Raw genomic sequence first — 55,749 nt, forward strand, 5'->3', positions numbered from 1 at the left:
GGGACGGTCGTCGCGGGCCGCACGGACGAGGTACTCGACGACCTCGTCGGCTTCTTCGTCAACACCCTCGTCCTGCGCACCGACCTCTCCGGAGACCCGGCCTTCACCGAGCTCCTGGAGCGGGTGCGGGAGAGCGACCTCACCGCCTTCGAGCACCAGGACGTGCCCTTCGAGCAGGTCGTCGAGGCGGTCAACCCCGAGCGGTCCCTCGCCCGCCACCCCCTCTTCCAGGTGATGCTGACCCTGGACAGCGGCGAGGGCCCCGCCTTCACCCTGCCCGGCCTGGAGTGCGCGGAGCAGTCCGCCGCCTGGGACGTCGCCAAGTTCGACCTCACCGTCGACTTCCAGGAGCGGTGGGACCCGGCCGGCTCCCCGGCCGGGATCGGCGGAGCCCTGGAGTTCGCGACGGACCTGTTCGACCGGGCCACCGCCGAGGACCTCGCGGCCGCCCTCGCCCGGGTGCTGGAGCGCCTCGCCGCCGACCCGGCCGCCCCGGTCGGGCAGGCCGACCCGCTCTCCGCCGAGCAGCGCGCGCTGGTCCTGTCCGGCTGGAACGACACGGCCGCGCCGGTGCCCGCGGGGACCCTGCCCGAGCTGTTCGAGGAGCAGGCCGCCCGCACCCCCGGCGCGACCGCCCTGGTCTTCCGGGCCACCGCGCTGACCTTCGCCGAACTCGACGCCCGCGCCGACGCGCTGGCGCACCGGCTCGCCTGGCACGGGGTCGGCCCGGAGCACCTGGTGGCCCTGGCCCTGCCCCGGTCCGCCGACTCCGTCGTGGCGCTGCTCGCGGTGCTCAAGGCGGGCGCCGCCTTCGTCCCCGTCGACACGGACTACCCGGCCGAGCGGATCGCCCGGCTGCTGGGCACCACGACCACCGTCGTCACCGACGCCGCGACCGCCCCGGGGCTCCCGGACACCGGGGCCGTCCGCGTCCTCGTCGACGCGCCGGGCCCGGTCCCGGCGGGTGCCACCGGTCCCGTCCCGGGCCGCCGGATCCTGCCCGGCAGCGCCGCGTACGTGATCCACACCTCGGGGTCGACCGGCGAGCCCAAGGGCGTCGTCATCGACCACGCGGGGCTGCGCAACCTCTACGCCTTCCACCGGGCCGGGGTCATCGCCCGCGCGGAGGAGCTGCACGGCGGGCGCCGGATGCGCATGGCGCTGACGGCCGCGCTGTCCTTCGACACCTCGTGGGAGGGGCTCCTGTGGATGGTGGCCGGCCACGAGCTCCACCTCGTCGACGACGACACCCGCCGCGACGCGGCCGCGCTGGTCCGGCACATCGCCCGCGCCGGCATCGACGCCCTCGACGTCACCCCGACCTACGCCGAACAGCTCGTCGAGGAGGGCCTGCTGGACGATCCCGCGCACCGGCCCGAGGTACTGCTGCTCGGCGGCGAGGCGGCGGGCGCGGCCCTGTGGACGCGGGTCCGGGCCGCCGACGGGATGCTCTGCCACAACCTGTACGGGCCCACCGAGTGCAGCGTCGACACCCTGTGGTGGGACGCCGCCCTCAGCGAGGAGCCGCTCGTGGGCCGCCCGCTCGCCAACACCCGGGCGTACGTCCTGGACGCCGGGCTGCGGCCTGTCGCCCCGGGCGTCCCGGGCGAGCTGTACCTGGCCGGACCGAGCCTGGCCCGCGGCTACCTGAACCGGCCCTCGCTCACCGCGGGCCGCTTCGTGGCCTGCCCGTTCGAGGACGGGGCCCGCATGTACCGCACGGGCGACCTCGTCCGCTGGGACCGCGAGGGCCGCATCGAGTACCTCGGCCGCGCCGACGACCAGGTCAAGATCCGCGGCTTCCGCATCGAACCCGGCGAGATCGAGGCCTGCCTGCGGGCCTGCCCGGAGGTGGCACAGGCCGCGGTGCTCGCCCGGGACGGCGGGCCCGCCGGGAAGCGCCTCGTGGCGTACGTGGTGGCGGCCGCGGGCCGCAGCGCCGAGCCGGGCGCGCTGCGCGGGCGACTCGCCGCACAGCTGCCGGACCACATGGTGCCCTCGGCCTTCGTGGTCCTGGAGGCCTTCCCGATGAACCGGAACGGCAAGCTCGACCGGGCGGCGCTGCCCGCGCCGGACTTCGGCGCGCTGCTCTCCTCCCGCGCCCCGCGCGGGCCCCGCGAGGAGCTCTTGGCGGAGCTGTTCGCGCAGGTGCTGGGGCTGCCGTCGGTGGGCGCCGAGGACGGCTTCTTCGAGCTGGGCGGCCATTCGCTGCTCGCGACCCGGCTGCTCTCGCGGATCCGGGCCGTCCTGGGCGGCGACCTGGGCATCCGCCAGCTGTTCCAGCACCCGACGGTGGCCGGGCTGGCCGCCTGCCTGGCGCAGGGCTCCGCAGCCGGGGCGGCCCCCCGCCCGGCCCTGACTGCGGCGGCGGAGCGGCCCGAGGCCCCGCCGTTGTCGGCCGCCCAGCGCCGGCTGTGGTTCCTGAGCCGGGCGGGCCAGTCCGCGGGCTACCACTGCCCGTTCGCGCTGCGGCTGCGCGGCCCGCTGGACACGTCGGCGCTGGCCGCGGCCCTGGGGGACGTCACCGACCGGCACGAGGCCCTGCGCACGGTGTTCCCGGAGGCGGCGGGCGAGCCGTACCAGCGGGTGCTGCCCGCCGGGGGCGGCGTGCCCCTGGACCTGGTGGAGTGCGGTCCGGAGGGAACCGCCGGGGCCCTCGACGCGCTGCTGGCCCGCCCGTTCGACCTGGCCGCGCGGCCCCCCGTACGGGCGGCGCTGCTCGCGGCCGGGCCGCAGGAGTGGGTGCTGGCCCTGGTGGTGCACCACATCGCGCTCGACGGGTGGTCCTGGGGGCCGCTGTTCCGGGACCTGTCCGAGGCGTACGCGGCCCGGTGCGCGGGCGCCGCGCCCGCTTTCGAACCGCTGCCGGTGCAGTACGCCGACTACGCGCTGTGGCAGCGGGAGCTGCTCGGCGCGGAGGACGACCCCGCGAGTCCGATCTCCCGTCAACTCGCCTTCTGGACCGGCGCACTGGCCGGTGCGCCCGCCGAGCTGGCGCTGCCCTACGACCGGCCGCGCCCGGCGGTGGCGGACTTCGCGGGCGGCTCCGTCCCCGTCGGGCTGGACGCCGAGCTGCACGGCCGGCTGCTGGAACTGGCCCGCGAGCACGGCTGCACCCTCTTCATGGTGGTGCAGGCGGCGCTGGCCGTGACCCTGTCCCGGCTCGGCGCGGGGACCGACGTACCGATCGGGACGCCCGTCGCGGGCCGTACGGACGAGGCCCTGGACGACCTCGTCGGCTTCTTCGTGAACACCCTCGTCCTGCGCACCGACGTCTCGGGCGATCCGACCTTCGCCGAACTCCTGGGCCGGGTCCGGGAGACCGACCTCGCGGCGTACGAACACCAGGACGTGCCCTTCGAGCGGGTCGTCGAGGCGGTCAACCCCGAGCGGTCCCTCGCCCGCCACCCCCTCTTCCAGGTGCTGCTCCAAGTGCAGGACGGCGAGGACGGGACGCTCGCGCTGCCCGGCCTCGACGTCCGCCCCGAGCCGTTCCGCTTCGACGTCGCCCAGTTCGACCTGACGCTGGACGTCCAGGAGCGCCGGGACGCCGAGGGCCGCCCCGCCGGGATCTCGGGCTTCCTGGAGTACGCGGCCGGGCTGTTCGACCACGCCACCGCCGAGGACCTCGCCGCGGCCCTGGTACGGATGGTCCGGCTGCTCGCGGCGGCGCCGGAGCTGCCGGTCAGGGCCGCCGACCCGCTGACCCCCGCGGCCCGCCAGCGGGTGCTGACGGAGTGGAACGACACCGCGCTGCCGGTGCCGGACGCCACCGTGCCCGAGCTGTTCGCGGCGCGTGCCGCCCGCACCCCGGACGCGACCGCGCTGGTGCACGGCGCCGAGCGGATCGGTTTCGCCGCCCTCGACGCCTGGTCCGACCGGCTCGCCCGGCGTCTCGTCCGGGACGGGGCGGGCCCGGAGCGGGTGGTGGCCATCGCCCTGCCGCGCTCCCCGGCGGCGGTGGCCGCGATCCTGGCCGTCCTCAAGGCCGGTGCGGCGTTCGTCCTGGTGGACACCGGATACCCGGCCGAGCGGATCGCGCACATGCTGGCCGACTCCGCCCCGGCGCTGCTGGTCACGGACTCCGCGACCGCCCCACTGCTGCCGCTCGCGGAGCCGGCGCGGGTCCCGCTCGTCCTCACCGAGGAGGCGGACGAGGCGGACACCGACGCCGCCCCCGCGCCCGGTGCCGGGCCGCTGCGGCGGCCCCGGCCGGGCGACGCCGCGTACGTCGTGTACACCTCGGGCTCCACGGGCCGCCCCAAGGGCGTCGTCGTCGACCACGCGGCGCTGCGCAACCTGTACGCCTTCCACCGCGCCCACACCATGGCCGAGGCGGAACGGACCGCTGCCGGACGGCAGTTGCGGGTGGCACTGGTGGCCTCGCTGTCCTTCGACGCCTCCTGGGACGCCCTGATGTGGATGGTGGCCGGGCACGAACTGCACCTGATCGGCGACGCCGTGCGCCGCGACTCCGCCGCCTTCGCCCGGCACGTGGCCGAAGCCGCCCTCGACGTCGTCGACACCACCCCGACGCACGCCGAGCACCTGATCGAGGAGGGCCTGCTCGACGCCCCGCCGCGGCTGCTGCTGATCGGCGGGGAGGCCGCGGGCGAGGGGCTGTGGAGCCGGCTGCGCGCCACGGAGGGGATGCTCGCCTACAACCTGTACGGACCCACCGAGTGCACGGTCGACGCCCTGTGGTGGGACACCGCGCGCAGCGAACGCCCGCTCATCGGCGCTCCCGTCGCCAACACCCGCGCGTACGTGCTCGACGCGGCGCTGAGCCCGGTGGCGCCCGGGGTGCCCGGCGAGCTGTACCTGGCGGGTGCCGGGCTGGCGCGGGGCTACCTGCGGCGCCCGGGGACGACGGCCGAGCGGTTCGTGGCCTGCCCGTTCGAGGACGGCGCCCGCATGTACCGCACGGGCGACCTGGTCCGCCGGGACCGCGAGGGCCGCATCGACTACCTCGGCCGCGCCGACGACCAGGTCAAGATCCGCGGCTTCCGCATCGAACCCGGCGAGATCGAGGCCGCGCTCGCGGCGGCGCCCGGGGTGGACCGGGCCGCGGTGACCGTACGGGAGGACTGCCCGGGCGGTGCGAAACGGCTGGTCGGGTACGTGGTCCCGGCCCCCGGCGCCGACAGTGGCAAGGGCTCCGCGGTGGACGCGGCAGGCTTGCGCGCCCATCTGGCGGGGACGCTCCCGGCGCACATGGTGCCGTCGGCGTTCGTCGTGCTCGACGCCTTCCCGCGGACCCCGAACGACAAGCTCGACCGGGCCGCGCTGCCCGCGCCGGAGCCCGGCGCGGCCGGGGACGGCCGTGGGCGCCGGGCGCCGCGCAGCCGGCGGGAGGAGGTCCTGGCGGGCCTGTTCGCCGAGGTGCTGGGGCTGCCCGCGGGCGCCGTCGGCGCCGACGACGGCTTCTTCGACCTGGGCGGCCACTCCCTGCTGGCGGCCCGGCTGATGGCCCGGGTGCGCGAGGCACTGGGCGAGGAGCTCGGGGTCCAGGACCTGTTCGCCGCGCCCACGGTCGCCGGGCTCGCCGCCCGCTCCGGCGGCGCGGTCCCCCGCGGGGACGCGGACCCGCTGGCGCCCCTGGTCACGCTGCGCACGGGGGCGCCCGGCACGCCTGCCCTGTTCTGCGTCCACCCGGGCGCGGGCACCGGCTGGGTGTACCGGGGGCTGCTGGAGCACCTGGACCCGCAGCGGTCCGTGCACGCCCTGCAGTCGCGGGCGCTGAGCGAGCCGGGGGCACGGCCCGGGAGCGTCTCGGAGATGGCCGCGGAGTACGCGGCGCGGATCCGCGCGGTGCAGCCGCACGGCCCGTACCACCTGCTGGGCTGGTCCTTCGGGGCGGTGGTCGCGCACGAGGTGGCCGTGACGCTCCAGCAGGACGGCGAGGAGGTGGCCGGGCTCACCCTGCTGGACGGGTATCCGGCGGCCCCCGGCGAGACGGCGGCGCCGGCCGCGGACCCGCTGCGGGACCTGCTGGAATCGCTCGGCTCTCCGCCTCGGGAGGAGTGCGGCGCGGCCGGTGGGGGTCCGCTGACCCTCGCCGAACTGGTGGCGGTGGCCGCCGAGGAGGGCCCGCTGTCGGTCTTCGACGGTGAGACGGTCGCCGCCCTGGGCGAGGCATACGTCCACCACGACCAGTTGGCCGCCGCCCACCGTCCGGGGGTGTTCCGGGGCGGGGTGACGCTGGCCGTCGCCGCCCACGAGCCGGACGCGCCCGGGCCGCGGGTGTGGGAGCCGTACGTCACCGGCCCTGTCGCCCACCACGAAGTGCCCTGCGCGCACGGCGAGATGATGGCGTCCAAGCCCGCCGCCGAGATCGCCGCGCTGCTGGGCGAGGGCACGGTGGGCCGGTGAGCGCCGGTCGCGGCGCGCTGCGCCGCCGGGACTTCCGGCTGCTGTGGGCCGGGGAGTCCGTGAGCCAGTTCGGGAGCGCGGCCACCCGGGTGCTGCTGCCGCTGATCGCGGTGGACACGCTGGACGCGGGGCCCTTCACCATGGGAGTGCTGAACGCCGCGGCCTGGGTGCCGTGGCTGCTGTTCGGGCTGCCCGTGGGAGCGTGGACCGACCGGATGCGCCGCCGGCCGGTGATGATCGTGTGCAACGCGGTGTCGGCGCTGCTGATGCTGTCGCTGACCGCGACGGTCTGGCTGGGGGTCCTGACGACCGCTCAACTGATGCTGGTGGCCGTCCTGGCGGGCACCGCCGACGTGTTCTTCCGGGCCGCCTACAGCGCGTACCTGCCGACCGTACTGCCGCACGAGGAGCTCGCCGACGGCAACGCCCGGCTCCAGACCAGCGAATCGGTCGCGGAGGTCGTCGCCCCGGGGGTGGGCGGCGCGCTGGCTCAGGCCGGGAGCGCGGCGGCCGGTTTCCTCGCCGACGGGCTGAGCTTCCTGGTCTCGGCGGCGCTGCTGCTGCGGATCCGGACCCCGGAGGCGCCGCCGGGCGGTGAGGAACGGGTCGCCGCGGAGCGGTCGTTGGTCAAGGAGATCCGCGCGGGCGTGGCCTTCCTCACCCGGGACCCGTTCCTGCGGACGATCCTGCTGTGCGACGCCGCGATGAACCTGTTCCTGGCCGGGGCGCAGTCCCTGTCGATCCTGTTCCTGAGCCGGACGGTGGGCGTGCCGGGCGCGCTGATCGGTGTCCTGATCGCGCTGGCCGGGCTGGGCGGGGTCCTCGGCGCGGTGCTCGCACCACGCCTGGCCCGCCGCTTCGGAACCGCCCGGGCGGTCCTCCTGTGCGCCTTCTGCGCGGGCCCCTTCGGCCTCCTGATCCCCCTCACCACGAACGGCGCGGGCCTGCTGTCCTTCCTGATCGGGGAGTTCTGCCTGATGACCGGTGTGGTCGCCGGCAACGTCATCATCGTGAGCTTCCGGCAGGCGTACTGCCCGCCGGACATGCTGGGCCGGGTCGGCTCCACCATCCGCTTCGTGATGTACGGGACGATCCCCGTCGGCAGCCTCCTCGGCGGCGCCCTCGGCACCCTCCTCGGCGAACGCGACGCCCTGTGGCTCCTCTACGGCGGCAACGCGCTGTGCGCGCTGCTCCTCCTGACGGGCCCGCTCCGCACCGGGCAGAACCTCCCGACGACCCCGGAACCGACCAGGGAGGGCGACGAGGTCGCCCCGTGAGCGCCCCGCGCACCGACCTCGCCGGGGCCGACCCCCGGCGAGGCCGGTGCGGGCGGCGAACGTCCCGGCGGAGGCTTTCCAGAACGTCCGCCGGGCCAGGTCCGCGCAGAGCGGGCGCCCCGCGGCCAGGACGGGGGCGCCCCGCCTGCGGGCCGAGGTGGAACCCGACAGCACAACGCTGCACACGGACTCCCGCAACACACCGACCGCAGGCCGCGGCTCGAACGAGAGCCCACGCGGGCCGACCGCCGACGCAGGGCCAGCAAGGGCGGCCGGCCCGCAGGCTTCGACGAGCGCGGCTACGTCTGCCAAGGCACCGTCACCGTCGCCTCGATCCGACTCTGGCTTCGCCCGTGATCCCTGCCGGATCTAGCCGCCGGTCGTGCCGTCGAGCATCTCGCGCAGGATGTCCAGGTGGCCGTTGTGGCGGGCCGTCTCCTCGGTGAGGTGCAGGAGGATCCAGCGCAGGTCGACACGGAGGCCGTCGCGGATCGTTCGCTGGGCCTGCTTGTCCAGGTCGTTCCCGGCGACCAGTTCGCGGTAACGGGCGCTCTGTTCGGCGTATTCGTCGAGCAACTGCGTGAGCGGGAAGTCGACGGCGATACGCATCTCGCGGTCGGGGTCCTCATCGGTCCAGGGGCCCTGGTCCTCCTCGCCGAGGAAGACCACCTGGAACCAGTGGTACTCGACCCAGCGGAGATGGTTGATCAATCCGCTCATGGTCATCAACGGTGAGCCCGGCAAGAGCGCCTTGCGGGCGTTCTCCCCCGAGACGCCATCGCACTTGGCGCGGGCGGTGTCACGTGCGTAGTCGAGAAACGTGGTGAGCTGGGTGCGCTCGTCCCACGCGGGCGGCGTGTCATCGATTCTTGTCATCGCGCGAAGCGTCCCCGATCACCGCGCCCGATGTCGAGGCATTTAACGGCGAGCCCAACCAGCCCCACCAGCCCCTTGTCCACTGAGTCGCCACAGGCGGTGTCGGGCCCGTACGGCACCCCCGCGCTGTACAGCCGTGGCGGATTCTTCCTGCGCCGTTGCCGATGCTCAGCGGCGGTAGGCGGCTGTCGCGATCTCGATGAACGATCGGATCAGCGGGTTGGTGTCACCTTCGTTCCACACCGCCACCACCCGGCTCGGCGCCATGTCGGTCAGCGGTACCACGGCCAACTCCGCGGGCAGGTCGTGTCCGAGCGGGGCCAGGCCCACCGTGCCGTTCCACAACACGGCCTGCAGGCATTCCTGAACTGCGCGCACCACTGGGCCCTCGCGCGGCGTGCCGCCGTTCCAGTACGACTGCCAGATGGGGTCGGTGCCCTGCGGGAACTGGAACCAGCGGCGGTCGCTCAGCTCGGCCAGCCGCAGCCCGTCGCGGCGGGCCAGCGGATCGTCGGCGCGCAGGACCACGCCGACCGGATCGGACCGCAGCGCACGCACCGCCAGGGCGGACTCGTCGAACGGCGCCCGGGTGAGGGCGACGTCGACCAGTCCGGTGCGCAGCCCGCACGTCGGGTCGGTCAGGTCGGTGTCGCGGACGCGGATGTCGATGCCGGGGTGGGTCCGGCGGTAGGCGGCGGCCAGCCTGGACATTCCCGGGTCGGTGCCGTCGCCCAGGATGCCGACGGTGATGGTCGCGATGCCGGCCGCCGCGCTGACGCGTACCCGGACGCGGTCGGCATGACCGAGCAGGGCTCGCGCCTCGTCGAGCAGCACCGTTCCGACCGGCGTGAGCGTGACGCCGGTGGGCGAGCGGGCGAAGAGCAGGGCCCCGACTTCGGCCTCCAACTGCTTGATCGCCCGGCTCAGCGGCGGCTGACTCATGTGCAGTCGGGTGGCGGCCCGGCCGAAGTGGAGTTCCTCGGCGACCGCCACGAAGTAGCGCAGGGTCCGTAGCTCCATGCTGCAACGATACCCACGAGGTATCGGCGCTGCGGGATGGGTCTTGGACAGCCGTGGGTCCCCGGCGATGCACTTGGGGCATGCCCGAAGAAGCGAAGACCAGCGAGCCGCAGACCGGACCCGCCCTGTCAGTGGTGGGTCCCGGCGAGGGCGAGACGATCGTTCTGGGCACCACGCGCATGCGCGTCCTGGAGGACGGCAGCCACACCGGGCACCGCCTCGCGATCACCGAGTCCGTCCTCGCCCCGCACACCCAGGGCCCGCCTCAGCACCGCCACGGCCTGCACGACGAGGGCTTCTACGTCCTCTCCGGCACCATCCGGTTCACCGTCGGCGGCGAGGACCACGACGCCACCACGGGCACGCTCGTGATGGTTCCGCCCGGCACCCCGCACACCTTCGCCAACCTGACCGACCAGCCCGCCGTCCTGCTCAGCACCTTCACCCCCGACCTGTACGTGCAGTACTTCCGGGACCTCCATGACGTGCTCGCCGACGGCCGGCCGCTGACTCCCCAGGCCAACATCGACGCGATGAGCCGCTACTCGACCGAGCCCGCCACCGACCTCAACTGAACCAGTCGACGGTTTGCCGCGAACCGATGACTCGTGAAAGGGAACTATGTACATCGCCTACTGGATCGTCGCGGGACTGCTCGCCCTCTTCTACGTCTACGCGGGCACGCTGAAGGTGATCCACAGCCGTGATGAGCTCCGGCCCATGATGTCCTGGGTCGACCGTATGCCCTTGCCCGCCCTCAGGGCGCTGGGGACGGTCGAGATACTCGGCGCGGCCGGCCTGATCCTGCCGCCGCTGACGGACATCGCACTCCCGCTGGCGCCGGCCGCGGCCGGCGGCTTCGTACTCCTCCAGGGAGGTGCGATCGCCGTCCACCTGACCGGCGAAGACCGCCGGATCTCACTCAACGTCGGGCTCACCGCCACTGCGGCCGTTACCGTCTGGCTGGCCACCAGGCTGTGATCGAGAACGGTCTTTGACCGAAGGATGCGAGTGGCAGCGGTCGCTGCTGTCCCGGATAAGGACTCGTCCGCAGAGGACGACGGCTCTACCCTGAGTCGGAGCGGGAGTGCGCGCATTCCCGCAGGTTGCGGTGCCGTGGCAGAGCGGTCCAATGCGATCGACGTGGGCGAGGTCCCTCTCACGTCGACTGACGGAGTCGGGGCGGGCCTGCTCCTATCTGTCCGCGGGTTCAAATCCCGTCGGCACTGCAACCGACCTGGACTTGGTCCAGCACAAGGAATTGCCGCGTCGGGCTCGGTCCACAGAAGTCGTGCGCGGCGCTGACTGCGTCAGAGTCGCACGGGCGGCCTGGGGATGCGCTCAGTGGTCGCCCTTGTGCGTGCCCACGGGACGTGGCAGTGGCTGACGCCAGTCGCCCATCCTCGTCAGGAGGAACTGGCGGGCGAGAGAACGAATGTCGTCCCACGCCGGATCCGTGGCCAGGGCGTTGTGCCAGAGGCCGACGCGGCAGGTGGCATCGATCTCGCCGAGGCGACGACCGATGGCCTGAAGACCTCGCAGATCCTCCGGCTCGAAGACTCCGCGCTCTGCGAGTCCTTCGGAGACACGGCAGAGGAGCTCCACCTCTTCAACGACGTCCTTCGTTTCCAGCTCACGCTCGCCCAGCCAGGCAAGTTGATCCGGGGTGTCGACCGCTAGGAGCGCCATGAAGCGCAGCGTCCAGGTACGCAGGTTCGTATCGCCGAGATGGTTCATAGGTGCAGGATCGCATCCAGCTCCCGCAACCGTGTTCCACGGCACGGAGGGGCGGCAACGGCCGGCGCAGTGCCCACGGAGGTTGCGGCGGAAGTACTTTGCGTTACAGCCGGCCGTCGTTCTGGGCTTGTTGATCAGGACGTGAAATGCTCGCTCGGCCGGTGGTGCATGACGGCGGCCCGGAGACCGCGCCGTCGCGCTGGGGTGCGTGCTCCGGAGCAGGGTTGGGCAGGAGCGGACACGGGTGGACAGCGATCGTCTGCGTTTGGCCTGGAAGGTGGACACCGTCCCGTCGGAAGCTTGGATCACGCCGAAGAACGCACCGCGAGAGCGGCGGCGAAGGGCCGGGCGAGCAGGCTCGCCAGGGACCAAGAGGCGTCAGTCCTCACCTTCAGATGACACGGGAGATTTCGATGAAGCCGCTGCTGTTCCCGAACAATGTCCAGTTCTGGTACGAGACCCTGCGGTCGATGAGTCACATCGCCTACGGCGGTGCGGACTTCGGCGAGGTGGTCTCCACCGGCGAGCGGATCACCGAAGGCGACTACGACAGCTGGTACGTCGAGTGGATGGCCACCGCGGACCGAGTGTCGGGCGAGGCGCAGAAGGCGCTGGCGGCCGGCCACCGCGTCAGTGCCCGGGACGGGTTCCTGCGCGCCTCCAACTACTACCGGTCGGCGGAGTTCTTCCTGCACGGCCACCCCTGCGACCCGCGTCACGACGACGCCTACGACCGCTCCGTGGCCTGCTTCAAGGCGGCGGCGGCACTGTTCACCCCGGTCATCGAGCCGGTCGAGATCCCCTACGAGGACACCACGCTGCCCGGCTACTTCTACCGGGTCGACGACTCGGGGACACCGCGGCCGACACTGATCATGCACAACGGGTTCGACGGCACCGCGGAGGAACTGCACTTCTTCGGGGCGATGGCCGGTGTCGAACGCGGTTACAACGTGCTGACCTTCGACGGCCCCGGCATGCCCGGACCCCGTCACCACCAAGGCCTGGTCTTCCGCCCGGACTGGGAGAATGTCATCACCCCCGTCGTGGACTTCGCCGAGACCCTCCCCGAGGTCGATGACAGCCGCATCGCACTCCTCGGCGTCAGCATGGGAGGCATCCTCGCCCCCCCCGGGCCGCCGCGTTCGAGCACCGTCTGGCCGCGCTGATCGCCGTCGACGGTCTCTACGGCCTCGGCCAGATCGCCGTACGCAACATCCCCGGCACCCGCGAGGAGGCCGAGCGCCTCCTGCGTGCCGCGTCCGCCCCCGAACTCGACGCCGCCTTCGAACAGGCCATGACCAACGACCCGATCGCACGCTGGGCGATCAACCACGGCATGTACGTCATGGGAGTGGACACCCCCCGCGCCTTCAACGCCTCCTACCTCGACCACACCCTCGCCGGGGGCATCGCCGAGCGGATCCAGTGCCCCACCCTCGTGTGCGACGCCGAAGAAGACATCTTCTTCAAGGGCCAGCCCGAGCAGCTCTACGACCACCTGACCTGCCCCAAGACCCTCATGGAGTTCACCACGGAGGAAGGCGCCGGCGCCCACTGCCACCCCGGCGCGATGCGCCTGTCCATCGCCCGCATCTACGACTGGCTCGACGACACCCTCGCCGCCACGGCCTGACCGAACCGTGGACCCGCGCCGCCGTTTGTATCGTGGTCCACGCGCCCCTCGGGACGCCCCCCCCGCGCGGAGAAAACGCACCGGCCGGGCAGCCGCTGTACAGGTGCCTTCCCTTCCGGCTCCTGCCGTCCCACACGATCTCCGCCCGAAGGAGACGGGCTCGCTGCGCTGGTCGGCGACGGCCCCGGCCGGCATAGCCAGGACGGCAGCGGCGGCAGCGGCGGCCGCTGCCGCCGACCGGAACGGCTGTGTGTCGTGCCGACCGACGCCGCCTTCATCCTGCTCGTCCTCGGGCAGCCACGACGAGCCCTGCCCGTCAGGCCCCGCCCATGACCGCCGCGCCCGCAGCCGGCTCGTGCAAGGCCGGTGCGGCGTAGTCGCGCAGCCGGATCGGCGTGGTGCGGGTGTTCTCGGGTGCCTGGGCAGCCAGCATGTCCAGGATCTCCTGGGTGGGCGCGGGCATGAAGAACCGCTCCGCGCCCTCACGCCCCACGCTCTGGTGCTCGCTCACGTAGCCGCGCATCTCGCGCTCGTACGCGGCGAAGGCCGTGGTGTGGTCGCCTCCGGACGCGGCGAGTTCACCGGCCAGGACGTAGGCGCCGATCAGGGCCTGCGAGGTGCCGCGGCCGGAGGTCGGGCCGGCACAGTAGCCGGCGTCGCCGAGCAGCACGACCCGTCCCCTGGACCAGCTGTCCATCTCCACCTGGGCGTTGGCGTCGAAGAAGAAGTCCGGTGCCTGCGCCATTTCGTGCAGCAGACGCGGGATCTCCCAGCCGTCGTCGGCGAAGCGTTCGGCGATGATCCGCTGCTGCCCGACGCGGTCGTGGCGGTCGTACTCGAGGTGCTCGGCGGCGAGGTGGAAGGCGGCGCGGGCCTCGGTGTTGGCGCGGGCGGTGAAGATGTTGGCGGCCTTGCCCGGGGCGGCGTAGAGCCGGCCGGTGTTCTCGAGGCCGAGGTAGTTGTCCAGGCTGAAGATGGCGGTGTAGATGCCGAGGTGACGGACGAACTGCTCCTCGGGGCCGAAGGCGAGGGCCCGGGTCCGCGAGTGCAGACCGTCGGCGCCGACGACCAGGTCGAAGCGGCGGGGGGTGCCCCGCTCGAAGGTGACCTCGACGCCGTGCTCGTCCTCGGTCAGGCTCGCGATGGAATCCCCGAAGACGTACTCGACGTCGTCGCGGGTGGCTTCGTACAGCATCCTGGTCAGATCGCCCTTGAGGACCTCCAGGTCACCCGCGAAGATCACGGCGGGCAGGGTCGCGTACTGGCACCCCTCGGCGTCCACCATCGCCGCGTCGCCCATCTCGGTGTCCAGTTCGCGGATGCGTTCCAGCAGGCCCATCCGGTCCAGCACGTCCAGCGCCTCTCCGCGGAAGTCCACCGCGTAGCCGCCCTCGCGCACCGCTTCGGCGCGCTCCACCACGGTGGGGGCGAAGCCGTGACGGCGCAGCCAGTAGGCGAGGGCGGGGCCGGCCACGCTGGCGCCGGAGATCAGCACGGTACGGGCGGTCGCGGTGGTGGTGCCGGTGGTGGTGGTGCGGGTGGTGGTCATCTCGGGTTCCTCTCTCAGGCCGATGCGTACAACGTATGGGCAGCAAATCCCCCTGTGAAGTGCGAAATTGGGGAAGGACTACTAGTGCACTAGACTCCATGTACTAGTACACCAAGGAGTGCCTCATGTCCGCAGAACCGCCATACGCCAAGATCGCCGCCGAACTGCGCCGCCGCATCGAGACCGGCGAACTGCGCCCAGGGGACCGGGTGCCCTCCACACGGGCGCTCACCCAGCGGTGGGGAGTCGCCATGGCCACGGCGACCAAGGCACTGGCCGTCCTGCGGCAGGAGGGTCTGGTCCGAGGAGTGCCCGGGGTGGGCACCGTGGTCTGCGCCGTCCCCCGTGCGTCGCGAACGGACGGGCCGGCGACGGGCCGACGGACGCACGAGCCGACGGAGGAGTCGACTGCGCGCCGGCGCCTGGTGCGGGCGGGGATCGCCATCGCCGACGCGGAAGGGGCAGCCGCGCTCACCATGCGGCGGCTGGCCGCCGAACTCGGTACCTCGGCGATGTCGCTGTACCGGCACGTGCAGAACCGGGACCAGCTCCTCGCACTGATGGTCGATGCGGCCTACGCACAGGCACACCTGCCCACCCCGGCCCCGCCCGACTGGCGGTCCCGCCTGGAGCTCTCGGCCCGGTCCCAGTGGCGGCTCTACCAGGAGCACCCCTGGCTGGCGGCCACGGTGAACCTCGCCCGCCCACAGCTCTCCCCGAACGGCATGCGCCACGTCGAGGAGGCTCTGGCGGCCCTGGAAGGCCTCGGCCTCGACGCCAACACCCGGATGCACGCGGCAGTCTCGCTCTTCGGCTTCGTCCGGGGCTGCGCCGTCGACCTCGCGGCGGAGCAGGAGGCGGGGCAGGCCAGCGGCGTCACCGGCGACCAGTGGATGCAGGTTCAGGAGGCCCGGATGGCCGCGCTGCTGTCGGACGGCACCTTCCCGGCGTTCACCGCCGCCCGCGCCGACCCCGGCCTGGACCTGTCCGGCGAATCCCTGTTCACCTTCGGGCTCGACCGCCACCTCGACGGCCTGACGGCTCTGATCGCCGCCACGGGCGGCCGGCCGACCCCCTCACGTCCGGCGGGGTCGAGTCGACCTGCATGACCGCGCCCGCTGCGACGCGTCCGGTGACATCCATCGTGCTTCGGCTCATGAAGTCGGAGAGGCGGGAGTGCCATGGTGCAGGACGGGCAGGACGCGTACCGGAAGTTCCTGCGCCTGGCGCAGGCCGCCGACCAGTGGCGCAACCGCGCGTGGTGCGGCCCCGACACCACGGCGAGGCGGCTGGCCCGCTTCGGGCCGGCGGCCGCCGGGGCGGTGGCGGACCTGCGCAGGTTCTGGCTGCGCACCCCGCACGCCTACGAGCGGGCCGCCTACCTGGAGGCACTGGCCGCCATCGACCCTGGCGGGCTGGACCACGCCCACACCGAGTCGCTCTGGGACTGCGAGGAAGGGGCCCGGCTCCTGGGCATAGCCCACGCCCCGGACCACCCCGAAACCCTGGAGCGGATCACGGCGCTGCTCAACGACCCGATGGCGACCCCCGACGTACGGGCAGGCGCCGAAGCACGGCTGGCCGCCACGACCACCCCGTGCTTGCCCTGACCCGATCTGGACGGTCAAGGCCCGCTGCTGGAGGTGGAACGCCCGCACGAGGAGATCTTCGCGACCCTGTGCACCGTCGACATCGCCCCGGACGCCACCCCGGACGCCACCCCGGACGCCGCCCCGGACGCCGCCCCGGACGCCGCCCCGGACGCCGCCCCGGACGCCGCCCCGGACGCCGCCCCGGACGCCACCCCGGGCCCCGCCGCCCCGGACGCCGCCCCGGGCCCCACCCCGGACGCCACCCCGGGCCCCGCCGCCCCGGACCCCGCCCCGGCAGGCGACCGCACCCCGGTCCCCGCAGGCCCGGGAGGCCCCGCAGGCCCCGGAGGCCCCGGAGGCCCCGGAGGCCCCGGAGGTCCCGCAGGCCCCGCAGGTCCCGAAGGCTCCGCAGGCCAGGGAGGCCCCGGAGGTCCCGCAGGTCCCGGAGGCTCCGCAGGCCCTGCCCCGACCCTCCCCGCCGCGTCGTCCGAACCCCCGACCACCCCGACCACCCCGGACCCGGCGCCGTGACCGCCGCCGCCGCCTTCCCGATCGCCCCGACCACAGGAGGCCAGCCGTGACCGGCCGCCCCGATGACGAGATCCGGTGCGACGCCTGCTGTACGCCGCCCCGCGCGGCCCGCAGGACCCGCCGAGCCGCCCGCGGCGCGGCCCTGTTCGCCCTCGCCCTGCTCCTGGCGTGCGGCGCGGCGACGGGCTGCGGCGGGCGGGCCACCACCCACCACAAGCCCGGCACCAGCCACGAGCAGGCCTCCGGCAACGTCGGCACCCTGCTCAACACCGACGACGGCGCCGGCCACCGGCTCCGCGAGGTTCCTGCCGAGGGCGCGCCGGAGGTCCAGTTGACGGTCCGCCCGGACTCCGAGGACGGCTGGAACCTCCAACTCGCGGTGAAGAACTACCGCTTCACCCCCGACAGCACCGGCGGCGCCGCCCTCCCGGGCGCCGGCCACGCCCACCTGGAGCTCGACGGACGCAAGGTGGCCCGGCTGTACGGCCCGTGGTTCCACCTGCCCGCCGCGCAGGTCCCCGAGGGTGCGCACACCCTGACCGTCCGCCTCTACGCGGACGACCACACCGCCTGGGCGGTGTCCGGCAAGCCGGTGGAGGCCACGATCCCGCTCACCGCCACCGCCCCGGGCGCCTCCGCGGGCCACGGCCACGGGGAGACCGGGGCCGCGCCGAAGTCACCGGACCCGCAGCAGGCCGACCGGACCGTCACCGTCACCGTCCGGGACGGCAAGGTCAGCCCCGCCCCCGGCCGCACCGAGCTGCGGCGCGGGGAGCGCGTCGCCCTGCGCGTCACGAGCGACCGCGCGGACACCCTGCACGTCCACGGCTACGACAAGGAGCTCGCCCTGCCGGCAGGCCAGGAGGCCACCCTGATCCTGACGGCCGACCGCACGGGCCTCTTCGAGGTCGAGACCCACGAGTCCCGTCTCGTCCTGACCCAACTCCTCGTCCGATGACCCCACCGGGCGGCGGTGGGGCACAACTTCCGGTGGAGCGGCGGTGAGCCCCGGCGCGTCGGGCAGCGGCGGTGGCGGCGTCGGTCAGGGCGTGGTCCTTCACCCGACCGATCCGTTCGCCGTGCTCGCGCACGGGATCGGCTCCCAGCACGATCTGCCGATCTCCCCCTTCTACGCCTTCGCCGGTGCCTTCGCCGCGCTGTTCGTCTCCTTCCTCGCACTCGGCCTCCTCTGGTCCACCTCCCGCTTCCGCGGCGAGCGCTCGGGGCTAGCCCTGCCCGCCGGACTCCAGCGGGTGGCCGACGCGCCGGCCACCCGAACCGCCCTGCGCGGACTGGGGCTCGCCGCCGCCCTCGCCGTCCTGCTCCACCTCCTCCTCGGTCCCGACGACCCCGCGCACAACCCCGCTCCCGGCGCCGTCTACGTCCTCCTCTGGGTCGGACTCGTCCCCGCCTCCCTCCTCCTCGGCCCCGTCTGGCGCCTGCTCAACCCGCTCCGCACCCTGCACCGCCTGCTCTCCCGGGCCCTGCGCCGCCGCGGCTCCGGCCCCGACCGCCCCCTCCCCGCCCGGCTGGGACAATGGCCCGCCGCCGCCGGGCTGTTCGGATTCACCTGGCTCGAACTCGTCGCTCCTGATCCCGCATCCACCACCACCCTCCTGATCGCCCTCGCCACCTACGCCACCACCCAGCTGCTGCTCGCCGCCCGCTTCGGCGAGCGCTGGTTCGACGACGGAGACGCCTTCGAGGCGTACTCCGCCCTCCTCGCCCGGCTCTCCCCCCTCGGCCGTCGCAGCGACGGCCGCCTCGTTCTCCGTAACCCCTTCCACGGACTCGACGCGACGCCCGAGCGGCCCGGACTCGTCGCCACCGTCTGCGTCCTGCTCGGCTCCACCGCCTACGACGGCTTCTCCGACAACCCCTCCTGGATCAACGCCCTCCAGACCTCCCCCCTCGGCCGCACCCCCGCGGCCACGCTCGGACTCCTCGCCTCCATCGCCCTCGTCGCCACCCTGTACTGCCTGTGCGCGGCCGCCACCCGCCTCGTCAGCGGCCCGCACCCCGGCCCGCTCACCGCCTTCGCGCACTCACTCGTACCGATCGCACTCGGCTATCTCATCGCCCACTACTTCTCCCTCCTGGTAGTCGAAGGACCACGCACAGTAAGCATGGCATTGGGCACTGACAACGCCCCCGAACCCGCCCCACCACTGGGCCCCGGCGCCCTCTCGGCGCTCCAGGTCATCGCGGTCGTCACCGGCCACGTGCTCGGCGTCGTCGCCGCCCACGACCGCTCCGTACGCCTCTTTCCGCCCGCGAAGGCGGTGGCCGGCCAACTGCCACTGCTGGCGCTGATGATCACGTACACCGTCGGAGGCCTCAGCCTCCTGCTGAACTGAGGCCCCTGCCGACCCCGGAAGCGAGGAGCGGCATGATGGACCCCGTGCCTCCCGCCCACTCACTGCGCCGTACGCCCGTCCAGCAGCGCAGCGCCGACCGGCTCGCCCGGATCCTCGACGCCTGCGCCGAGCTGCTGGACGAGACCGGGTACGAGAACCTCAGCACCCGCGCCGTCGCCCTGCGCGCCGGAGTGCCGATCGGCTCCGTCTACCGTTTCTTCGGCAACAAGCGGGCCATGGCGATCGCCCTCGCCCACCGCAACCTGGACCGCTACGCCGACGGCATCGCCGACCGGCTCGCCGGCCTCCCCGCCACCGACTGGCGGCCCGTCGTGGACGCCGTACTGGACGAGTACCTGGCGATGAAGCGCAGCGTCCCCGGATTCGCGCTCGTCGACTTCGGCGTCCCCGCGCCGCCGTCCGAGGGTCCGGAGGCCGACCCCAACCACCAGGTCGCCGCCCGTCTGACCGAACTGCTCTCCGCGCACCTCGGCCTGACCCCCGACGCCGCACTGCAACGGGCGGTCCTCGTCGCCGTCGAGGCCACCGACGCCCTCATCCAGCTGGCCTTCCGGACCGACCCGGCCGGCGATCCCGAGATCGTCGCGGAGACCCGCGCGATGATGCAGGCGTACCTCGCCCGCGTACTGGACTGATCCCGCCCTACGCGCGCCCCGCGCCCCTGGCCTCTGGCCTACGCCCCCACGCCCCACGACCCTGCGCATTCGGTCCCGCACGCCCCTCCCCTCCCTCCCTACCGGTCGGTATGCTCGGTGCCGCTCCCCGCGTGCCCCTGCCCGTGCCCCTGCCCGTGCCCCTGCCCGTGCCGCAGCCTGTCGCCCATGGAGGGCCCATGCCCCGCACCGCCCTGCGCATCTGCCCCCTCTGCGAAGCCACCTGCGGCCTCACCCTGACCATCGAAGGCGCCTCCGTCACCGGCGCCCGCGGTGACCGCGACGACGTGTTCAGCAAGGGCTTCATCTGCCCCAAGGGCGCCGCCTTCGGGCAGCTCGACGCCGACCCCGACAGGCTCCGCACCCCTCTGGTCCGGCGTGACGGCCGACTGCGCGAGGCCACCTGGGAGGAGGCCTACGACGCCATCGCCGCCGCCGTCCCCGCACTCGTGCGGGAGTACGGTCCCCAGTCGGTCGGCGTGGTCCTCGGCAACCCGAACGTCCACACCATGGCCGGCGCCCTCTACCCGCCGCTGCTGCTCAAGGCCCTCGGCACCCGCAACCTGTTCACCGCCAGCACGCTCGACCAGATGCCCAAGCACGTCTCCAGCGGGCTGCTCTTCGGCGACCCCTTCGCCATCCCGGTCCCCGACCTCGACAGGACCGACTTCCTGCTGCTCCTGGGCGCCAACCCCATCGAGTCCAACGGCTCCCTGTGCACCGCCCCCGACTTCCCCGGCAAGCTCAAGGCGCTGCGCGCCCGCGGCGGCACCCTGGTAGTCGTCGACCCGCGCCGTACCCGTACCGCCGCGCTCGCCGACCGCCACCTCGCGCCGCGCCCCGGCAGCGACGCCCTACTGCTCGCGGCCCTCGCGCACACCCTGCTCGCCGAGAAGCTCGCCGCCCCCGGCGCGCTCGAAGAACGGATCGAAGGACTCGGGGAACTCGAGGCCGCCCTCGGGAGTTTCACTCCTGAGGCCGTGGCCCCCGCCTGCGACCTCCCGGCCGACGAGATCCGCACCCTCGCCCGCGAGCTCGCGGCCGCGCCCACCGCCGCCGTCTACGGGCGGATCGGCAGCTGCACCGTCGAGTACGGCACGCCGGCCAGCTGGCTGGTCGACGTGCTGAACATCCTCACCGGCAACCTCGACAGGCCGGGCGGAGCCCTCTTCCCGCTCCCGGCCGCCGGCCCGCGGCCCCGCCCCGCCGGGCCCGGCAAGGGGTTCGCCATCGGCCGCTGGCACAGCCGGGTCAGTGGTCACCCCGAGGTCAAGAGCGAACTGCCCACCGCCGCCCTGGCCGAGGAGATCGAGACCCCGGGGGAGGGGCGGATCCGCGCCCTGATCGCCATCGCCGCGAATCCGGTCCTGTCCGCACCCGACGGGGACCGGCTCGACCGGGCACTGGCCGGCCTCGACTTCATGATCTCGGTCGACCCGTACCTGAACGAGACCTCACGCCACGCCCACGTCGTCCTGCCCCCGCCGCCGCCCTCGCAGAGCGCACACCACGATTTCGCCTTCAACGGCTTCGCCGTCCGCAACCAGGTCCGCTACACGCGTGCCGCCGTCCCGCTCGAGGCCGGCCGCCTCGACGAGTGCGAGATCCACGCGCGCCTCGTCCTGGCCGTCTCCGGCATGCACGGCTCGGCCGGACCGGAGGCCGTCGACGAACTGGCCGTCCAAAGCACCCTGGCCAAGGAGACCGCCGACCCGGGCTCGCCCCTCCACGGGCAGGACCCGGCGCGCCTCGCCGGCCTGCTCACCGGCGAGAGCGGCCCCGAGCGCCGGCTCGACCTGATGCTCCGACTCGGGCCGTACGGAGACCGGTTCGGCGCGGCGGCCGAGGGGGAGCTCAGCCTGGAGCGGCTGCTCGCGCACCCGCACGGCATCGACCTGGGCCCGCTGCGGCCCCGGCTCCCGGGCGTGCTGAGGACCCGCAGCGGCAGGATCGAGCTGCTCCCGGACCCGATCGCGGCCGAACTCCCCAGGCTGCGCGCGGCGCTCGCCGACCGCCCCGCCGCCCTGGTGCTCGTGGGCCGCCGCCACCTGCGGTCCAACAACAGCTGGTTGCACAACGTCCCGGCCCTCACCGGAGGTTCCAACCGCTGCACCCTCCAGATCCACCCGCAGGACGCCGGCCGGCTGGGCCTCACCGACGGCGGCCGGGCCCGGATCACCGCCGAGGGCGGGAGCCTGGAGGTGCCGGTGGAGGTAACCGACTCCGTCCGCACCGGGGTGGTGAGCCTTCCGCACGGCTGGGGCCACGACCGCGCGGGCGCCCGCCTCGCGGTGGCCGCCGCGGCGCCCGGCGCCAACGTCAACCAGCTGCTCAACGGCACGCGGCTCGACAGGCTGTCCGGCACGGCCGTGCTCAACGGCTTCCCCGTCGAGCTCACACCCCTGCCCTGAGCTGGGGTTTTGCTCGTATTGCTCACGCGCAGACGTCTTGTTGGCCCCAGGAGGCGGCACCTACCTTCCCCCCATGCTGACCTTCCTCGGCTTCGCCATGATCGCGACCTTCCTGGTCCTGATCATGCTGAAGAAAATGTCGCCCATCGCGGCCCTCGTCCTCATCCCCGCACTCTTCTGCGTGTTCGCGGGCAAGGGTGCCCACCTCGGCGACTACGTCATCGACGGCGTCGGCAAGCTCGCGCCGACCGCCGCCATGCTGATGTTCGCCATCGTCTACTTCGGCGTGATGATCGACGTCGGCCTCTTCGACCCGATCGTGCGCGGCATCCTGCGCTTCTGCAAGGCGGACCCGATGCGGGTGGTGGTCGGTACGGCCGTCCTCGCCGCGATCGTGTCGCTCGACGGCGACGGATCGACCACCTTCATGATCACCGTTTCGGCCATGTACCCGCTGTACAAGCGGCTCGGTCTGAGCCTGGTGGTCATGACGGGCGTCGCGGCCACGGCCAACGGCGTCATGAACACCCTGCCCTGGGGCGGCCCCACGGCCCGCGCCGCCACCGCGCTCAAGCTCGACGCCGCCGACATCTTCGTCCCGATGATCCCGGCGCTCGCGGCGGGCCTGCTCTTCGTGTTCGTCCTGGCGTACGTCCTCGGCATCAAGGAACGCCGCCGGGTCGGCCTCCTGGCCCTCCCCGGCGAGGCTGTGGAGGAGCAGGAGCAGGAACCCGCTGCCCTCGTCGCGGCCGGCTCGGGCTCGGACGCCGGTACCGGTACCGGTGCCGAGTCCGCGGAGGCTCCCGGTTCCGCCGCCGCGCCCGGCGAGGGCGAGGGCTTCCAGGGCCTCGACCCGCAGCGCCCCACCCTGCGCCCGCGCCTCTACTGGTTCAACGCCGGTCTCACCGTCGCGCTCCTCACCGCGATGATCGCGGAGCTGCTGCCCATCCCGGTGCTGTTCCTGCTCGGCGCCGCCCTCGCCCTCACCGTCAACTTCCCGCACATGCCCGACCAGAAGGCCCGGATCGCCGCCCACGCCGACAACGTCCTGAACGTCGCCGGCATGGTCTTCGCCGCCGCCGTCTTCACCGGGGTCCTCACCGGCACCGGCATGGTCAAGCACATGGCCGACTGGCTCGTCGCCGCCATCCCCGAGGGCATGGGCCCGCACATGGCGCTGGTCACCGGGGTGCTCAGCCTGCCGCTCACCTACTTCATGTCCAACGACGGCTTCTACTTCGGCGTCCTGCCCGTCCTCGCCGAGGCCGGCGCCGCCCACGGGGTCTCCCCGCTGGAGATCGCCCGCGCCTCCCTCGTCGGCCAGGCGCTGCACATGTCCAGCCCGCTGGTTCCGGCCGTCTACGTCCTCGTCGGCATGGCCAAGGTCGAGTTCGGCGACCACACCCGTTTCACCGTGAAATGGGCTGCTCTGACCTCTCTCGTCGTCCTGGCGGCAGGGATGCTTTTCGGCATCATCTGATCCCGGGCCACCCCTGGCCGAGAAAAACTACCGCCGCTAGTTTGTAGGGTGTCGGGGAGGCCGGATCCACGCGCAGACGCGTACGTACTCGGGAGGAATGCCATGAAGGCACAGGACGGGATGTACATCGACGGCGCGTGGCGGCCCGCCGTCGGAGCCGACCGGATCGAGGTCGTCAACCCGGCCGACGGGCAGGTCATCGCCGAGGTCCCGGCCGGCACCGCCGAGGACGTGGACGCGGCCGTACGCGCGGCCCGTGCGGCCCTGCCCGGCTGGGCGGCCACGCCTGCGGCCGAGCGCGCCGCGCTGATCGGGGCGCTCCGGGACGCACTGCAGGCCCGCAAGGGCGAGTTGACCGAGACCGTCACCGCCGAACTCGGCGCCCCGCTCCCGTTCGCGAAGGCGGTCCACGTCGGAGGGTCGATCGCCGTCACCTCCTCCTTCGCCGAGATGGCCGCCTCGTACGCCTTCGAGGAGCGCATCGGGAACTCCACCGTCCTGCTGGAGCCGGTCGGTGTGGTCGGGGCCATCACGCCCTGGAACTATCCGCTGTACCAAGTCGTTGCAAAGGTGGCGCCCGCTCTCGCCGCCGGCTGCACCCTCGTCCTCAAGCCGGCCGAGGACACCCCGCTGACCGCACAGCTCTTCGCCGAGGCCGTGCACGACGCGGGGATCCCGGCCGGAGTCTTCAACCTGGTGACCGGTACCGGTCCGGTCGCCGGGCAGGCGCTGGCCGCGCACGAGGGAGTCGACTTCGTCTCCTTCACCGGCTCGACCGCGGTCGGCAGGAAGATCGGCGCCACGGCCGGCGCCGCCGTCAAGCGCGTCGCCCTCGAACTCGGCGGCAAATCGGCCAATGTCATCCTGCCCGGGGCCGACCTGGCCACGGCCGTCGCGGCAGGCGTCGGCCACGTCATGAACAACACCGGCCAGAGCTGCAACGCGCTCACCCGGATGCTCGTCCACCGGGACCAGTACGAGGAGGCGGTCTCGCTCGCGGCCGCCGCCGTCGCCGAGTACCCCACCGGCGACCCCCGCGAGGCCGGCACCCGCATCGGCCCGGTCGTCAACGCGAAGCAGCACGAACGCGTCCGCGGCTTCATCGCCAAGGGCGTGGAGGAAGGCGCGCGCCTCGTCGCGGGCGGGCCCGACGCGCCCCACGATCAGGGCTACTTCGTGGCCCCCACCGTGTTCGCCGATGTCACACCCGACATGACCATCGCCCAGGAGGAGATCTTCGGCCCCGTGCTGTCGATCCTCGCCTACGAGGACGAGGAGGAGGCCCTGCGCATCGCCAACGGCACCGTCTACGGCCTCGGCGGCGCCGTCTGGGCCGCGGACGAGGAGACGGCCGCGGCCTTCGCCCGCCGCATGGACACCGGGCAGGTGGACATCAACGGCGGCCGCTACAACATCCTCGCGCCCTTCGGCGGCTACAAGCAGTCGGGCGTCGGCCGCGAGCTGGGCCCGCACGGCCTGGCGGAGTACCTCCAGACCAAGTCCCTGCAGTTCTGATCCCGCGACCCCGCAGGGTTCTCAGCCCCTCCACCCTCCCCAGCACCGGAAAGACGAGACGACGACCATGGTCCGCGCCGCCATCCTGCCCGCCGTCGGAGCCCCGCTGGAGATACGGGAGATCGTGCTGCCCGATCCCGGCCCCGGGCAGGTCCGCGTACGGCTCGCCGCAGCAGGGGTCTGCCACTCCGACCTCTCCCTCACCAACGGCACCATGCGGGTCCCCGTGCCAGCCGTCCTCGGCCACGAGGGCGCGGGCACGGTCCTCGCCGTCGGCGAGGGCGTCACGCACGTCGCGCCCGGCGACGCGGTGGTGCTCAACTGGGCCCCGTCCTGTGGGGAGTGCCACCACTGCACCATCGGTGAGGTCTGGCTCTGCGCCAAGGCGCTCAGCGGGGTCGGGGCCGTCTACGCGCACGACGCGCAGGGCACCGAGCTGCACCCCGGGCTGAACGTGGCCGCCTTCGCCGAGGAGACCGTCGTCGCGGCCAACTGCGTGCTGCCCGCGCCCGCCGGGATCCCGCTGCCCGAGGCGGCCCTGCTCGGCTGCGCCGTCCTCACCGGCTACGGGGCCGTCCACCACAGTGCCCAGGTCCGGCCGGGCGAGTCGGTGGCCGTCTTCGGCGTCGGCGGGGTCGGCCTGGCCGCCCTCCAGGCCGCCCGGATCGCGCAGGCGGGCCCGGTCATCGCCGTCGACGTGTCCCCGGCCAAGGAGGAACTGGCCCGCGCGGCCGGGGCCACCGCGTTCGTGCTCGCTTCCGACACCACCGCGAAGGAGATCCGCGCGCTCACCGGCGGGCAGGGCGCGGACGTCGCCGTCGAGTGCGTCGGCCGGGCCGACACCATCCGCGGAGCCTGGGAGTCCACCCGTCGCGGCGGCCGCACCACGGTCGTCGGCATCGGCGGCAAGGAGCAGCAGGTCACCTTCCACGCCCTGGAGATCTTCCACTTCGCCCGCACCCTCACGGGCTGCGTCTACGGCAACAGCGACCCCGCCCGCGACCTCCCGGTGATCGCCGAACACGTCCGCGCCGGCCGCCTCGACCTCGGCGCCCTGGTCACCGACCGCATCACCCTCGACGGCATCCCGGCCGCCTTCGACGCCATGCTGGCGGGCAAGGGCGGCCGCTCCCTGGTCGTCTTCTGACCGAACGCCGCCGCCTCCCCCGCTGCCGGCCCCCGCCGTCCCGTACCCGGTGGCGTGGCCGATCTCAGCCGGCCGGCCCGGCCGCCACGTCCGGCCCGGCCGCGCCGGACGCCGCCTCTCGCCGCCGCCGCAGGTGCCGGTGCGCCTCGTCCAGCGACCAGTACCCGGGCCAGTCCTCCTGGTACCCGAAGGTGAGCCAGTCCAACGCCTCCTCGCCCCGCGGGTCGTCGAGCAGCACGAGCGCCCGTACCGCCTCGATCTGGAGCTCGACGGAGGGATCGCCCAGCAACGGCAGCAGCGCTCTGCGGAGGTCGGCGGAACGGTCCCCGCGTTCCGCCACGGCGCGGCAGCCCTGGGCGCGCACCACGGCGTCGCGGTCCCGGAGACAGGCGAGCAGTGCCGGGCGCACCCGCTCCTCTCCCGCGCAGCGGCTGAAGGCCACCGCGACCGTCCGTCGGACCAGAGCGGACGGATGCCCCGCGTGGGGGAGCAGGACGTCGGCGAGCGCGGCGTCGGACAGTACGGCGGGCGAGCATTCCGAGAGGCCGGCGAGCAGTTCGGCGAGGACCTCCGGTGCCGGTTCTCCGGCCGCCCAGGGGAGGAACAGGTCCCGGGTCAGTACCTGCACGCACGCGGGCCCGTCGATACAGGTCCCACCCGCTTCGCACGCGCCGAAGAGGTTCATGCCGCGCACCACTTCTGCGCCGAAGTGCCGTACGGGGGACAGCGGATGTCCGCGCAGGGCAGCCGCTTCCTCCCACGTCTCGCGGTCGGCCCGGCGGGCCAGCGCGTCCACGGCCGCGCGGCGCGTCACGCCGTCGCGGTCGGCCTCCGCCTCGGCGCGTGCGAGGAGTTCCGCGAAGGGGGTCCGTATGCCGTGGGCCGCCTCCAGTGCGCACAGGATCGCCGTGTGCCCGGTGCGCACCCGCGCGTCAGCGCCTGCCAGCCGCAGCAGGCCGGTGAAGGAGTGCTCGTCGTCCGGGACGCGGCTGAGCTCCGCCGGTCCCGTGGCCCCCGTCCGGCGGCGCAGCTCGTTCTCGGCGCCCGTCTCGTGCCAGTGCCGGGCCAGTTCCAGGGCGGTCCGCCCGTCGGGGCCCGTCGGCCAGGTCGGCACCGAAGAGGACAGGAGCAGTGAGACGACCCCGTAGGCCCCGGCATCGACCGCGCGCAGCAGCGGGGTCCGGCCGTCGGGGCCCTGGCGGTCGAGCCGCGCCCCGTGGCTGCGCAGGACGTCGACCACCGGGTACGCACCACGGGCCGCGGCGATGTCCAGCGCCGTCAGGCCGTCCGCGCCGAGGGCCTCCAGGTCGGGAGCCTCCTCCAGCAGGGCCCGTGCGCGCGCCGCGTCGTCGGCTCGCGCCGCGGTGATCAGGTCGGTGTCCCGGGGCGTCACGCGGTCTCCTTCAAGGCCTCGTACTGGAGGGCCAGGCCGTCCAGCAGCGCCGCCAGGCCCGTCTCGAAGGCGCCCTCGTCCACCTCGCGCTGCCGCTCTGCCAGCAGGTGGGCCTGGCCCAGGTGGGGGTAGTCCGCCGGGTCGTATGCGGCGCGGTCGTCCACGAAACCCCGGGCGAAGGAGCCCACGGCCGAGCCCAGGATGAAGTACCGCATCAGCGCGCCGATCCGCGTCGCCTGCGCCGGAGGCCAGCCGGCCGCCGTCATCGCGCCGAACACCGCGTCCGCCAGCCGCAGTCCGGCCGGGCGGCGGCCCGGCCCGCGGGCCAGCACCGGCACGATGTTCGGATGGTCCGCGAGGGCGTCGCGGTACGAGTGCGCCCACGCGTGCAGGGACGCCCGCCAGTCCCGGCCGCCGTCGAACATCGACAAGTCGACCCGTGCGCTCACCGAGTCCGCCACCGCGTCCAGGATCTCGTCCTTGGTGCGGAAGTGGTTGTAGAGCGAGGGCCCGCTGACGCCGAGCGCGGCCGCCAGCCGCCGCGTCGACACCGCCTCCAGTCCCTCCGCGTCCACCAGCGCGCCGGCCGCCTCGACGATGCGGTCGCGGCTGAGGAGGGGCTTGCGCGGTCTGGCCATGCGCCACATAGTAGGGCCTGGCCGCCATAAACTACCGGTGCTAGTTAAACGCTCCGGACGAGACGCCCGGAGGTGCCCGGTGAACCTGGAGCTGAGCGAGGAGCAGAGCGCCGTACGGCGGCTCGCCCGCGAGTTCACCGAGCGCGAGGTCGTCCCGTACGCCGCCGCGTGGGACCGCGCCGAGGGCGTGGACCGGGCCATCGTCAAGAAGCTCGGCGCGCTCGGCTTCCTCGGGCTGACCGTCCCCGAGGAGTACGGCGGCTCCGGCGGCGACCACCTCGCCTACGTCCTCGTCACCGAGGAGCTCGGACGCGGGGACTCCGCCGTCCGCGGGATCGTCTCCGTCTCCCTCGGCCTGGTCGCCAAGACGATCGCCGCCTGGGGGACCGAGGAGCAGAAGCGCGCCTGGCTGCCCCGCCTCTGCTCGGGCGACGCGCTCGGCTGCTTCGGCCTGACCGAGCCCGGGACCGGTTCCGACGCGGGCGCCCTCACCACACGCGCCGTGCGCGAGGGGGATGCGTACGTCATCAGCGGCAGCAAGATGTTCATCACCAACGGCACCTGGGCCGATGTGGTCCTCCTCTTCGCCCGCACCGGCGACGAGCCCGGCCACCGCGGGATATCCGCCTTCCTCGTCCCCACCGACACGCCGGGCCTGACCCGCCGCGAGATCCACGGCAAGCTCGGCCTGCGCGGCCAGGCCACCGCCGAACTCGCCCTCGACGGCGTCCGCGTCCCCGCCTCCGCGATGCTCGGCCCCGAGGGCAAGGGCTTCTCGGTCGCCATGTCCGCCCTCGCCAAGGGCCGGATGTCGGTCGCCGCCGGCTGCGTCGGCATCGCGCAGGCGGCCCTGGACGCGGCCGTCTCGTACGCCGCCCAGCGCGAGCAGTTCGGCAAGCCGATCGCCCACCACCAGCTGGTGCAGGAGCTGATCGCCGACATCTCGGTCGACGTGGACGCGGCCCGGCTGCTGACCTGGCGGGTCGCCGACCTCATCGACCGCGGGCAGCCCTTCGCCACCGAGTCCTCCACCGCCAAGCTCTTCGCCTCCGAGGCCGCCGTGCGCGCCGCGAGCAACGCCCTCCAGGTGCACGGAGGCTACGGCTACATCGACGAGTACCCGGCGGGCAAACTGCTGCGCGACGCCCGCGTCATGACCCTGTACGAGGGCACCAGCCAGATCCAGAAGCTGCTCATCGGCCGCGCCCGCACCGGGGTTTCCGCCTTCTGAGCCCGGCTGAGTACCCGGCATGAGTACCCGGCATGAGTACGCGTGCGGATGTGCCCGCTCCCGCCGCGCCCGATGCTCGAACCATGAACGAGACACCGGTCAAGCAGCAGAACACGGGGGCGTACTACGGCCAGGCCGTCGCCTCCTTCGGCATCGCCATCGGCGCCGTGTCCGTGGGGATCTACAACCTGGAGGCGAACGGCTGGGTCCGTGCCTTCCTCGGCATCGCGGTCCTGTACCTCACCACCTCGGCCTTCACCCTCGCCAAGGTGATCCGCGACCGTCAGGAGGTCGGGCAGATCGTCAGCCGGGTGGATCAGGCCAGGATGGAGAAGATCATGGCCGAGTACGACCCCTTCGCGCCGAAGTAGTCGGCCCGCCCGCACTAAGCGCTTGCTCACCCTCCGGTAGGGTGTTCACTTCCACACGGTGAAGAGGTGAGCGAGCGATGGACAGCGCGGAGGAGACGGTCGACGGTTATCGGCCGTGGTCCGAGGTCACCCCCGACGCCGCACGGCGGCTGCTCGTCGCCGCCGTCGAGGCCTTCGCCGAGCGCGGGTACCACGCCACCACCACACGTGACATCGCGGGCCGGGCCGGCATGAGCCCGGCCGCGCTCTACATCCACTACAAGACCAAGGAAGAGCTGCTCCACCGGATCAGCCGGATCGGCCACGACAAGGCGCTGGAGATCCTGACCACCGCGGCCGAGGGCCCCGGCTGCGCCGCCGAGCGGCTCGACGCCGCCGTCCGTTCCTTCGTACGGTGGCACGCGGCGCACCACACCACCGCACGCGTGGTCCAGTACGAGCTCGACGCTCTCGCTCCGGAGCACCGCTCCGAGATCGTGGCACTGCGCCGGCAGAGCGACGCCGCCGTCCGCCGGATCCTCGCCGACGGGGTCGCGGCAGGGGAGTTCGACGTCCCGGACGTGCCGGGCACCACCCTCGCGGTGCTCTCGCTGTGCATCGACGTGGCCCGCTGGTTCAACGTGGGCGGGCAGCGCACGCCCGACGAGGTCGGCGGGCTCTACGCCGACCTCGTGCTCCGCATGGTGGCAGTGCCTCAGAAGTAGTAGCGGGACACCGACTCCGCCACGCACACCGGCTTGTCGCCGCCCTCGCGTTCGACCGTCACCGTGGCCGTGACCTGCACGCCCCCGCCCGCCTCCGTGACCTCCGTGATCGCGGCCGTGGCGCGCAGCCGCGAGCCGACCGGCACCGGCGCGGGGAAACGCACCTTGTTCGTACCGTAGTTGAGACCCATCTTCATGCCCTCGACCCGCATGATCTGCGGCACCAGGCTGGGCAGCAGGGACAGCGTCAGATAGCCGTGCGCGATGGTGGAACCGAAGGGTCCGCCGGCTGCCCGCTCCGGGTCCACGTGGATCCACTGGTGATCGCCCGTGGCGTCCGCGAAGAGGTCGATCCGCTTCTGGTCCACCTCCAGCCACTCGCTGGGACCGAGCGGCGCGCCGATCCCGGCGCGCAGTTCCTCGGCGGACGTGAAGACCCTCGGCTCGGCCATGCCCTGCTCCTGCCTTTCGCGGACAACTCGCGGACGAATAAGCGCTTGCTCAGCATGCTGGGACCGCATGTGTATGTCAACGGACCTCCGACTACCCTCGGCCGGGTGCCGCAGATTCCCGAGAAAGTCCACGAGCTCACCGTCGGCCAGCTGTCCGCCCGTAGCGGCGCGGCCGTCTCCGCACTCCACTTCTACGAGGCCAAGGGCCTGATCAGCAGCCGTCGCACCTCCGGCAACCAGCGCCGCTACACCCGTGACGCGCTGCGCCGCGTCGCCTTCGTGCGCGCCGCCCAGCGCGTCGGCATCCCGCTGGCCAGCATCCGCGAGGCCCTGGCCCAGCTGCCCGAGGAACGCACCCCCACCCGCGAGGACTGGGCCCGCCTCTCCGAGACCTGGCGCACCGAGCTCGACGAGCGGATCATGCGGCTCGGCCGGCTGCGCGACCACCTCACGGACTGCATCGGCTGCGGCTGTCTCTCGATGAAGACCTGCGCCCTGTCCAACCCCGACGACGTCTTCGGCGAACGCCTCACCGGTTCGCGGCTGTAGTTCCCGAGGTGGCGGCGGCGTCCCGCGGTATCAGTTCCCGGGCCGCCGCCACCAGTTCGGCATTCGACCGTGCCTGCTGCCCGTCCGGCAGGTGCAGTACGTCGCCCACGCCGGTGCGCGCACCCGTTCCGCACCGCGCGGCCAGCCGCAGCACCGGCCAGGCGGCCGCCTCCCGCCCGTACACCAGCACCGCCACCGGAGGCAGCCCGCGCAGCCCGGCCACCAGCGCCGGATCGGCCGCCGCGAGCTCTACCACGAGCCGGACCCGCCCGGGCTCGCGCACCGGCCAGGCCAGGAACCGTGCCATCGGCTCCGGCCCGGCCGGTCCGCCCACCGGCACCAGCGCGTCCACCGAAATCCCCCGCGCCAGCAGCGCCCGCGCCAGCTCCCCGGCCCCCGGCTCCCCGAAGTGCACCACCGCCCGGTCCGGCAGCACCGTCCACGAGCGCACCCGCTCCAGCCGCCCCGCCGGCTCCGGCTCGGCCCCGATGCACACCGGCACCGACAGCGGTACGTGGACCCCCGCGCCCCGCATCGCCGCCAGTACCGGCCCCACCACCCGCGGCGAGAGGCTCTCCCGCCCGCACGGGGTCCGCGGGTGCACCAGCACCTCCCCGGCGCCCACGGCGACCGCCGCCAGCGCCGACTCCGTCAGATCCGCCGGCGACATCGGCACGGCCGGGCCGTCGGCAGCGCTCCGGGCGCCGTTCACCGACGCCAGCAGCAAGGTCCTCACGCCGCCCCCGCCGAGGGCATCTCCGCCAGCGCCGGTCTCGGCACCACGATCCCGCAGCCCGCGCACACCGGCCCGTCCCAGGCCCAGGCGCCCTCCCACGGCCCGATCCGCGTCACCGCCGGCCACCGCAGTTCGGTGTCCCCGCAGACCGGGCACGCCGTCCCGGGCTCCGACTCCAGCGCCCGGACCAGCCGCCGCAGCACCTCGCCCAGCGCCCCCTCCGGCCGCACGCCCGGATCCGCGCACCGCACCACCGCGTCCCCGCTCCCGCCCCACGCCCACTCCGGCCGGCGCAGCCCGTCGTGCTTCTCCCGGCGGCGCCGCTCCGCGAACTGGCGCTCGTACTCCAGCCAGACCGCCCGCGCGTCCTCCAGCTCCTCCAGCGCGGCGACCAGCCGCAGCGGATCCGCCCCCCGGTCCTCGGGGGCGATCCCGTGCCGGTCGCACAGGTGCCACCACGTGGCCCGGTGCCCGTACGGGGCGAACCGCTCCAGGCAACGGCGCAGCGAATGGCGCCGCAAGGCCCGGTCATTGCGCGCGTCGCGCACCTGGTAGGCCAGACTCCGGAATCCCGCCATCACACCATCACCTCCGCCGATGTGCCCAACATGCCCTGTCAGGGCCGGGCGCATGCGGGGGCGGTCGAGGCGTGCGGGTGGCACATGGCCAGAACTCAGCGCCCCATGCGCCCCGCGGCCACCACCACCCGGGCCAGTTCCTCGTGGCAGATGTCGCTGTGCGCCCCCGAGGGGGCGCCGCCGCGGCGGACCACGGAGCCCGCGTCCACACTGACACAACCGGCCGCGGGCACCCCCTCGCGCAGGGCGGTGGCGAGGCTCAGCCGCGGCGCGCCCGGCACCGCCTGCACCCCGTCGTGCCCGATGGCGCCCCACCGTTCGTCGAAGCCCAGCACTCCGGCCGAATCCCCTGCCATCCGGGAGGCCAGCGGATAGAAGAGCCCGAGGGCCGAGTCGTGCGGGGAGTGGCAGGCCACCACCGGCCCGTCGACCCTGCGCTGGAGGCCGCGCAGGGCGCCGCCGGTGCTCCTGTCGTGCGGCAGCCGGTCGGCGAACGCGTAGTGGGAGAAGGCCCCCTGGAGCAGGGTCGCGGACTTCACGTACCGGGCGCCGTCCGGCACCGCGCGCAGTGCGAAGGACACCACCCGCGCCCCGAAGCTGTGGCCGATCAGGTGGAACCGCAGGGCCGGGCGTTCGCCCGCCAGCTGTGCCAGCACCGGGCCGAGACCGCGCTCGCCGACCACACCCGCCCGCTTCTTCATCTTGTAGTACGTCGCCTGCCGCAGCAGCTCCTTGGCCCCGCCCCACAGGCCGCGCAGGGCGCCGCCGACCGCGAACCCCGGCCCTTCGCCTCCGAGGCCCGGCCCGTCGGCGCCGTCGGCCGGCGCGCTCGCCGCGGCCAAGGCGCGGGAGAGGGTGCGGCACACCTCCAGCACGTCGTCCGTGAAGAGGGCGGGAACCGCCGGAGCCGCCGCCGCGGGCACCGCGTCCACCCCCGCCAGCTCCCGTACGAGCGCACCGAACTCGATGAACGCGGCCGCCGACTCCGGCCGCTCCTCCAGCAGCTCCGCCACCCGGTCCAGCTCCGCCTGCCGTCCCGGCCAGAACTCCCCGAGCGCCCGGCGGGTGAGGGGATCCAGTGCCGTGCCGAAGCCGGGTTCCGCGAGGGCGCCGGGTGTGTCGAAGTCGGGGATCGGCTCGTCGGAGAACCGCATCGACGGCCACACGACGCCCACGTACCCCAGCCGTACCCCCGATCCCACCAGCCCCGGGAAGGGGGCGAAGAACCGGTCGTACAGCCGGGTCGCGGTGGACCGGTCACTGTTCCAGCCGTGTGCGAAGACCAGCACGTCCGTGGCCTCCATCCGGGCCACCGCGCCCTGCGTGGCCCGGTCCACGTCCCCTTCGGAGTCGAAGGTCAGCTCCGCGTACGGCCCGACGCCGATCCCGGCCGTGACCCCGAGCCGGTTCCCCGCCGTGATCCCGGCCGCCGTTCCGGCCCCGATCCCGAACCCGCCACCGATGTCCGCCATGACGTCCCCCTCCACGCCGTGCCTCCGGTGCTGTCAGCATCCTGCTGACGCGCCCGCCCGGCCAGCCCCCCGGCGCGGTCGGCTCACTCGTAGAGGAGGTATTCCCCGCGCGTCGCCGTGAACCGCGCCAGACCCGCGGACCAGTCACCCACGATCTCCTCCACCCCGGCCCCCGCGTCCACCATGGTCCGCACCCGGTCCGAGCCGGTCAGCCGGTCGATCCAGTGGTCCGTCCGCCAGCCGAAGCCGCTCCACGACCGCCGCGCCGTGACCAGCAGTCCGATCCCCGCCCGTACCGGGTCGAAGGCCTCCCGGTCGTGGACGATCAGCCGGACCCCGCCGCACACCTTCCCCACGTGCTTGGAGAAGGTCGGCGTGAAGTACGTCTCCCGGAACCACACCCCCGGCAGACCCAGCGCGTTCGCCGCCTCCGCCCACCGCCGGTCGACCCCCTCCGCGCCCACCACCTCGAAGGGCGTGGTCGTCCCGCGCCCCTCGGAGAGGTTCGTCCCCTCGAACAGGCAGGTGCCGGCGTACGCGAGGGCCGTGTCCGGGGTCGGCATGTTCGGGCTCGGCGGCACCCAGGGCAGCCCGGTCTCCCCGAAGAACGACTGCCGTCGCCACCCGGACATCGCCACCGTCCGCAGCCGCACCGGACGGTCGGCCAGGAACTCGCCGTTGAAGAGCAGGGCCAGTTCGGCCGCCGTCATCCCGTGCGCGAGCGCGATCGGCTCCCGGCCCACGAAGCTCGCGTACGGCCGCTCCAGTACGGGCCCCGCCGCCCGGCGGCCGCCCACCGGATTCGGCCGGTCCAGCACCACCACCGCCTTGCCGGCGAGCGCGGCCGCGCGCATGCAGTCGTAGAGGGTCCAGATGTAGGTGTAGAAGCGCGCCCCGACGTCCTGGACGTCGAAGACGACGGTGTCGACCCCGGCCGCCGTGAACACGTCCGCGAGCCGCTGCCCGCTCTTGTCGTACGTGTCGTACACCGGCAGCCCGGTCGCCGGATCCCGGGAGGCCCCCTCGGAGTCGCCGGCCTGCGCCGTGCCGCGGAACCCGTGCTCGGGCCCGAACACCGCGACCAGGTCAACCCGTTCGTCCGCGTGCAGTACGTCGACCAGGTGGCGGGCGTCGGCGGTGATCCCGGTGGGGTTGGTGACCACCCCGACCTTCTGCCCGGCCAGCAGGGCGTACCCGTCGGCGGCGAGCCGCTCGAAGCCGGTACGCACCCGGTCCGCCGCCCCCCGTGGCGCGGAAACCCGGCCCACGGCTTCCGCGGCGCCCACGGCCCCTGCCGTTCCCACTGATCCCAAGGCCCCCGCCAGTCCCAGCACCCCGCGTCGCGACAGCGTCATCCGGCCACGCTACGAGTCCGGCCCCTTCCACCCGGACATACCGACTGGTTAGTCTGCCGCCATCCGGTCTTCGGATCCGGCGTCCGCATCGGACATTCGGCACTCGGCCCTCGGCCGGCCTCCGGGCCTCCGGCCACCGGCCTCCGGGCCTCAGGCCTCACGAAAGGTGATCCCGTGAACGCGTACCAGGACCAGCGAGTCGTCGTCACCGGCGCGGGCGGCGGCATCGGCGCCGCCCTCGCGCACCGCTTCGCGGCCGAGGGCGCCACGGTGGTGGTCAACGACCTCGACCCGGCCAAGGCCGCCGCGGTGGCGGGCGCGATCGGGGCCCGGGCGATCCCCGTGCCGGGCGACGCCTCGGAGATCGTGGCCGAGGCCCGCGAGGCCCTCGGCGGGACGGTCGACGTCTACTGCGCCAACGCCGGACTCGCCTCGGGCGGAGACGCGTCCGCCGACGAGGCCGTCTGGGAAGCGGCCTGGGACACCAACGTCATGGCCCACGTCCGCGCCGCCAGACTGCTGCTGCCGGACTGGCTGGAGCGGGGCACCGGCCGCTTCGTGTCCACCGTCTCCGCCGCCGGACTGCTGACCATGATCGGAGCGGCCCCGTACAGTGTCACCAAGCACGGTGCGCTCGCCTTCGCCGAATGGCTCTCGCTGACCTACCGCCACCGCGGTGTCCAGGTCCACGCGATCTGCCCGCAAGGGGTGCGCACCGACATGCTGACCGCCGCGGGCTCGGCGGGCGAACTCGTCCTGGCGCCGACCGCGATCGAGCCGGAAGCGGTCGCGGACGCACTGTTCGACGGCATGGAGAAGGGCCGGTTCTTGATCCTCCCGCACCCCGAGGTCGCCGACTTCTACGCCGCCCGCGCCACCGAGCCGGACCGCTGGCTGAGCGGCATGAACCACCTCCAGCAGAAATGGGAGACCCGGTGACCTCCTCGTACGCCGCCCGGCCCTGGCTCGGGCTGCTCGCACCGGTCCAGCGGGAGCCCGTCGCCCCACCGCCCACCGTGCTGCACGCCTTCCGCGCGGCCGCCGCCCGGGTACCGGAGCGCACCGCCCTCGCCTACTTCGACGGCCGGATCGGCTACGCGGAGGCCGACGCGCTCTCCGACTCCGTCGCCGGTCACCTCGCGGCGCGCGGCCTGCGCCGCGGGGACCGGGTCGCGGTCATGCTGCAGAACACCCCGCACTTCGTGCTGGCCGTCCTCGCCGCCTGGAAGGCCGGGGCCGTCGTCGTCCCGCTCAACCCGATGTACAAGTCCGGCGAGGTCCGGCACGTGCTGCGCGACTCGGGGGCCGCCGCGCTGGTCTGCGACGGCCGTGCGTGGGCGGCGTACCTGGCGGAGGCCGCGCGGGACAGCGCCGTACGGACCGTCCTGACCGCCTCCGAGCGGGACTTCCAGACGCGCGACGACCCGCGCGTCTTCGGCCCGCGGCCCGAACCGGACGCCGCGGCCGCCCCGTCGCCCCGGCCCGTCCTGCCGGCCCAGCGCGGCCCGGTCGCCCCGGACCGGCCGGCCGCCGCAGCCCCCGTACCGGCCCCCCTGCCCGGAGCGCACACCGCCGACCTCCTCACCGTGGCCCGCGGCAGGCGACCCGCACCGGAGGACCCGCGGCTCACCGCCGCCGACACCGCCCTCATCAGCTACACCTCCGGCACCAGCGGCACCCCCAAGGGCGCCATGAACCCGCACGGCGCGCTCACGTACAACGCCGAACGGCAGGTCACCTCCCACCCCCTGCCCGAGGGGGCCACCTACTTCGCCCTCGCGCCCCTCTTCCACATCACCGGCATGGTCTGCGAGCTCGCCGCCTGCTTCGCCAACGCCGGCACCCTGGTCCTCGCCCACCGCTTCGAGGCGGGCACCGTCCTCGACGCCTTCCTCGAACACCGCCCCGCCTACACCGTCGGCCCGGCCACCGCCTTCATGGCCCTCGCCGCCCACCCCGCCGTCACCCCCGACCACTTCGCCTCCTTCCAAGTGATCTCCTCCGGCGGCGCCCCGCTCCCGCCCGCCCTCGTCGAACGCCTGCGCACCGCCTTCGGCTTCTACCTCCGCAACGGCTACGGCCTGACCGAGTGCACCGCCCCCTGCGCCAGCGTGCCCGTCCACCTCGAAGCCCCCGTCGACCCGGCCTCCGGCACCCTCTCCGTGGGCCTGCCCGGCGCCGACACCGTCGTCCGCATCCTCGACGAGCAGGGTGTCGAGGTCCCCTTCGGCGAGACCGGCGAGATAGCCGTCCGCGGCCCCCAGGTCGTGCCGGGCTACTGGGGGCTGCCCGACGCATCCGCCGAGGCCTTCCCCGGCGGTGAACTGCGCACCGGGGACGTCGGCTTCATGGACCCCGACGGCTGGCTGTACGTCGTCGACCGCAAGAAGGACATGATCAACGCGTCCGGTTTCAAGGTCTGGCCGCGGGAGGTCGAAGACGTGCTCTACACCCACCCCGCCGTCCGCGAGGCCGCCGTGGTCGGCGTCCCCGACCCCTACCGCGGGGAGAGCGTCAAGGCCTACGTGAGCCTGCGCCCCGGGGCCTCGGCCGAGCCGGAGGAACTGTCCTCCTACTGCGCCGCACGCATCGCCGCGTACAAATACCCGCGCCAGGTGGAGATCCTGCCTGTCCTTCCGAAGACGACCAGTGGCAAGATCCTGCGACGGGAACTGCGCGATCGCGGCTGAAAACAGTCGGACGGTCGTACAGCTGGTCGCAGTGACCAGGCAGGAATCAGGAAGGGAAGGTCAGCGCCATGGCGGCCAGGACCACGGAGCCCGCAGGCACGCACGAAGCCCCGGTACCGCAGCGGCTGCTGGCCGTCGCCACCCGGCTGTTCGCCGAGCGCGGCTACGACCGCACCTCCGTCCAGGAGATCGTCGAGGCGGCCGGGGTCACCAAGGGTGCGCTCTACCACTACTTCGGGTCCAAGGACGACCTGCTGCACGAGGTGTACGCGCGGATGCTGCGCCTGCAGCAGCAGCGGCTCGACGCGGTGGCCGATTCCGACGCGCCCGTCGAGGAACGGCTGCGGGCGGCCGCCGCCGACGTGGTCGTCACGACCATCGAGAACCTCGACGACGCGATGATCTTCTTCCGGTCGATGCACCAGCTCAGCCCCGAGAAGTTCAAGCAGGTCCGGGCGGAGCGCCGGCGCTACCACGAGCGCTTCCGCGCGCTGGTCGAGGAGGGCCAGCGCACGGGGGTGTTCTCCAGCGCCACCCCCGCCGACCTGGTCGTCGACTACCACTTCGGCTCCGTGCACCACCTGTCCACCTGGTACCGGGCGGATGGCCCGCTCACCCCGCAGCAGGTCGCCGATCACCTCGCCGACCTGCTGCTGCGCGCGCTGCGCCCCTGACGGGTCACCGCTCCAGGACGGGATAGTCGGTGTAGCCCTCCGCCCCCTGTACGTACATCAGGAACTCCGGGCGGAGCTCGTTGAGCGGCGCGCCCGTGCGCAGCCGCTCCACGAAATCGGGGTTGGCGAGGAAGCCCCGGCCAAGGGCGACCAGATCGGCGCCCGCCGCCAGCAGCAGCTCGCCGCGCCGCCTGCCGCCGTCGGCCGCGACCTCCTCGTGGGAGAGCGTGGGGTTGGCGATCAGCGTGCCGGGCCAGGCCCGGCGGATCTCGGTGAAGGCGGGCTGGTCCGGGGCGGCGTGGACCTGGTGGAGATAGGCCGGCCCGACGTCCGCCAGGGCCTTGACCAGTGCCGGGTAGATCTCCTCGGTGTCGCCCTCGTCGATGCCGTTGACGTTCACTCCGGGCGAGATCCGTACGCCGACCCGCTCGGCGCCGATCGCCCCGGCGACGGCCCGGACCACCTCGACGGCGAACCGGATCCGCCCCTCCACGGACCCGCCCCACTCGTCGGTGCGCCGGTTGGTGTTCCGCGAGAGGAACTGGTGGAGCAGGTGTCCGTTGGCCGCGTGCACCTCCACGCCGGCGAAGCCCGCCTCGACGGCGTTGCGGGCGGCGTCCGCGAAGTCGGCGACGGTCGACCTGATGTCCTGCGCCGTCATCTCCCGGGGCGCGACGGCCTCCCGCAGCCCGCCGGGCGTGTGCAGCGGCTCGGGGAAGCGCACCGCCGACGGGGCGAGCGGGACGTGCCCGCTGGTGTCGGGGTGGCCGACCCGGCCGCCGTGCTGGAGCTGGAGGAACATCCGCCCGCCGGCCGCGCGCACGGCCTCGGTGACCCGGCGCCAGCCGGCGATCTGCGCCGGGCTGTGGATGCCGGGGATGTGCGGATAGGTCTGGCCGACGGCGTTCGGGGTGGTGCCCTCGGCGATGATCAGAGCGGCCGAGGCGCGCTGGGCGTAGTACGTGGCCATGAGCGCGCCGGGGACCCCGTCGGCCCCGGCGCGGTTGCGCGTCAGCGGGGCCATCACCAGGCGGCTGGGCAGCTCCAGGCCGCCGAGGCGGGCCGGTTCGAAGAGACGGGATGCGGTGGGAGCCTGCTGTGTCTGCGTCATGCCGGTACCGTAGAACCTGACATTGATGTCAGATTCAAGACCTGAGGTGGGCCATGCGGATCGGGGAACTGTCGGCGCGCACCGGTGTCGGCGAGCGTTCGCTGCGCTACTACGAGACCCAGGGCCTGCTCGTGTCGGACCGGACCCCCGGCGGCCACCGGGATTTCTCCGAGCGGGCCGTGGACCGGGTCATCCGCATCCAGGAGCTCTACGCGGCCGGTCTGAACAGCGCGAAGATCGCGCGGATCCTGCCCTGCATGCGGGACGAGGACGGCGGCCCGTCCGTGCGCGCCACCCCGCAGCTGGTGGCCGAACTGGCCGCCGAGCGGGAGCGGATCGACCGGCTGATCGGCGACCTCCGCCGCTCCCGCGAGGTCCTGGACGAGGTCATCGAGGCGGCGGCGGGCCGCGCCACCGCCTGACCCGCGGCCAGGCCGGGGGTCGGGCGCAGGTGCGGGCCGCCGGGGTCCCTACATGTGGCGCTTCAGCTCCCGCCGCGCCAGCGACCGCTGGTGGACCTCGTCCGGCCCGTCGGCCAGCCGCAGCGTCCGCGCCGCCGCCCACAGTTCGGCCAGCGGGAAGTCCTGGCTCACCCCGCCCGCACCGTGCAGCTGCACCGCGTCGTCCAGGATCCGTACGACCGCCCGCGGGGTCGCGATCTTGATCGCCTGGATCTCGGTGTGCGCGCCCCGGTTCCCGACCGTGTCCATCAGCCAGGCCGTCTTCAGCACCAGCAGCCGCAACTGCTCCACCGTGACCCGGGCGTCGGCGATCCAGTTCTGTACGACGCCCTGGGCGGCCAGCGGCTTGCCGAAGGCGGTACGGTCCACCGCGCGCCGGCACATCAGGTCGATCGCCCGCTCCGCCATGCCGATCAGCCGCATGCAGTGGTGGATGCGGCCCGGGCCGAGCCGGGCCTGGGCGATGGCGAAGCCGCTGCCCTCCTCGCCGATCAGGTTCGCCGCCGGGACCCGCGCCCCGTCGAAGACCACCTCGGCGTGGCCGCCGTGGTCGTGGTCCTCGTACCCGTAGACCGTCATGGCGCGCCGCACCTCGACCCCCGGGGTGTCGCGCGGGACCAGGATCATCGACTGCTGGCGGCGCGGATCGGCGCCGTCCGGGTCGGTCTTGCCCATCACGATGAAGATCTTGCAGTCCGGGTTCATGGCCCCGGAGATGAACCACTTGCGCCCGGTGACCACGTACGCGTCGCCGTCGCGCTCGATCCGCGTCTCGACGTTCGTCGCGTCCGAGGAGGCCACCTCGGGCTCGGTCATCGCGAAGGCGGAGCGGATCTCCCCGGCCAGCAGCGGCTCCAGCCACTGCTTCTTCTGCGCCTCGTCGCCGAACTGGGCGAGCAGCTCCATGTTCCCGGTGTCCGGGGCCGCGCAGTTCGTCGCCATCGGCGCCAGGTGCGGGCTGCGGCCGGTGATCTCGGCGAGGGGGGCGTACTGGAGGTTGGTCAGCCCCGCGCCGTGCCCGGCGCCCGGCAGGCCGTGCTGGTCCACGAAGAAGAGGTTCCACAGGCCCTGGCGGCGCGCCTCGGCCTTCAGTTCACCGAAGACGGCCGGGGTGTCCCAGGGCGAGGCCAGCCGTGCGCGCTGCTCGGCGGCGACGGGCTCCGCCGGGTAGACGTACTCCTCCATGAACGCGAGCAGCTGCTCGCGGAGTTCCTCGGTCCGGGCGTCGAATGCGAAATCCATGGGTGCGTGCCTCAGCCTTCCTGGCCGTTTTCGAATGGACGGAGGCCCTGCAGGGTGGTCAGTCCGTGCTCGATGAAGACCGGCACCAGCTCGCCGATCCGGTCGAACCCCGCACCGACGGTCTGCCCGAGCGTGTAGCGGTAGTGGATGCCTTCGAGGATCACCGCGAGCTTGAACCAGGCGAAGGCCGTGTACCAGGCGATGCCCCCGGTGTCCCGGCCGGAGCGGGCGGCGTACCGCTCGACCAGCTCGGCGGGGGACGGATGGCCGGGAGCGCCGCTCGTCGTACTGACCGGAGAGGCGGTCAGGCCCAGGTCCGAGCTGTACATCACGAGCAGCCCGAGGTCGGTCAGCGGATCCCCGAGCGTGGACATCTCCCAGTCCAGCACCGCCCGGATCGTGTCGTCCGGGCCGCCGATCAGGACGTTGTCGAGCCGGAAGTCCCCGTGCACGACGGTGGGGGCGGGGGAGTGGGGCAGGGTGCGGCCGAGCGTGCCGTGCAGCTCGTCGATCCCGGCGAGCTCGCGCCCCCGGGAGGCCGCGAGCTGCTTGCCCCAGCGGCGCAGCTGCCGGTCGAGGAACCCCTCGGGCCGGCCGAAGTCGCCCAGGCCCACCGCCTGCGGATCCACCGCGTGCAGCTCGACCAGGGTGTCCACCAGGCCCAGCACCGCCCGCCGGGTGCGCTCCGGGCCGAGCGCGGCGAGCTCGCCGGCCGTCCGGTACGGCACCCCGTCCACGTACTCCATGACGTAGAACGGCGCCCCGAGCACGGCCTCGTCCTCGCACAGCAGCAGCGGCTCGGGCACCGGCACGGCCGTGCCGTGCAGCGCCTCGATGACCCGGTGCTCGCGCCGCATGTCGTGCGCGGTGGCCAGTACGTGGCCCAGCGGCGGCCGGCGCACCACCCAGCGGGCGGTCCCGTCGGTGACCTCGTACGTGAGGTTCGAGCGGCCGCCTTCGATCAGCCGGCCGCGCAGGGGCCCGGCCACGAGGCCCGGCCGCGCGCGGTCGAGATGACCGCGCAGCCGCTCCAGATCCAGGCCGCGCGGGTCGGCCGGGGCTGAGGTCATGGGTGCGCACCTCCGTGCGGAGTGGGAACAGCGGACTGCCATCATGCCGACCAGTCGGTATGCCGTCCAGAGCGCGGGGCGAAAGAAGGCCTTCCGCCCAGCGATGTCACCTCACGCGTGACACAGGATCGGCGTCCCGCCGTTCATCACCGTCATGTCCCTCAGGACCGCCAGGATGTCCAGCGGCACGCCCTCCGGCTCCCCGGCCAGTTCCGCGTACGCCCGGTGCACGTTCGCCACCAGCCGCTCGCTCTCCCGCCACGAGGCGAACTCCGCGAGATCGGCCTGCTGGGCCACCTCCAGCGGGGACAGCCCCTTCGCCCGCCCCTCCCGGGCGAGTTCGGCCACGTACCGCAGGTAGCGCTCGGTGGCCTCGTAGGCCGAGGCGTCGGTCAGCGGCCCGTGCCCCGGTACGACCGTCTCCGCGTCCAGTGAGCGCAGCAGCTCCAGCGCCCGCAGGGAGCCGGCGAGTGAGCCCATCGCCAGGAACGGGGTCCCCTCGGCGAACACCAGGTCCCCCGTGAAGACCACCCGCTGCCGGGGCAGCCACACGACCGAGTCCCCGGTGGTGTGCGCGACGCCCGGGTGGATGACCTGCACCTCCGTCCCGCCCACGTGCACGGTCGCCCGGTCGCTGTACGTGAGGTCGGGCGCGGTGATGTCGATCGCGCCGAAGTCGGTGGCGGGCCAGATCAGCTCCAGCTGGTGCCCGGCGGCGAGCTGCTCGGCGCGGGCGCTGTCGTGCCCGAGGACCAGCGCCTCGGGGGCGAAGACGCCGTTGCCGTAGGTGTGGTCGCCGTGGTGGTGGGTGTTCACCACGGTGCGGGGGAGCGGTACGCCGGCCGCCACGACCGCGTCGCGCAGCGCCAGGGCCCGCCGCTCGGTGGCGGCGGTGTCCACGAGCAGGGTCCGGCCGCCGTCGCTCACGAAGCCGGCGTTGTTGAGGCACCAGCCGCCGTCCGGCTGGACGTAGGCGTACACCCCCGGCGCGGGCTGGACGAGGTACGGCTCTTCGACGGGCATCTGTGCTCTCCCCGGGTCGCTTTGACGGGCGGTCAGCATCCTGCCAGCCGTCGCCGCGCCGGGGGAGAGCGGGTCTGCGGCGCCGCTCAGGGGAGCCGGTCAGTGGTCGTCGTAGTGCCCGTCGTGCGCGGCGTGCCGGTGCCCGTCGTGCACGTAGTCGACGTGGTCGCCGTGCTGGACCGCCTCGTGCCCGCAGTCCGCGCCGTGCGCGTGGTCGTGGCCCTCGTGCGCGGTGTGCTCGGCGGGCTCGCACTCGTCCCAGTGCCCCGAGTGTTCCCGGTGCAGATGGCCGTCGTGCGCGTAGTCGACGTGGTCGCCGTGCCGAACCGCCTGGTGCCCGCAGTCCGCGCCGTGCGTGTGCTGGTGCGTGGGGTGTTCGTGGTGCAGGGTCGTCATGCGGCCGAGATTAGTGTGGATCGCCGGGTATCGCCCGTTCTGTCCGGGCGACGCGGAAAACCACTATCATCCGACCGGAGCGGCCGGGAACACGGGAGTCCGGAACTCGGGAGCCGGGAGCCGGGAGCGCGGGGCCGGGGCCGGAGCAGCGGCCGGGGCTCAGAGGACCACCGCCACCGCGACCAGCGCCAGCGCCACCGTGCACGCCGCTGCCGCCAGCGCCGCCCGCGGCGCGAGCCCCCGCGGCCGGCCCGTCGCCAGCGCCCGGATCCGCCGGTGCGCCACCCCCATGAACGCCAGCCAGAGCAGGGCGGTCACAGCGGCCCCCGCGGCCGTCACCGGAGTACCGGATCCGTGCAGGGCCTGCCGTATCCCCAGCACGGCCACCACCGAGCAGGTCAGCGTCGTACGCCGCCACGCGAGCCGGGTCCGCTCCGGCTGGAGCCCGGCGTCGCGCGTCTCCCCGTAGACGGTCACCGGCCCCGCGTCCAGCCCAGCAGCACGACCACCGTCATCGCCACCGCGACCAGCCCCACCCCCAGGCTCAGCACCACGGGGAACCGCGACAGCGGCAGGTCCTCGCCCCGGCGCATCGCGCGCTCGCACCGCACCCAGTGGTTCACCGCCCGCAGCGCACAGGCCGCACCCACCGCGAGCAGCGCGACGGCCATCGACACCCGCACCCCCCAGCGCAGGTCCGGCAGGAACTGGTCCACGGCGAAACCGCCGCCCACCAGGGCCAGCGCGGTCCGGACCCAGGCCAGGAAGGTCCGCTCGTTGGCCAGTGAGAAGCGGTAGTCGGGGGTCTCGCCCTCGTCCTTCAGCCGCGCGGGTGCGAACCAGAGGCGCACGTCCTTGACGAAGTCGATCACCCGGCCAATCTACGGGGTGCTCGCCCGCCGGCCCGGGACCGGGCGGGGCGCCACGGCCGCCCCCTCCCGCCACGGCCGCCCCTCCCGCCACACGGCCGCCCCCGGCAAGATCCGAAAGAGACGGCCTACGCCCCCTGCCGCCGGTGTTCCTCCAGCCGCCGGTGTGCCTCCAGCCCGTCCGGGACCCAGGGCCACTCGCCCCCGGTGATCCGCTGGGCCAGCTCGTCCTCCGTCAGGAAGGCGTGCCACGCGACCTCGGACTCCTGCGGCCGCACGGCCGGCTCGCACCGCACCTCGTGCACGTACGACCACCAGGCCCCGCCCGGCCCCTCGTACAGGAACTTGAACAGCGGCGTCGGCTGCGGCAGCCCCCGTACGCCCAGCTCCTCCTCGGCCTCCCGCAGTGCGGCCTGCGCGTAGGTCTCGCCGGCGCCCAGCACCCCGCCCACGAACATGTCGTAGTGCGAGGGGAAGACGAGTTTCGAGGCGGTGCGCCGGTGGACGAAGATCCGCCCCCGCGCGTCCCTCGCCCGCACGAACACGCAGCGGTGGATCAGCCCTCGGGCGTACACCTCGCCGCGCGGGGCCTGCCCGATCACCCGGTCGTGCCGGTCCACCACGTCCAGTACTTCATCAGCGGCACTCACACGGTTCATCCAACCACCCCTGTTGACTGGTTACCGCTCCGTAGCCAAGGATCTGCCCCACCACCGACGGAGGACGGGTAGCCGCATGACGTACGACGCAGACGTGATCGTGATCGGAGCCGGGCTCGCGGGCCTCGTGGCCACCGCCGAGCTCGTCGACGCGGGCCGCAAGGTCATCCTGCTCGACCAGGAGCCGGAGCAGTCCATCGGCGGCCAGGCGCACTGGTCCTTCGGCGGCCTGTTCTTCGTGGACTCGCCCGAACAGCGCCGGATGCGGATCAAGGACAGTCACGCGCTCGCCCTCCAGGACTGGCAGGGCACCGCCGGCTTCGACCGCGAGGAGGACGCGTGGCCGCGCCGCTGGGCCGAGGCCTACGTCGACTTCGCGGCCGGTGAGAAGCGCTCCTGGCTGCACGCCCAGGGCGTCCGGTTCTTCCCCGTCGTCGGCTGGGCGGAGCGCGGCGGCTACGACGCCAACGGCCACGGGAACTCCGTCCCCCGCTTCCACATCACCTGGGGCACCGGCCCCGGCCTGGTCGCCCCCTTCGAGCGGCGCGTCCGGGCCGGCGTGGCCCGCGGCCTGGTCCGGCTCGCCTTCCGCCACCGGGTCACCGGGCTCTCCTCCACCGCCGGCGCGGTGGACACCGTCACGGGCGAGATCCTGGCCCCGTCCGGCGCCGAGCGGGGCTCCGCGAGCAGCCGCGAGGTCACCGGGACCTTCTCCCTGCGGGCCCAGGCCGTGATCGTCACCAGCGGCGGCATCGGCGGCAACCACGACCTGGTGCGCGCGCAGTGGCCCGCCCGGCTCGGCACCCCGCCGCAGCGGATGCTCTCCGGGGTCCCGGCGCACGTGGACGGCCTGATGCTGGGCATCGCGGAGGCGGCCGGCGCCAGCCACATCAACAAGGACCGGATGTGGCACTACACCGAGGGCATCGAGAACTGGAACCCGATCTGGGCCAGGCACGGCATCCGCATCCTGCCCGGCCCGTCCCCGCTGTGGCTGGACGCCACGGGCAAGCGGCTGCCCGTGCCGCTGTTCCCCGGCTTCGACACCCTCGGCACCCTCGACCACATCATGAAGACCGGGCACGACCACACCTGGTTCGTGCTCAACCAGCGGATCATCGGCAAGGAGTTCGCGCTCTCCGGCTCCGAGCAGAACCCCGACCTCACCGGCAAGTCGATCCGCGACGTGATCACCCGCGCCCGCCAGGCCGTACCCGGCCCGGTCAAGGCCTTCATGGACAACGGCGCCGACTTCGTCGTCGAGCGCGACCTGTCCGCCCTGGTCCGCGGGATGAACGCGGTGACCAAGGAGGACCTCCTCGACGAAGCCGCCGTCCGGGGCGAGATCGTGGCCCGCGACCGCGAGATCGCCAACCCCTTCACCAAGGACCTCCAGGTCACGGCCATCCACGGCGCCCGCAGGTACCTCGGCGACAAGCTGATCCGCACGGCCGCCCCGCACCGGATCCTGGACCCCGCCGCCGGGCCGCTGATCGCGGTACGGCTGTCGATCCTGACCCGCAAGTCGCTGGGCGGCCTGGAGACCGACCTCTCCTCGCGCGTCCTGACCGGGGCGGGCGAGCCGTTGCCCGGTCTCTACGCGGCGGGCGAGGCGGCCGGGTTCGGCGGCGGCGGGGTCCACGGCTACCGGGCCCTGGAGGGGACGTTCCTCGGCGGGTGCATCTTCTCGGGGCGGGCGGCGGGGCGCGCGGCGGCCCAGGCGACCGCCTGACGGCCCCGGCTCCCGCGGGCCGGGCCGGCCGCCGATCCCGCCGGGCCGGCCGCCGATCCCGCCGGGCCGGCCGCCGATCCCGCCAGGCTCGCCGCCGCCCGCAGGCGCCGCCGTGCGGGAGCCGAAACGTTCCGTCAGACCAGCCGCTCGGTGACCCGGAACCGCTCCGCGATGACGAGGGTGTCGTCGTCGACCGTGAACCCCGGGTCGCCGACGGCCGCGCGCACCGGCTCGCTGTGCCAGAAGTCCTCGTGTGCCGTACGCCATTCGGCCACGGAGGCGAACCCCTCGCCCTCGTCGAGCGCGTGCGCCAGCCCGACGTCCCCGAGCCGCAGCACCTCCACGGCCGTCACCTCCACCACCGCCACCCCCCGCTCCCCGGAATCGACGAGCAGGGAGCGGGCGCCCGGCTCGGGCAGCGGCTCGCCCTCCGCCTCGTACTCCGCGAGCAGGCCGGTGGTGCTGGTCTTGGCCCCGCTCAGCACGGCCGCGACCAACTGGTCGCGCAGCGGGCCGGGAAACCCCAGCAGGTAGGGAGGAAGATCGTCGTAGGTGGTCACGGGGCCACCCTACGACCCCGCCACCGAGATCTACCGAACCCGCACAACCAGCCCAACTCGCCTGGCCGTCGGTGCAGTTGAAACCCGCCACGCAGTGGACTGGACCTTGACTCGGAGGCGTGCGTACCGCTTTGCTGTGCGTGATCACCGGTGCGCTCACCGGCACGATCCCCCGACCACCAGGCCGAACCGCTCGCGTGCGCCCTGCGCGCGTTTCCGGCCGCCGCCGACCCTCGTCCGCCCGCGTCCTGGAGGGAAACCCGCGGATGTCCCCGCCTCCGCCGCCCCTCGGCCGCGCCCGCAAGCGGGAAGCCCAGCTCTTCGACCCGGCCCTCTGCGACGCCGAACTCGTCGACGTCCGCTCCCAGTTCACCCAGGGCCGCTGGGCCAGGGCCCGCGCCCTCCTCGTCGGGACCGGCGACGACTGGGACCGCCGGGCCCACCGCGTCATCGTCCTCGCCCAGACCCCGGCAGCCCCCGCCTGGGCCCGCGAATGGCTGCTCGCCGAGCCGGAGAGCGCCGACGCCGCCACCCTCCTCGCCTGCGCCACCGTCTTCACCGCCCTGCGCCACAAGGACACCCCCGCCGCCGCCGAGGAGGCCTGCCGCCGGGCCGCCACCCTGCTCCCGGCCGACCCCACCCCCTGGCTCGGGCTGCTCCTCCTCTCCCGCGCCTTCGGCAGCGAGGAGGAGTTCAGCCGCCACTTCGACCAGGTCCGGGCCCGCCACCGCGAGCACCACCACGCCCACCACCTGATGGTCGCCCGGCTGGCCGAACGCGCCCTCGCCTCCGGCCAGGACCCGCTCCACGAGGTCTACGACTTCGCGGCCTGGGCCGCCGAGGAGTCCCCGGCCGACTCCCCGCTCGCCGTGCTCCCCGTCGTCGCGCACGCCGAGCGCTACCGGGTCCTCGCCGCCACCCACGGCGACACCTCCGAGACGGCCGCCGCCCACTGGGCCGGACGCCGCGCCCGCCAGGTCCTGCGCTCCGCCTTCGACTGGTGGCTGGAGTGGGAGCGCGACGACCACCCCCGCAACCGCGTCGACCTCAACTTCCTCGCCCACGCCAAACTCTGCGAGGGCCGCCCCGCCGAGGCCGCCGCCCTCTTCCACCGGATCGGCAGCCACGCCACCCGCGCACCCTGGTCCTATCCGGACCGGGACCCGCAGAAGGCCTTCCTCGCCGCGCGCAGCGTCGCGCTCGGCACCGCCTGACACCGAAGACGCCGAAGACGCCGGCCCCCGAGCACGGCGCCCCCACAACAGCGCCCCCGAGAGAACAGCGCCCCCGAGAGAACAGCGCCCCCGAAGAACCGCGCTCCGCGAGAACCGCCCCCGAGAGAACCGCGCCCCCGAAAGGACGCCGCCATGCCGACGGGCAGATCCACCACGCTCCAGGACCCGGCAGAGATCCGTACGTACAAGGGCCAGGACCGCGCCCTGCGCGCCGACCGCCTCGGCACCGCCGGCCTGCTCCTGTCCGTACTCGCCGCCAGCGCGCCCCTGATGGTCGTCGCCGGCGTCATGCCCACGACCTTCGGGGTCATGGGCATCGTCGGCCAGCCGCTGCTCTTCGTCATCCTCGGCGCGGTCCTCGCGCTCTTCAGCATCGGCTACGCCGAGATGAGCCGGCACGTCCACAACGCCGGCGCCTTCTACGCGTACATAGCCCGCGGCCTCGGCCCCACCGCCGGCGCCGGTGCCTCACTCGTCGCCCTTGTTGCGTACAGCGCCATGCAGTGCGGGGTCTACGGCATCCTCGGCTTCGAGATCTCCGGCCTCTTCGCCACCTACCTCGAGATCGAGGTCTCCTGGTGGATACCGGCCCTGCTGGCCGTCGCCCTCACCGGCGCGCTCGGCTGGCTCAAGATCGACCTCAACGCCAAGGTCCTCGGGGTCCTCCTCCTCATCGAGTGCGCCCTCGTCGTAGCCTTCGACCTCGCCGCCCTCGCCGAACCCGGCGCCGAAGGCCTCTCGCTGCACGCCTTCAACCCCGAGACCCTCAGCGGAGCCGGCCTCGGCACCGCGCTCTGCTTCTGCATCGCCGCCTTCGTCGGCTTCGAGCAGTCCCCGGTCTACGCCGAGGAGACCAGCAAGCCGCACATCGTCGTCTCCCGGGTGATGTTCCTCGCCGTCGGCTTCGTCGCCCTCTTCTTCGCCCTCAGCGCCTGGGCCCTCACCGTCGCCACCGGCCCCGCCGAGGTCGTGAAGACCTCCGCCGAAGCCGGCCCCGGCCTGCTCTTCCAGCTCACCGAGAGCCGCCTCGGCGCCACCTTCACCGACGTCCTGCACGTCCTCTTCGTGACCGGCATGTTCGCGGCCATGCTCAGCTTCCACAACGTCGTCGCCCGCTACGCCTTCGCCATGGGCCGCGAGGGACTGCTCCCCGCCGCCTTCGGCCGGACCAACGCCGGCACCGGCGCCCCCGGCACCGGCTCCCTCCTGCAGACGGGCGTCGCCGCCCTCGTCGTGATCGCCTTCGCCGTCACCGACGACCTGCCCGCCGGCGACCCCACCGCCCCCGTCCTGCACCTGTTCACCTGGATGGGCAGCGTCGGCGCCCTCGGTGTGACCCTCCTCATGGCCGCCGCCTCCTTCGCCGTCATCGCCTTCTTCGTCCGCCGCGGCACCGCCGGCGCCCAGGTCTGGCGCCTCGTCGCGGCCGGCGCCGCAGGTCTCGCGCTGCTCGCCATCGCCGTCTACACCGTCAAGGACTTCGGCGTCCTCGTCGGCGCCGAGAAGGGCTCCGCGCTCAGCTGGGTCCTGCCCGGCATCATCGGCGCCGCCGTCGTGGCCGGCCTCCTCTACGGAGCGCTGCTGCGCCGCAGCCGCCCCGAGGTGCACGCCCGTATCGGCCTGGGCAACGAGGCCTTCCGGCTCGACCAGGCGGCAGGGGCCGGTACCGCCGACTGACCTCGCTTTCGAGCTCCTACGAAGCCCCCGACGCCCCTTTCCAAGGTCGTCGGGGGCTTCGGCGTACGAGGGGCCGATTTTGGCGGGTGGCGGGCCCTCATGGTCTCCTGGGGCGACAAATTCACCGGACCGCGACACAGGGGACACCACCCAGCTCCCCTGCGCCGCGCAACGGTCCTGCCGTCCGACCCCCACGAAGGCGAAGTCATACATGAGTGACCTGAGTGACCGCACCTTGACCGAGGCTCCGGCCCCGGCGTCTTCCCGCCATGTCGACGCCGGTGACGAGGGCTACAGCAAGGACCTCAAGTCCCGCCACATCAACATGATCGCGATCGGCGGAGCGATAGGCACCGGGCTGTTCCTCGGTGCCGGCGGCCGCCTCGCCGGTGCGGGCCCCTCCCTCGCGATCGCCTACGCGGTCTGCGGAGTCTTCGCCTTCTTCGTCGTCCGGGCGCTCGGCGAGCTCGTCCTGTACCGCCCGTCCTCCGGTGCCTTCGTCTCCTACGCCCGCGAGTTCATGGGGGAGAAGGGCGCCTACACGGCCGGCTGGCTGTACTTCCTGAACTGGTCGACCACCACGGTGGCCGACATCACGGCCGCCGCGACCTACGCCCACTTCTGGTCGATGTTCACCGACGTCCCCCAGTGGGTCCTCGCGTTCATCGCCCTCGCCGTCGTCCTCACCGCCAACCTGATCTCGGTGAAGTACTTCGGTGAGATGGAGTTCTGGTTCTCGCTGGTCAAGGTCGCCGCTCTGGTGATCTTCCTGATCGTCGGCATCTGGCTCGTCGCCACCAGCCACGAGATCGGCGGCCACACCCCCGGCCTCGCCTCCATCACCGACAACGGCGGCATCTTCCCCTCGGGGGTGCTCCCGATGCTCCTGGTGATCCAGGGCGTGGTCTTCGCGTACGCCTCCGTCGAACTCTGCGGCGTCGCCGCCGGCGAGACCGAGAACCCCGAGAAGATCATGCCGAAGGCGATCAACTCGATCATGTGGCGCGTGGGCCTCTTCTACGTCGGCTCGGTCGTCCTCCTCGCGCTCCTGCTGCCCTACACCGAGTACAGCTCGGACCAGAGCCCCTTCGTCACCGTCTTCGACAAGCTGGGCGTCCCCGGCGCCGCCGGCGTCATGAACCTGGTCGTGCTCACCGCGGCCCTCTCCAGCCTCAACTCCGGCCTCTACTCCACGGGCCGCATCCTGCGCTCGATGGCCGTCTCCGGCTCCGCGCCGAAGTTCACCGGCCTCATGAACAAGGGCAAGGTCCCCTACGGCGGCGTCCTCTTCACCGCCGCCTTCGGCGTCGCGGGCGTCGGCCTGAACGCCTGGATGCCGGGCGAGGCCTTCGAGATCGTCCTCAACCTCGCCTCCATCGGCATCCTCGGCACCTGGGCGATGGTCATGATCTGCTCGCTGTTCTTCTGGCACCGCGCGAAGAACGGGCTGGTCGAGCGCCCGTCGTACCGCCTGCCCTGGGCCCCGTACACGCAGATCGTGACCCTGGTCTTCCTCGTCACGGTCCTGGTCCTGATGTGGAGCGACGGCGGCGTCGGCCGCACCACCGTCATGTTCCTCCCGGCCATCGCGGCCGCCCTGGTCGGCGGCTGGTTCCTGGTCCGCGGCCGGGTGGCCGAGATCGCCGCCTCCCGCGACTGATCCCCGGGCCCGTACGACGAAGGACCCCGCCACCGGCGGGGTCCTTCGTCGTATCGAGCCGGAGCCGTCGATCCGGCACGGCCGGGCGGCCCCGGAAAGTCCGGGAAACGCAGAAAACCCCACACGAAGTGGGGTTCTCTTGCTGGTGTCCGAGGGGGGACTTGAACCCCCACGCCCGATAAAGGGCACTAGCACCTCAAGCTAGCGCGTCTGCCATTCCGCCACCCGGACAAGGTGTCTGTCTCGCGTCCCTCGCGGGCCGTTCCGACGTGGAAAACATTACCAAACATTCCGGGGTCCTCGATCACACCCCCTGACGGCCGGGGATCGCCCTTGGGGAGAGCGGCCCGGGGCGCGAGGATGGAGGGGTTCGGTACTGATCAGTGGGAGGAAGCAGCGTGAGCGAGTCGAGCGCGGGCAGGACCGTCTCCGGCGAGGACGAGGTAGTCGACCTCTGCCGGGACCTCATCCGGATCGACACCAGCAACTACGGAGACCACTCGGGTCCCGGGGAGCGCAAGGCGGCGGAGTGGGTCGCCGAGAAGCTCGCCGAGGTCGGGCTGGAACCGCAGATCTTCGAATCGCACAAGGGGCGCGCCTCGACCGTGGCGCGGATCGAGGGGGAGGATCCCTCGCGGCCGGCGCTGCTGATCCACGGGCACACCGACGTGGTTCCGGCCAACGCCGCCGACTGGACGTACGACCCGTTCGCGGGCGAGATCGCCGACGGCTGCCTGTGGGGCCGCGGCGCCGTCGACATGAAGGACATGGACGCGATGACGCTGGCCGTCGTGCGCGACCGGATGCGCAGCGGCCGCAAGCCCCCGCGCGACATCGTGCTGGCCTTCCTCGCGGACGAGGAGGCGGGCGGCATCTACGGGGCCCGGCACCTGGTCGACAAGCACCCCGGCCTGTTCGAGGGCGTCACCGAGGCGATCGGCGAGGTCGGCGGCTTCTCCTTCACCGTGAACGAGAACCTGCGGCTCTACCTCGTGGAGACCGCCCAGAAGGGCATGCACTGGATGCGGCTCACGGTGGAGGGCACCGCGGGCCACGGCTCCATGACCAACAACGACAACGCCATCACGGAGCTGTGCGAGGCCGTGGGGCGGCTCGGCCGCCACCAGTGGCCGGTGCGCGTGACCAAGACCGTACGGAGCTTCCTGGACGAACTCTCGGACGCGCTCGGGACCCCGCTGGACCCGGACAACATGGACGAGACCCTCGCCAAGCTCGGCGGCATCGCCAAGATGGTCGGCGCGACGCTGCGCAACTCGGCCGCCCCGACGATGCTCGGCGCCGGCTACAAGGTCAACGTCATCCCCGGCCAGGCGACGGCCCACGTCGACGGCCGCTTCCTGCCGGGCTACGAGGACGAGTTCTTCGCCGACCTCGACCGCATCCTCGGCCCGCGCGTGAAGCGGGAGGACGTGCACGGAGACAAGGCGCTGGAGACCGACTTCGACGGCCGCCTGGTGGACGCCATGCAGGGCGCCCTGAAGGCCGAGGACCCGATCGCGCGCGCGGTCCCGTACATGCTCTCGGGCGGTACGGACGCCAAGTCCTTCGACGACCTCGGCATCCGCTGCTTCGGCTTCGCGCCGCTCCAGCTGCCGCCGGAGCTGGACTTCGCCGGGATGTTCCACGGCGTGGACGAGCGCGTGCCCGTGGACGGACTGAAGTTCGGCGTGCGGGTGCTCGACCGATTCATCGACAACGCCTGAGATTCGGGAAGGTGTGCGCATTCCACTGAGAAGAGTGAATGCACTCATACGCTCGTAGCCCCGGTGATCCCTCCTCGTTACAGGTGGTGCGGTCCGCGGCTGGGACCGCATTTGCCTACTAGGAGGAACAATGATCAAGAAGGTTGTCGCCGCTGCGGCTGCCACTGGTGGCCTGGTTCTCGCGGGTGCGGGTCTGGCTGTCGCCGACGCGGGCGCCCAGGGTGCGGCCATCGGCTCCCCCGGTGTTGCCTCCGGCAACGTCATCCAGGTCCCGGTCCACGTTCCGGTGAACGTCTGTGGCAACACGGTCTCCATCATCGGCCTGCTGAACCCGGCCTTCGGCAACACCTGCGTCAACGCCTGACGCATCTGAAGTCTTCGGCCCCGGAGCGCATTCCAGCGCTCCGGGGCCACCGGGCTTTCCGGCCCGGATTCTCATCTTCGGCGTACCAGGCGGGGGAGCCTGGACGGCCCGGCCGCCGAGAGCGGCCGAAACGCACTCACCAGGGGACGAGCACAGATGCGACGACCGGCACAGGTCACCAGGAAGACCCTGATCACCATGGCTGCCGCGGGGGGTGTCCTCGCGCTGGGCGGGGGCTACGCACACGCGGACTCACAGGCCACGGGGCACGCCGCGAACTCTCCCGGACTGCTGTCCGGGAACAACGTGCAGGCACCCGTGGACGCACCGGTGAACGCCTGCGGGAACACGGTCACGGTGGTGGGAGGCCTCAATCCGGCCTTCGGGAACCACTGCGCCAACGGCGGCCACGGCAAGCCGGGCAAGCCGCACCACCCCGGTCACCCGGGCAACCCCGGAAACCCCGGAACCCCCGGACACCCCGGAACCCCCGGACACCCGGGCGGCGGCGACGAGCCGTGCGACGACCACCCGGGGAACCCCGGAAACCCCGGTACGCCGGGCGGCGAGACCCCGGGCAACCCCGGAAACCCGGGCACGCCGGGCGGCGAGACTCCGGGCAACCCCGGAAACCCGGGGGGTGGCGAGACTCCCGGAACCCCGGGCAACCCCGGAACCCCGGGCAACCCCGGCACCCCGGGCGGCGAGACCCCCGGAACCCCGGGCACTCCCGGTACGCCCGGTGGCGAGACCCCGGGCAACCCGGGTCACCCCGGTACGCCGGGCACGGGCACCCCGGGCACCCCGGCCAACCCCGGCACGGGTTCCGTCACCCCGATCACGCACCCCGGCCCGGGGACCGGCACGCAGACCGGGGGCGACAGCGGGCAGTCGGGCGCTCTCGCCGCCACCGGCTCCGGTGACGTCCTCACCGCCGGCCTCCCGATCG

51 protein-coding genes, 2 tRNA genes and 1 pseudogene (2 of these 54 running past the window's edge) are annotated in these 55,749 nt (G+C 73.4%); 33 read left to right on the plus strand and 21 right to left on the minus strand.

Annotation, left to right across the window (positions count from 1 at the left end; all coding sequences use genetic code 11):
• The 3 genes and pseudogenes from AB0D29_RS14625 to AB0D29_RS14635 form a co-directional block, all read left to right on the plus strand.
• Positions 1–6,372 carry the 3' portion of an amino acid adenylation domain-containing protein gene (locus AB0D29_RS14625; RefSeq protein ID WP_362854299.1) on the plus strand. Its footprint begins 804 nt before the window's first position, so only the last 6,372 of its 7,176 coding nucleotides appear in the window; its start codon lies beyond the left edge, outside the window; its stop codon occupies positions 6,370–6,372.
• Positions 6,369–7,649 carry an MFS transporter gene (locus AB0D29_RS14630; RefSeq protein WP_362854301.1) on the plus strand — a complete coding sequence of 427 codons (1,281 nt, stop codon included), beginning with the start codon at positions 6,369–6,371 and terminating at the stop codon, positions 7,647–7,649. Before AB0D29_RS14625 ends, AB0D29_RS14630 begins: the two co-directional genes overlap by 4 nt.
• A 237-nt stretch (positions 7,650–7,886) precedes the next feature.
• Positions 7,887–8,006 (plus strand): annotated as a pseudogene (locus tag AB0D29_RS14635) (IS5/IS1182 family transposase); the annotation flags it as partial.
• 12 nt (positions 8,007–8,018) lie between these two features.
• Here AB0D29_RS14635 and AB0D29_RS14640 read toward each other — a convergent pair.
• Entirely contained in the window at positions 8,019–8,525 is a 507-nt protein-coding gene (locus tag AB0D29_RS14640; RefSeq protein ID WP_362854302.1) for a DinB family protein, read from the minus strand.
• 168 nt (positions 8,526–8,693) lie between these two features.
• The gene (locus AB0D29_RS14645) at positions 8,694–9,545 is read right to left on the minus strand and encodes a LysR substrate-binding domain-containing protein (protein ID WP_362854304.1); all 852 of its coding nucleotides are present in this window, start codon (positions 9,543–9,545) and stop codon (positions 8,694–8,696) included.
• Positions 9,546–9,625: 80 nt separating this feature from the next.
• Between AB0D29_RS14645 and AB0D29_RS14650 the strand changes: the two genes are divergently transcribed.
• The 3 genes from AB0D29_RS14650 (at position 9,626) to AB0D29_RS14660 (ending at position 10,774) form a co-directional block, all read left to right on the plus strand.
• Positions 9,626–10,120 (plus strand): cupin domain-containing protein, encoded by a 495-nt coding sequence (locus AB0D29_RS14650; RefSeq protein ID WP_362854305.1) that lies wholly within the window; start codon positions 9,626–9,628, stop codon positions 10,118–10,120.
• Positions 10,121–10,166: 46 nt separating this feature from the next.
• Positions 10,167–10,526, plus strand: coding sequence for a DoxX family protein (locus AB0D29_RS14655; RefSeq protein ID WP_362854306.1), 360 nt, complete (start codon positions 10,167–10,169; stop codon positions 10,524–10,526).
• A 129-nt stretch (positions 10,527–10,655) separates the two neighbouring features.
• Positions 10,656–10,774: transfer RNA gene (locus AB0D29_RS14660), tRNA-OTHER, on the plus strand.
• Positions 10,775–10,886: 112 nt separating this feature from the next.
• Here AB0D29_RS14660 and AB0D29_RS14665 read toward each other — a convergent pair.
• Positions 10,887–11,282: a hypothetical protein gene (locus tag AB0D29_RS14665; protein WP_362854308.1), complete on the minus strand. Its 396-nt coding sequence runs from the start codon at positions 11,280–11,282 to the stop codon at positions 10,887–10,889.
• A gap of 413 nt (positions 11,283–11,695) precedes the next feature.
• Between AB0D29_RS14665 and AB0D29_RS14670 the strand changes: the two genes are divergently transcribed.
• Entirely contained in the window at positions 11,696–12,451 is a 756-nt protein-coding gene (locus AB0D29_RS14670) for an alpha/beta hydrolase (protein ID WP_362854310.1), read from the plus strand.
• A 128-nt stretch (positions 12,452–12,579) separates the two neighbouring features.
• Positions 12,580–12,918, plus strand: coding sequence for a hypothetical protein (locus AB0D29_RS14675; protein WP_362854311.1), 339 nt, complete (start codon positions 12,580–12,582; stop codon positions 12,916–12,918).
• Positions 12,919–13,234: 316 nt separating this feature from the next.
• On the opposite strand, the gene AB0D29_RS14680 is transcribed toward AB0D29_RS14675, so the two are convergent.
• Positions 13,235–14,467 carry an FAD-dependent monooxygenase gene (locus AB0D29_RS14680; RefSeq protein ID WP_362854313.1) on the minus strand — a complete coding sequence of 411 codons (1,233 nt, stop codon included), beginning with the start codon at positions 14,465–14,467 and terminating at the stop codon, positions 13,235–13,237.
• A gap of 125 nt (positions 14,468–14,592) precedes the next feature.
• On the opposite strand from AB0D29_RS14680, the gene AB0D29_RS14685 reads away from it, so the two are divergent.
• From AB0D29_RS14685 to AB0D29_RS14730, 10 genes are all read left to right on the plus strand, one after another.
• Positions 14,593–15,576 carry a TetR/AcrR family transcriptional regulator C-terminal domain-containing protein gene (locus AB0D29_RS14685; protein WP_362854315.1) on the plus strand — a complete coding sequence of 328 codons (984 nt, stop codon included), beginning with the start codon at positions 14,593–14,595 and terminating at the stop codon, positions 15,574–15,576.
• Positions 15,577–15,648: 72 nt separating this feature from the next.
• Complete coding sequence (locus AB0D29_RS14690) at positions 15,649–16,077, plus strand: hypothetical protein (RefSeq protein WP_362854316.1); 429 nt, start codon at positions 15,649–15,651, stop codon at positions 16,075–16,077.
• 33 nt (positions 16,078–16,110) lie between these two features.
• A complete protein-coding gene (locus tag AB0D29_RS14695) occupies positions 16,111–16,590 on the plus strand; it encodes a hypothetical protein (protein WP_362854317.1) in 480 nt (159 codons plus the stop codon).
• Positions 16,591–16,732: 142 nt separating this feature from the next.
• Positions 16,733–17,548 carry a hypothetical protein gene (locus AB0D29_RS14700; protein WP_362854414.1) on the plus strand — a complete coding sequence of 272 codons (816 nt, stop codon included), beginning with the start codon at positions 16,733–16,735 and terminating at the stop codon, positions 17,546–17,548.
• A 91-nt stretch (positions 17,549–17,639) separates the two neighbouring features.
• Positions 17,640–18,947 (plus strand): hypothetical protein, encoded by a 1,308-nt coding sequence (locus AB0D29_RS14705; RefSeq protein WP_362854416.1) that lies wholly within the window; start codon positions 17,640–17,642, stop codon positions 18,945–18,947.
• Positions 18,948–18,982: 35 nt separating this feature from the next.
• Positions 18,983–19,603 carry a TetR/AcrR family transcriptional regulator gene (locus AB0D29_RS14710; protein WP_362854418.1) on the plus strand — a complete coding sequence of 207 codons (621 nt, stop codon included), beginning with the start codon at positions 18,983–18,985 and terminating at the stop codon, positions 19,601–19,603.
• A 197-nt stretch (positions 19,604–19,800) separates the two neighbouring features.
• Positions 19,801–22,032, plus strand: coding sequence for a molybdopterin-dependent oxidoreductase (locus AB0D29_RS14715; RefSeq protein WP_362854319.1), 2,232 nt, complete (start codon positions 19,801–19,803; stop codon positions 22,030–22,032).
• 73 nt (positions 22,033–22,105) lie between these two features.
• The gene (locus AB0D29_RS14720) at positions 22,106–23,512 is read left to right on the plus strand and encodes a citrate:proton symporter (RefSeq protein WP_362854321.1); all 1,407 of its coding nucleotides are present in this window, start codon (positions 22,106–22,108) and stop codon (positions 23,510–23,512) included.
• 102 nt (positions 23,513–23,614) lie between these two features.
• The gene (locus AB0D29_RS14725; protein WP_362854322.1) at positions 23,615–25,027 is read left to right on the plus strand and encodes an aldehyde dehydrogenase family protein; all 1,413 of its coding nucleotides are present in this window, start codon (positions 23,615–23,617) and stop codon (positions 25,025–25,027) included.
• 67 nt (positions 25,028–25,094) lie between these two features.
• Positions 25,095–26,174, plus strand: a complete 1,080-nt coding sequence (locus tag AB0D29_RS14730; RefSeq protein WP_362854324.1) for a Zn-dependent alcohol dehydrogenase — start codon at positions 25,095–25,097, stop codon at positions 26,172–26,174.
• 64 nt (positions 26,175–26,238) lie between these two features.
• Here the strand turns inward: AB0D29_RS14730 and AB0D29_RS14735 are convergent, their stop codons facing one another.
• Both AB0D29_RS14735 and AB0D29_RS14740 read right to left on the minus strand, forming a co-directional pair.
• Positions 26,239–27,567, minus strand: coding sequence for a HEAT repeat domain-containing protein (locus AB0D29_RS14735; protein ID WP_362854326.1), 1,329 nt, complete (start codon positions 27,565–27,567; stop codon positions 26,239–26,241).
• Positions 27,564–28,205 carry a TetR/AcrR family transcriptional regulator C-terminal domain-containing protein gene (locus tag AB0D29_RS14740; protein ID WP_362806524.1) on the minus strand — a complete coding sequence of 214 codons (642 nt, stop codon included), beginning with the start codon at positions 28,203–28,205 and terminating at the stop codon, positions 27,564–27,566. The genes AB0D29_RS14735 and AB0D29_RS14740 overlap by 4 nt, the downstream gene beginning before the upstream one ends.
• A 79-nt stretch (positions 28,206–28,284) precedes the next feature.
• Between AB0D29_RS14740 and AB0D29_RS14745 the strand changes: the two genes are divergently transcribed.
• The 3 genes from AB0D29_RS14745 (at position 28,285) to AB0D29_RS14755 (ending at position 30,511) form a co-directional block, all read left to right on the plus strand.
• Entirely contained in the window at positions 28,285–29,436 is a 1,152-nt protein-coding gene (locus AB0D29_RS14745) for an acyl-CoA dehydrogenase family protein (RefSeq protein ID WP_362854328.1), read from the plus strand.
• Between the two features lie 83 nt (positions 29,437–29,519).
• Positions 29,520–29,807, plus strand: coding sequence for a YiaA/YiaB family inner membrane protein (locus AB0D29_RS14750; protein WP_362854329.1), 288 nt, complete (start codon positions 29,520–29,522; stop codon positions 29,805–29,807).
• Between the two features lie 77 nt (positions 29,808–29,884).
• Complete coding sequence (locus tag AB0D29_RS14755; protein ID WP_362854331.1) at positions 29,885–30,511, plus strand: TetR/AcrR family transcriptional regulator; 627 nt, start codon at positions 29,885–29,887, stop codon at positions 30,509–30,511.
• Here AB0D29_RS14755 and AB0D29_RS14760 read toward each other — a convergent pair.
• A complete protein-coding gene (locus AB0D29_RS14760) occupies positions 30,502–30,963 on the minus strand; it encodes a MaoC family dehydratase (protein ID WP_362854332.1) in 462 nt (153 codons plus the stop codon). The genes AB0D29_RS14755 and AB0D29_RS14760 overlap by 10 nt on opposite strands.
• A 105-nt stretch (positions 30,964–31,068) precedes the next feature.
• Here AB0D29_RS14760 and soxR point away from each other — a divergent pair, with 105 nt between their 5' ends.
• Positions 31,069–31,512, plus strand: a complete 444-nt coding sequence (gene soxR / locus AB0D29_RS14765) for a redox-sensitive transcriptional activator SoxR (RefSeq protein WP_362854334.1) — start codon at positions 31,069–31,071, stop codon at positions 31,510–31,512.
• On the opposite strand, the gene AB0D29_RS14770 is transcribed toward soxR, so the two are convergent.
• The 4 genes from AB0D29_RS14770 to AB0D29_RS14785 form a co-directional block, all read right to left on the minus strand.
• On the minus strand, positions 31,493–32,248 hold the full coding sequence (locus tag AB0D29_RS14770) for a 3-keto-5-aminohexanoate cleavage protein (RefSeq protein WP_362854336.1): 756 nt from the start codon (positions 32,246–32,248) through the stop codon (positions 31,493–31,495). The genes soxR and AB0D29_RS14770 overlap by 20 nt on opposite strands.
• Positions 32,245–32,826 carry a hypothetical protein gene (locus AB0D29_RS14775; protein WP_362854338.1) on the minus strand — a complete coding sequence of 194 codons (582 nt, stop codon included), beginning with the start codon at positions 32,824–32,826 and terminating at the stop codon, positions 32,245–32,247. The genes AB0D29_RS14770 and AB0D29_RS14775 overlap by 4 nt, the downstream gene beginning before the upstream one ends.
• A gap of 95 nt (positions 32,827–32,921) precedes the next feature.
• Positions 32,922–34,298, minus strand: a complete 1,377-nt coding sequence (locus AB0D29_RS14780) for a serine-threonine protein kinase (protein WP_362854339.1) — start codon at positions 34,296–34,298, stop codon at positions 32,922–32,924.
• Between the two features lie 83 nt (positions 34,299–34,381).
• The gene (locus tag AB0D29_RS14785; RefSeq protein ID WP_362854340.1) at positions 34,382–35,653 is read right to left on the minus strand and encodes a DUF1343 domain-containing protein; all 1,272 of its coding nucleotides are present in this window, start codon (positions 35,651–35,653) and stop codon (positions 34,382–34,384) included.
• 174 nt (positions 35,654–35,827) lie between these two features.
• On the opposite strand from AB0D29_RS14785, the gene AB0D29_RS14790 reads away from it, so the two are divergent.
• The 3 genes from AB0D29_RS14790 to AB0D29_RS14800 all read left to right on the plus strand — a co-directional run bounded on the left by AB0D29_RS14790 (position 35,828) and on the right by AB0D29_RS14800 (position 39,017).
• A complete protein-coding gene (locus AB0D29_RS14790; protein ID WP_362854342.1) occupies positions 35,828–36,592 on the plus strand; it encodes an SDR family oxidoreductase in 765 nt (254 codons plus the stop codon).
• Positions 36,577–38,343 (plus strand): AMP-binding protein, encoded by a 1,767-nt coding sequence (locus AB0D29_RS14795; protein WP_362854344.1) that lies wholly within the window; start codon positions 36,577–36,579, stop codon positions 38,341–38,343. Before AB0D29_RS14790 ends, AB0D29_RS14795 begins: the two co-directional genes overlap by 16 nt.
• Before the next feature lie 68 nt (positions 38,344–38,411).
• Entirely contained in the window at positions 38,412–39,017 is a 606-nt protein-coding gene (locus AB0D29_RS14800; RefSeq protein WP_189973680.1) for a TetR/AcrR family transcriptional regulator, read from the plus strand.
• 4 nt (positions 39,018–39,021) lie between these two features.
• On the opposite strand, the gene AB0D29_RS14805 is transcribed toward AB0D29_RS14800, so the two are convergent.
• Positions 39,022–40,128, minus strand: coding sequence for an alkene reductase (locus tag AB0D29_RS14805; RefSeq protein ID WP_362854345.1), 1,107 nt, complete (start codon positions 40,126–40,128; stop codon positions 39,022–39,024).
• Between the two features lie 53 nt (positions 40,129–40,181).
• On the opposite strand from AB0D29_RS14805, the gene AB0D29_RS14810 reads away from it, so the two are divergent.
• A complete protein-coding gene (locus AB0D29_RS14810) occupies positions 40,182–40,550 on the plus strand; it encodes a MerR family transcriptional regulator (RefSeq protein WP_362854347.1) in 369 nt (122 codons plus the stop codon).
• Between the two features lie 48 nt (positions 40,551–40,598).
• Here AB0D29_RS14810 and AB0D29_RS14815 read toward each other — a convergent pair whose 3' ends face one another.
• The 7 genes from AB0D29_RS14815 to AB0D29_RS14845 form a co-directional block, all read right to left on the minus strand.
• Complete coding sequence (locus AB0D29_RS14815; protein WP_362854349.1) at positions 40,599–41,831, minus strand: acyl-CoA dehydrogenase family protein; 1,233 nt, start codon at positions 41,829–41,831, stop codon at positions 40,599–40,601.
• 11 nt (positions 41,832–41,842) lie between these two features.
• Positions 41,843–42,901 (minus strand): phosphotransferase family protein, encoded by a 1,059-nt coding sequence (locus AB0D29_RS14820; protein ID WP_362854350.1) that lies wholly within the window; start codon positions 42,899–42,901, stop codon positions 41,843–41,845.
• A gap of 111 nt (positions 42,902–43,012) precedes the next feature.
• Positions 43,013–43,924: an MBL fold metallo-hydrolase gene (locus AB0D29_RS14825; protein WP_362854352.1), complete on the minus strand. Its 912-nt coding sequence runs from the start codon at positions 43,922–43,924 to the stop codon at positions 43,013–43,015.
• A 99-nt stretch (positions 43,925–44,023) separates the two neighbouring features.
• Positions 44,024–44,320, minus strand: a complete 297-nt coding sequence (locus AB0D29_RS14830; RefSeq protein WP_362854354.1) for a hypothetical protein — start codon at positions 44,318–44,320, stop codon at positions 44,024–44,026.
• 159 nt (positions 44,321–44,479) lie between these two features.
• Positions 44,480–44,797 carry a DUF202 domain-containing protein gene (locus AB0D29_RS14835; protein ID WP_362854355.1) on the minus strand — a complete coding sequence of 106 codons (318 nt, stop codon included), beginning with the start codon at positions 44,795–44,797 and terminating at the stop codon, positions 44,480–44,482.
• Positions 44,794–45,192 carry a DUF202 domain-containing protein gene (locus AB0D29_RS14840; protein ID WP_362854357.1) on the minus strand — a complete coding sequence of 133 codons (399 nt, stop codon included), beginning with the start codon at positions 45,190–45,192 and terminating at the stop codon, positions 44,794–44,796. The genes AB0D29_RS14835 and AB0D29_RS14840 overlap by 4 nt, the downstream gene beginning before the upstream one ends.
• Positions 45,193–45,317: 125 nt before the next feature.
• A complete protein-coding gene (locus tag AB0D29_RS14845) occupies positions 45,318–45,848 on the minus strand; it encodes an NUDIX domain-containing protein (RefSeq protein WP_362854359.1) in 531 nt (176 codons plus the stop codon).
• Between the two features lie 76 nt (positions 45,849–45,924).
• Between AB0D29_RS14845 and AB0D29_RS14850 the strand changes: the two genes are divergently transcribed.
• A complete protein-coding gene (locus tag AB0D29_RS14850) occupies positions 45,925–47,580 on the plus strand; it encodes an FAD-binding dehydrogenase (protein WP_362854360.1) in 1,656 nt (551 codons plus the stop codon).
• A gap of 134 nt (positions 47,581–47,714) precedes the next feature.
• On the opposite strand, the gene AB0D29_RS14855 is transcribed toward AB0D29_RS14850, so the two are convergent.
• Positions 47,715–48,140, minus strand: coding sequence for an ASCH domain-containing protein (locus AB0D29_RS14855; RefSeq protein ID WP_362854362.1), 426 nt, complete (start codon positions 48,138–48,140; stop codon positions 47,715–47,717).
• A gap of 266 nt (positions 48,141–48,406) precedes the next feature.
• Here AB0D29_RS14855 and AB0D29_RS14860 point away from each other — a divergent pair, with 266 nt between their 5' ends.
• The 3 genes from AB0D29_RS14860 to AB0D29_RS14870 all read left to right on the plus strand — a co-directional run bounded on the left by AB0D29_RS14860 (position 48,407) and on the right by AB0D29_RS14870 (position 52,712).
• A complete protein-coding gene (locus tag AB0D29_RS14860) occupies positions 48,407–49,354 on the plus strand; it encodes a hypothetical protein (protein ID WP_362854363.1) in 948 nt (315 codons plus the stop codon).
• Between the two features lie 153 nt (positions 49,355–49,507).
• Positions 49,508–51,052: an APC family permease gene (locus tag AB0D29_RS14865; RefSeq protein ID WP_362854365.1), complete on the plus strand. Its 1,545-nt coding sequence runs from the start codon at positions 49,508–49,510 to the stop codon at positions 51,050–51,052.
• A gap of 211 nt (positions 51,053–51,263) precedes the next feature.
• A complete protein-coding gene (locus AB0D29_RS14870; protein ID WP_362854366.1) occupies positions 51,264–52,712 on the plus strand; it encodes an amino acid permease in 1,449 nt (482 codons plus the stop codon).
• A 143-nt stretch (positions 52,713–52,855) separates the two neighbouring features.
• Here the strand turns inward: AB0D29_RS14870 and AB0D29_RS14875 are convergent.
• Positions 52,856–52,943, minus strand: a tRNA-Leu gene (locus AB0D29_RS14875).
• Positions 52,944–53,110: 167 nt separating this feature from the next.
• On the opposite strand from AB0D29_RS14875, the gene AB0D29_RS14880 reads away from it, so the two are divergent.
• From AB0D29_RS14880 to AB0D29_RS14890, 3 genes are all read left to right on the plus strand, one after another.
• Positions 53,111–54,436 (plus strand): M20/M25/M40 family metallo-hydrolase, encoded by a 1,326-nt coding sequence (locus AB0D29_RS14880; protein WP_362854368.1) that lies wholly within the window; start codon positions 53,111–53,113, stop codon positions 54,434–54,436.
• Between the two features lie 130 nt (positions 54,437–54,566).
• Positions 54,567–54,800, plus strand: a complete 234-nt coding sequence (gene chpH / locus AB0D29_RS14885) for a chaplin ChpH (RefSeq protein ID WP_362854369.1) — start codon at positions 54,567–54,569, stop codon at positions 54,798–54,800.
• Between the two features lie 198 nt (positions 54,801–54,998).
• Positions 54,999–55,749: the 5' portion of a chaplin gene (locus AB0D29_RS14890; RefSeq protein WP_362854370.1), read on the plus strand. 59 nt of this gene lie beyond the right edge of the window; the window shows 751 of its 810 coding nt (coding positions 1–751); its start codon is at positions 54,999–55,001; its stop codon lies beyond the right edge, outside the window.

The sequence above is a fragment of the Streptomyces sp. NPDC048424 genome (assembly GCF_040651555.1).
Classification (GTDB): Bacteria; Actinomycetota; Actinomycetes; order Streptomycetales; family Streptomycetaceae; genus Streptomyces.

What these genes read in the sequence shown, in the direction of transcription:
- AB0D29_RS14640 (WP_362854302.1), bottom strand. Translation starts at nt 8,525, where the DNA reads ATGACAAGAATCGATGACACGCCGCCCGCGTGGGACGAGCGCACCCAG.
- AB0D29_RS14645 (WP_362854304.1), bottom strand. Translation starts at nt 9,545, where the DNA reads ATGGAGCTACGGACCCTGCGCTACTTCGTGGCGGTCGCCGAGGAACTC.
- AB0D29_RS14650 (WP_362854305.1), top strand. Translation starts at nt 9,626, where the DNA reads ATGCCCGAAGAAGCGAAGACCAGCGAGCCGCAGACCGGACCCGCCCTG.
- AB0D29_RS14655 (WP_362854306.1), top strand. Translation starts at nt 10,167, where the DNA reads ATGTACATCGCCTACTGGATCGTCGCGGGACTGCTCGCCCTCTTCTAC.
- AB0D29_RS14665 (WP_362854308.1), bottom strand. Translation starts at nt 11,282, where the DNA reads ATGAACCATCTCGGCGATACGAACCTGCGTACCTGGACGCTGCGCTTC.
- AB0D29_RS14670 (WP_362854310.1), top strand. Translation starts at nt 11,696, where the DNA reads ATGAAGCCGCTGCTGTTCCCGAACAATGTCCAGTTCTGGTACGAGACC.
- AB0D29_RS14675 (WP_362854311.1), top strand. Translation starts at nt 12,580, where the DNA reads ATGACCAACGACCCGATCGCACGCTGGGCGATCAACCACGGCATGTAC.
- AB0D29_RS14680 (WP_362854313.1), bottom strand. Translation starts at nt 14,467, where the DNA reads ATGACCACCACCCGCACCACCACCACCGGCACCACCACCGCGACCGCC.
- AB0D29_RS14685 (WP_362854315.1), top strand. Translation starts at nt 14,593, where the DNA reads ATGTCCGCAGAACCGCCATACGCCAAGATCGCCGCCGAACTGCGCCGC.
- AB0D29_RS14690 (WP_362854316.1), top strand. Translation starts at nt 15,649, where the DNA reads ATGGTGCAGGACGGGCAGGACGCGTACCGGAAGTTCCTGCGCCTGGCG.
- AB0D29_RS14710 (WP_362854418.1), top strand. Translation starts at nt 18,983, where the DNA reads ATGGACCCCGTGCCTCCCGCCCACTCACTGCGCCGTACGCCCGTCCAG.
- AB0D29_RS14715 (WP_362854319.1), top strand. Translation starts at nt 19,801, where the DNA reads ATGCCCCGCACCGCCCTGCGCATCTGCCCCCTCTGCGAAGCCACCTGC.
- AB0D29_RS14720 (WP_362854321.1), top strand. Translation starts at nt 22,106, where the DNA reads ATGCTGACCTTCCTCGGCTTCGCCATGATCGCGACCTTCCTGGTCCTG.
- AB0D29_RS14725 (WP_362854322.1), top strand. Translation starts at nt 23,615, where the DNA reads ATGAAGGCACAGGACGGGATGTACATCGACGGCGCGTGGCGGCCCGCC.
- AB0D29_RS14730 (WP_362854324.1), top strand. Translation starts at nt 25,095, where the DNA reads ATGGTCCGCGCCGCCATCCTGCCCGCCGTCGGAGCCCCGCTGGAGATA.
- AB0D29_RS14740 (WP_362806524.1), bottom strand. Translation starts at nt 28,205, where the DNA reads ATGGCCAGACCGCGCAAGCCCCTCCTCAGCCGCGACCGCATCGTCGAG.
- AB0D29_RS14750 (WP_362854329.1), top strand. Translation starts at nt 29,520, where the DNA reads ATGAACGAGACACCGGTCAAGCAGCAGAACACGGGGGCGTACTACGGC.
- AB0D29_RS14755 (WP_362854331.1), top strand. Translation starts at nt 29,885, where the DNA reads ATGGACAGCGCGGAGGAGACGGTCGACGGTTATCGGCCGTGGTCCGAG.
- AB0D29_RS14760 (WP_362854332.1), bottom strand. Translation starts at nt 30,963, where the DNA reads ATGGCCGAGCCGAGGGTCTTCACGTCCGCCGAGGAACTGCGCGCCGGG.
- AB0D29_RS14775 (WP_362854338.1), bottom strand. Translation starts at nt 32,826, where the DNA reads ATGGCGGGATTCCGGAGTCTGGCCTACCAGGTGCGCGACGCGCGCAAT.
- AB0D29_RS14780 (WP_362854339.1), bottom strand. Translation starts at nt 34,298, where the DNA reads ATGGCGGACATCGGTGGCGGGTTCGGGATCGGGGCCGGAACGGCGGCC.
- AB0D29_RS14785 (WP_362854340.1), bottom strand. Translation starts at nt 35,653, where the DNA reads ATGACGCTGTCGCGACGCGGGGTGCTGGGACTGGCGGGGGCCTTGGGA.
- AB0D29_RS14795 (WP_362854344.1), top strand. Translation starts at nt 36,577, where the DNA reads ATGGGAGACCCGGTGACCTCCTCGTACGCCGCCCGGCCCTGGCTCGGG.
- AB0D29_RS14800 (WP_189973680.1), top strand. Translation starts at nt 38,412, where the DNA reads ATGGCGGCCAGGACCACGGAGCCCGCAGGCACGCACGAAGCCCCGGTA.
- AB0D29_RS14805 (WP_362854345.1), bottom strand. Translation starts at nt 40,128, where the DNA reads ATGACGCAGACACAGCAGGCTCCCACCGCATCCCGTCTCTTCGAACCG.
- AB0D29_RS14810 (WP_362854347.1), top strand. Translation starts at nt 40,182, where the DNA reads ATGCGGATCGGGGAACTGTCGGCGCGCACCGGTGTCGGCGAGCGTTCG.
- AB0D29_RS14815 (WP_362854349.1), bottom strand. Translation starts at nt 41,831, where the DNA reads ATGGATTTCGCATTCGACGCCCGGACCGAGGAACTCCGCGAGCAGCTG.
- AB0D29_RS14820 (WP_362854350.1), bottom strand. Translation starts at nt 42,901, where the DNA reads ATGACCTCAGCCCCGGCCGACCCGCGCGGCCTGGATCTGGAGCGGCTG.
- AB0D29_RS14825 (WP_362854352.1), bottom strand. Translation starts at nt 43,924, where the DNA reads ATGCCCGTCGAAGAGCCGTACCTCGTCCAGCCCGCGCCGGGGGTGTAC.
- AB0D29_RS14830 (WP_362854354.1), bottom strand. Translation starts at nt 44,320, where the DNA reads ATGACGACCCTGCACCACGAACACCCCACGCACCAGCACACGCACGGC.
- AB0D29_RS14845 (WP_362854359.1), bottom strand. Translation starts at nt 45,848, where the DNA reads ATGAACCGTGTGAGTGCCGCTGATGAAGTACTGGACGTGGTGGACCGG.
- AB0D29_RS14850 (WP_362854360.1), top strand. Translation starts at nt 45,925, where the DNA reads ATGACGTACGACGCAGACGTGATCGTGATCGGAGCCGGGCTCGCGGGC.
- AB0D29_RS14860 (WP_362854363.1), top strand. Translation starts at nt 48,407, where the DNA reads ATGTCCCCGCCTCCGCCGCCCCTCGGCCGCGCCCGCAAGCGGGAAGCC.
- AB0D29_RS14865 (WP_362854365.1), top strand. Translation starts at nt 49,508, where the DNA reads ATGCCGACGGGCAGATCCACCACGCTCCAGGACCCGGCAGAGATCCGT.
- AB0D29_RS14870 (WP_362854366.1), top strand. Translation starts at nt 51,264, where the DNA reads ATGAGTGACCTGAGTGACCGCACCTTGACCGAGGCTCCGGCCCCGGCG.
- chpH (WP_362854369.1), top strand. Translation starts at nt 54,567, where the DNA reads ATGATCAAGAAGGTTGTCGCCGCTGCGGCTGCCACTGGTGGCCTGGTT.